The sequence below is a fragment of the Sphingobium limneticum genome (assembly GCF_008710165.1).
Classification (GTDB): Bacteria; Pseudomonadota; Alphaproteobacteria; order Sphingomonadales; family Sphingomonadaceae; genus Sphingobium; species Sphingobium limneticum.
In genome coordinates, this window is sequence record NZ_VYQA01000006.1 from 1 (window position 1) to 56,356 (window position 56,356).

The 56,356-nt window shown below is 65.6% G+C and carries 58 protein-coding genes, 1 tRNA gene and 1 pseudogene; 16 read left to right on the forward strand and 44 right to left on the reverse strand.

Going from position 1 to position 56,356, the window contains the following annotated elements; genetic code table 11:
* Positions 1–131 (forward strand): annotated as a pseudogene (locus F4U95_RS09310) (IS5/IS1182 family transposase); the annotation flags it as partial.
* Positions 132–270: 139 nt separating this feature from the next.
* Here the strand turns inward: F4U95_RS09310 and hisD are convergent.
* The 11 genes from hisD to F4U95_RS09365 all read right to left on the reverse strand — a co-directional run bounded on the left by hisD (position 271) and on the right by F4U95_RS09365 (position 13,382).
* Positions 271–1,587 (reverse strand): histidinol dehydrogenase, encoded by a 1,317-nt coding sequence (gene hisD, locus F4U95_RS09315; protein WP_060978295.1) that lies wholly within the window; start codon positions 1,585–1,587, stop codon positions 271–273.
* 63 nt (positions 1,588–1,650) lie between these two features.
* Complete coding sequence (locus F4U95_RS09320; RefSeq protein ID WP_060978294.1) at positions 1,651–2,091, reverse strand: YqaA family protein; 441 nt, start codon at positions 2,089–2,091, stop codon at positions 1,651–1,653.
* Between the two features lie 34 nt (positions 2,092–2,125).
* Complete coding sequence (locus F4U95_RS09325) at positions 2,126–2,821, reverse strand: VIT1/CCC1 transporter family protein (protein WP_060978293.1); 696 nt, start codon at positions 2,819–2,821, stop codon at positions 2,126–2,128.
* Positions 2,822–2,940: 119 nt separating this feature from the next.
* Complete coding sequence (locus F4U95_RS09330; RefSeq protein WP_211363971.1) at positions 2,941–4,962, reverse strand: heavy metal translocating P-type ATPase; 2,022 nt, start codon at positions 4,960–4,962, stop codon at positions 2,941–2,943.
* Between the two features lie 8 nt (positions 4,963–4,970).
* The gene (locus F4U95_RS09335; RefSeq protein WP_062344279.1) at positions 4,971–5,453 is read right to left on the reverse strand and encodes an SRPBCC family protein; all 483 of its coding nucleotides are present in this window, start codon (positions 5,451–5,453) and stop codon (positions 4,971–4,973) included.
* Between the two features lie 30 nt (positions 5,454–5,483).
* Positions 5,484–5,816, reverse strand: a complete 333-nt coding sequence (locus tag F4U95_RS09340; RefSeq protein WP_060977360.1) for a DUF190 domain-containing protein — start codon at positions 5,814–5,816, stop codon at positions 5,484–5,486.
* 69 nt (positions 5,817–5,885) lie between these two features.
* On the reverse strand, positions 5,886–9,131 hold the full coding sequence (locus F4U95_RS09345) for an efflux RND transporter permease subunit (protein WP_060977359.1): 3,246 nt from the start codon (positions 9,129–9,131) through the stop codon (positions 5,886–5,888).
* Positions 9,128–10,285, reverse strand: a complete 1,158-nt coding sequence (locus F4U95_RS09350; protein ID WP_060977358.1) for an efflux RND transporter periplasmic adaptor subunit — start codon at positions 10,283–10,285, stop codon at positions 9,128–9,130. The genes F4U95_RS09345 and F4U95_RS09350 overlap by 4 nt, the downstream gene beginning before the upstream one ends.
* Positions 10,282–11,550, reverse strand: a complete 1,269-nt coding sequence (locus tag F4U95_RS09355) for a TolC family protein (protein ID WP_060977357.1) — start codon at positions 11,548–11,550, stop codon at positions 10,282–10,284. The genes F4U95_RS09350 and F4U95_RS09355 overlap by 4 nt, the downstream gene beginning before the upstream one ends.
* Before the next feature lie 51 nt (positions 11,551–11,601).
* Positions 11,602–11,970, reverse strand: coding sequence for a hypothetical protein (locus tag F4U95_RS09360; protein ID WP_060977356.1), 369 nt, complete (start codon positions 11,968–11,970; stop codon positions 11,602–11,604).
* A 68-nt stretch (positions 11,971–12,038) separates the two neighbouring features.
* Positions 12,039–13,382 carry an MFS transporter gene (locus F4U95_RS09365; RefSeq protein WP_060977366.1) on the reverse strand — a complete coding sequence of 448 codons (1,344 nt, stop codon included), beginning with the start codon at positions 13,380–13,382 and terminating at the stop codon, positions 12,039–12,041.
* Positions 13,383–13,547: 165 nt separating this feature from the next.
* Between F4U95_RS09365 and F4U95_RS09370 the strand changes: the two genes are divergently transcribed.
* From F4U95_RS09370 to F4U95_RS09395, 6 genes are all read left to right on the forward strand, one after another.
* Positions 13,548–13,841 carry a metal-sensing transcriptional repressor gene (locus tag F4U95_RS09370; protein WP_269466502.1) on the forward strand — a complete coding sequence of 98 codons (294 nt, stop codon included), beginning with the start codon at positions 13,548–13,550 and terminating at the stop codon, positions 13,839–13,841.
* Between the two features lie 33 nt (positions 13,842–13,874).
* On the forward strand, positions 13,875–14,264 hold the full coding sequence (locus tag F4U95_RS09375) for a hypothetical protein (RefSeq protein ID WP_124811103.1): 390 nt from the start codon (positions 13,875–13,877) through the stop codon (positions 14,262–14,264).
* 119 nt (positions 14,265–14,383) lie between these two features.
* Positions 14,384–15,046, forward strand: coding sequence for a HupE/UreJ family protein (locus F4U95_RS09380; RefSeq protein ID WP_223811305.1), 663 nt, complete (start codon positions 14,384–14,386; stop codon positions 15,044–15,046).
* A gap of 16 nt (positions 15,047–15,062) precedes the next feature.
* Positions 15,063–15,716, forward strand: a complete 654-nt coding sequence (locus F4U95_RS09385; RefSeq protein WP_062344281.1) for a hypothetical protein — start codon at positions 15,063–15,065, stop codon at positions 15,714–15,716.
* 106 nt (positions 15,717–15,822) lie between these two features.
* Entirely contained in the window at positions 15,823–16,734 is a 912-nt protein-coding gene (locus tag F4U95_RS09390) for a LysR family transcriptional regulator (RefSeq protein ID WP_060977352.1), read from the forward strand.
* Between the two features lie 85 nt (positions 16,735–16,819).
* Positions 16,820–17,125, forward strand: coding sequence for a hypothetical protein (locus F4U95_RS09395; RefSeq protein WP_060977351.1), 306 nt, complete (start codon positions 16,820–16,822; stop codon positions 17,123–17,125).
* A gap of 16 nt (positions 17,126–17,141) precedes the next feature.
* On the opposite strand, the gene F4U95_RS09400 is transcribed toward F4U95_RS09395, so the two are convergent.
* The 31 genes from F4U95_RS09400 to F4U95_RS09545 all read right to left on the reverse strand — a co-directional run bounded on the left by F4U95_RS09400 (position 17,142) and on the right by F4U95_RS09545 (position 43,180).
* Positions 17,142–17,354: a DUF2274 domain-containing protein gene (locus tag F4U95_RS09400; RefSeq protein WP_060977350.1), complete on the reverse strand. Its 213-nt coding sequence runs from the start codon at positions 17,352–17,354 to the stop codon at positions 17,142–17,144.
* The gene (locus tag F4U95_RS09405; protein ID WP_060977365.1) at positions 17,351–18,574 is read right to left on the reverse strand and encodes a TraB/TrbI/VirB10 family type IV secretion system protein; all 1,224 of its coding nucleotides are present in this window, start codon (positions 18,572–18,574) and stop codon (positions 17,351–17,353) included. The genes F4U95_RS09400 and F4U95_RS09405 overlap by 4 nt, the downstream gene beginning before the upstream one ends.
* Positions 18,574–19,596 (reverse strand): P-type conjugative transfer protein TrbG, encoded by a 1,023-nt coding sequence (gene trbG / locus F4U95_RS09410; protein ID WP_060977349.1) that lies wholly within the window; start codon positions 19,594–19,596, stop codon positions 18,574–18,576. Before trbG ends, F4U95_RS09405 begins: the two co-directional genes overlap by 1 nt.
* A complete protein-coding gene (gene trbF, locus F4U95_RS09415; protein ID WP_060977348.1) occupies positions 19,593–20,276 on the reverse strand; it encodes a conjugal transfer protein TrbF in 684 nt (227 codons plus the stop codon). Before trbF ends, trbG begins: the two co-directional genes overlap by 4 nt.
* A 7-nt stretch (positions 20,277–20,283) precedes the next feature.
* A complete protein-coding gene (gene trbL, locus F4U95_RS09420; protein ID WP_060977347.1) occupies positions 20,284–21,636 on the reverse strand; it encodes a P-type conjugative transfer protein TrbL in 1,353 nt (450 codons plus the stop codon).
* Complete coding sequence (gene trbK-alt / locus F4U95_RS09425) at positions 21,633–22,016, reverse strand: putative entry exclusion protein TrbK-alt (RefSeq protein WP_075151007.1); 384 nt, start codon at positions 22,014–22,016, stop codon at positions 21,633–21,635. The genes trbL and trbK-alt overlap by 4 nt, the downstream gene beginning before the upstream one ends.
* A 13-nt stretch (positions 22,017–22,029) precedes the next feature.
* Positions 22,030–22,749, reverse strand: a complete 720-nt coding sequence (gene trbJ / locus F4U95_RS09430; RefSeq protein ID WP_060977346.1) for a P-type conjugative transfer protein TrbJ — start codon at positions 22,747–22,749, stop codon at positions 22,030–22,032.
* Positions 22,746–25,235 (reverse strand): conjugal transfer protein TrbE, encoded by a 2,490-nt coding sequence (gene trbE, locus F4U95_RS09435; RefSeq protein ID WP_060977345.1) that lies wholly within the window; start codon positions 25,233–25,235, stop codon positions 22,746–22,748. The genes trbJ and trbE overlap by 4 nt, the downstream gene beginning before the upstream one ends.
* Positions 25,232–25,513, reverse strand: coding sequence for a VirB3 family type IV secretion system protein (locus F4U95_RS09440; RefSeq protein ID WP_021244356.1), 282 nt, complete (start codon positions 25,511–25,513; stop codon positions 25,232–25,234). Before F4U95_RS09440 ends, trbE begins: the two co-directional genes overlap by 4 nt.
* On the reverse strand, positions 25,510–25,878 hold the full coding sequence (locus tag F4U95_RS09445) for a TrbC/VirB2 family type IV secretion system protein (protein ID WP_099046471.1): 369 nt from the start codon (positions 25,876–25,878) through the stop codon (positions 25,510–25,512). Before F4U95_RS09445 ends, F4U95_RS09440 begins: the two co-directional genes overlap by 4 nt.
* The gene (trbB, locus tag F4U95_RS09450; RefSeq protein ID WP_062346140.1) at positions 25,875–26,861 is read right to left on the reverse strand and encodes a P-type conjugative transfer ATPase TrbB; all 987 of its coding nucleotides are present in this window, start codon (positions 26,859–26,861) and stop codon (positions 25,875–25,877) included. The genes F4U95_RS09445 and trbB overlap by 4 nt, the downstream gene beginning before the upstream one ends.
* Positions 26,862–27,089: 228 nt before the next feature.
* Complete coding sequence (locus F4U95_RS09455) at positions 27,090–27,518, reverse strand: ribbon-helix-helix domain-containing protein (protein WP_060977342.1); 429 nt, start codon at positions 27,516–27,518, stop codon at positions 27,090–27,092.
* A gap of 9 nt (positions 27,519–27,527) precedes the next feature.
* Positions 27,528–29,513, reverse strand: coding sequence for a conjugal transfer protein TraG (locus F4U95_RS09460; RefSeq protein WP_060977341.1), 1,986 nt, complete (start codon positions 29,511–29,513; stop codon positions 27,528–27,530).
* A 15-nt stretch (positions 29,514–29,528) separates the two neighbouring features.
* Complete coding sequence (locus tag F4U95_RS09465; protein WP_150425506.1) at positions 29,529–31,295, reverse strand: relaxase/mobilization nuclease domain-containing protein; 1,767 nt, start codon at positions 31,293–31,295, stop codon at positions 29,529–29,531.
* Between the two features lie 238 nt (positions 31,296–31,533).
* Positions 31,534–32,115 (reverse strand): hypothetical protein, encoded by a 582-nt coding sequence (locus tag F4U95_RS09470; protein WP_060977339.1) that lies wholly within the window; start codon positions 32,113–32,115, stop codon positions 31,534–31,536.
* Positions 32,112–32,798: a lytic transglycosylase domain-containing protein gene (locus tag F4U95_RS09475; protein ID WP_196490428.1), complete on the reverse strand. Its 687-nt coding sequence runs from the start codon at positions 32,796–32,798 to the stop codon at positions 32,112–32,114. Before F4U95_RS09475 ends, F4U95_RS09470 begins: the two co-directional genes overlap by 4 nt.
* Before the next feature lie 204 nt (positions 32,799–33,002).
* Complete coding sequence (locus F4U95_RS09480) at positions 33,003–33,335, reverse strand: DUF736 domain-containing protein (protein WP_060977337.1); 333 nt, start codon at positions 33,333–33,335, stop codon at positions 33,003–33,005.
* A complete protein-coding gene (locus tag F4U95_RS09485) occupies positions 33,316–33,894 on the reverse strand; it encodes a S26 family signal peptidase (protein ID WP_060977336.1) in 579 nt (192 codons plus the stop codon). The genes F4U95_RS09480 and F4U95_RS09485 overlap by 20 nt, the downstream gene beginning before the upstream one ends.
* Positions 33,891–34,478, reverse strand: coding sequence for a DUF2840 domain-containing protein (locus tag F4U95_RS09490; RefSeq protein WP_082730629.1), 588 nt, complete (start codon positions 34,476–34,478; stop codon positions 33,891–33,893). Before F4U95_RS09490 ends, F4U95_RS09485 begins: the two co-directional genes overlap by 4 nt.
* A complete protein-coding gene (locus F4U95_RS09495) occupies positions 34,475–35,818 on the reverse strand; it encodes a DNA cytosine methyltransferase (RefSeq protein ID WP_062346144.1) in 1,344 nt (447 codons plus the stop codon). The genes F4U95_RS09490 and F4U95_RS09495 overlap by 4 nt, the downstream gene beginning before the upstream one ends.
* Complete coding sequence (locus F4U95_RS09500; protein ID WP_060977334.1) at positions 35,815–36,963, reverse strand: phosphoadenosine phosphosulfate reductase domain-containing protein; 1,149 nt, start codon at positions 36,961–36,963, stop codon at positions 35,815–35,817. Before F4U95_RS09500 ends, F4U95_RS09495 begins: the two co-directional genes overlap by 4 nt.
* A gap of 304 nt (positions 36,964–37,267) precedes the next feature.
* The gene (locus F4U95_RS09505) at positions 37,268–38,146 is read right to left on the reverse strand and encodes a replication initiator protein A (protein WP_060977362.1); all 879 of its coding nucleotides are present in this window, start codon (positions 38,144–38,146) and stop codon (positions 37,268–37,270) included.
* The gene (locus F4U95_RS09510; RefSeq protein ID WP_066213743.1) at positions 38,146–38,412 is read right to left on the reverse strand and encodes a helix-turn-helix transcriptional regulator; all 267 of its coding nucleotides are present in this window, start codon (positions 38,410–38,412) and stop codon (positions 38,146–38,148) included. Before F4U95_RS09510 ends, F4U95_RS09505 begins: the two co-directional genes overlap by 1 nt.
* 129 nt (positions 38,413–38,541) lie before the next feature.
* A complete protein-coding gene (locus tag F4U95_RS09515) occupies positions 38,542–39,090 on the reverse strand; it encodes a DUF2285 domain-containing protein (protein ID WP_208597816.1) in 549 nt (182 codons plus the stop codon).
* A gap of 16 nt (positions 39,091–39,106) precedes the next feature.
* Complete coding sequence (locus F4U95_RS09520) at positions 39,107–39,307, reverse strand: transcriptional regulator domain-containing protein (protein ID WP_075151006.1); 201 nt, start codon at positions 39,305–39,307, stop codon at positions 39,107–39,109.
* A gap of 155 nt (positions 39,308–39,462) precedes the next feature.
* Positions 39,463–39,729 carry a DNA -binding domain-containing protein gene (locus F4U95_RS09525; RefSeq protein WP_060977331.1) on the reverse strand — a complete coding sequence of 89 codons (267 nt, stop codon included), beginning with the start codon at positions 39,727–39,729 and terminating at the stop codon, positions 39,463–39,465.
* A gap of 498 nt (positions 39,730–40,227) precedes the next feature.
* Positions 40,228–40,536 carry a hypothetical protein gene (locus tag F4U95_RS09530; RefSeq protein ID WP_060977330.1) on the reverse strand — a complete coding sequence of 103 codons (309 nt, stop codon included), beginning with the start codon at positions 40,534–40,536 and terminating at the stop codon, positions 40,228–40,230.
* 68 nt (positions 40,537–40,604) lie between these two features.
* Complete coding sequence (locus tag F4U95_RS09535) at positions 40,605–41,276, reverse strand: DNA methyltransferase (RefSeq protein ID WP_060977329.1); 672 nt, start codon at positions 41,274–41,276, stop codon at positions 40,605–40,607.
* A gap of 359 nt (positions 41,277–41,635) precedes the next feature.
* Positions 41,636–41,812: a hypothetical protein gene (locus F4U95_RS24585; RefSeq protein ID WP_155645922.1), complete on the reverse strand. Its 177-nt coding sequence runs from the start codon at positions 41,810–41,812 to the stop codon at positions 41,636–41,638.
* A gap of 500 nt (positions 41,813–42,312) precedes the next feature.
* The gene (locus F4U95_RS25105) at positions 42,313–42,801 is read right to left on the reverse strand and encodes a DUF736 domain-containing protein (RefSeq protein WP_223806432.1); all 489 of its coding nucleotides are present in this window, start codon (positions 42,799–42,801) and stop codon (positions 42,313–42,315) included.
* A gap of 133 nt (positions 42,802–42,934) precedes the next feature.
* Positions 42,935–43,180, reverse strand: a complete 246-nt coding sequence (locus F4U95_RS09545; protein WP_060977327.1) for a DUF6429 family protein — start codon at positions 43,178–43,180, stop codon at positions 42,935–42,937.
* Positions 43,181–43,380: 200 nt separating this feature from the next.
* Between F4U95_RS09545 and F4U95_RS09550 the strand changes: the two genes are divergently transcribed.
* From F4U95_RS09550 to F4U95_RS09565, 4 genes are all read left to right on the forward strand, one after another.
* Entirely contained in the window at positions 43,381–43,623 is a 243-nt protein-coding gene (locus F4U95_RS09550; RefSeq protein ID WP_125458862.1) for a hypothetical protein, read from the forward strand.
* An 81-nt stretch (positions 43,624–43,704) separates the two neighbouring features.
* Positions 43,705–44,010, forward strand: coding sequence for a type II toxin-antitoxin system TacA family antitoxin (locus F4U95_RS09555; RefSeq protein WP_060977325.1), 306 nt, complete (start codon positions 43,705–43,707; stop codon positions 44,008–44,010).
* Between the two features lie 20 nt (positions 44,011–44,030).
* Positions 44,031–44,531: a GNAT family N-acetyltransferase gene (locus F4U95_RS09560; protein WP_230962457.1), complete on the forward strand. Its 501-nt coding sequence runs from the start codon at positions 44,031–44,033 to the stop codon at positions 44,529–44,531.
* Positions 44,532–44,566: 35 nt separating this feature from the next.
* Positions 44,567–46,210, forward strand: a complete 1,644-nt coding sequence (locus tag F4U95_RS09565) for a recombinase family protein (protein ID WP_246171548.1) — start codon at positions 44,567–44,569, stop codon at positions 46,208–46,210.
* Here F4U95_RS09565 and F4U95_RS09570 read toward each other — a convergent pair.
* Positions 46,181–46,256, reverse strand: a tRNA-Thr gene (locus F4U95_RS09570). The genes F4U95_RS09565 and F4U95_RS09570 overlap by 30 nt on opposite strands.
* Positions 46,257–46,449: 193 nt before the next feature.
* On the opposite strand from F4U95_RS09570, the gene F4U95_RS09575 reads away from it, so the two are divergent.
* The gene (locus tag F4U95_RS09575) at positions 46,450–47,763 is read left to right on the forward strand and encodes a PAS domain-containing protein (protein WP_150425507.1); all 1,314 of its coding nucleotides are present in this window, start codon (positions 46,450–46,452) and stop codon (positions 47,761–47,763) included.
* 313 nt (positions 47,764–48,076) lie between these two features.
* On the forward strand, positions 48,077–52,756 hold the full coding sequence (locus tag F4U95_RS09580; protein ID WP_150425508.1) for an NAD-glutamate dehydrogenase: 4,680 nt from the start codon (positions 48,077–48,079) through the stop codon (positions 52,754–52,756).
* A gap of 177 nt (positions 52,757–52,933) precedes the next feature.
* Here the strand turns inward: F4U95_RS09580 and F4U95_RS09585 are convergent, their stop codons facing one another.
* Positions 52,934–53,917: an MlaA family lipoprotein gene (locus F4U95_RS09585; protein WP_150425509.1), complete on the reverse strand. Its 984-nt coding sequence runs from the start codon at positions 53,915–53,917 to the stop codon at positions 52,934–52,936.
* A 280-nt stretch (positions 53,918–54,197) separates the two neighbouring features.
* Between F4U95_RS09585 and F4U95_RS09590 the strand changes: the two genes are divergently transcribed.
* The 3 genes from F4U95_RS09590 to F4U95_RS09600 are packed head-to-tail and all read left to right on the forward strand — an operon-like array spanning position 54,198 to position 56,295.
* On the forward strand, positions 54,198–54,842 hold the full coding sequence (locus tag F4U95_RS09590) for a PepSY-associated TM helix domain-containing protein (RefSeq protein WP_150425510.1): 645 nt from the start codon (positions 54,198–54,200) through the stop codon (positions 54,840–54,842).
* A gap of 18 nt (positions 54,843–54,860) precedes the next feature.
* Complete coding sequence (locus F4U95_RS09595; RefSeq protein ID WP_150425511.1) at positions 54,861–55,394, forward strand: DUF2271 domain-containing protein; 534 nt, start codon at positions 54,861–54,863, stop codon at positions 55,392–55,394.
* Between the two features lie 13 nt (positions 55,395–55,407).
* Positions 55,408–56,295, forward strand: coding sequence for a DUF4198 domain-containing protein (locus tag F4U95_RS09600; RefSeq protein WP_150425512.1), 888 nt, complete (start codon positions 55,408–55,410; stop codon positions 56,293–56,295).
* The last annotated feature ends 61 nt before the right edge of the window (positions 56,296–56,356 follow it).

Sequence of the window (56,356 nt, forward strand, 5' to 3'; positions counted from 1 at the left end):
GGTTCTTCGCTTGGGTCAATCGAAACCGCCGTCTGGCCAAGGACGTGGAAGCCACCCTCAAATCCGCCGCAGCCTTCCTCTACGCCGCCGCCGCCATGCTCATGCTACGCCGTTTGGCTCGGTCAGCGTGAGTTTCGAAACCGACTCTAAGAAGCCCAAGGTCCAATTCAACATCACCCACGTAGCGCAAACAATTCGCATTCGCAACAAAAGGGACTTGCGTTCATCAATATTGCATCGTCAAATGGGAAGAGCGCATGTTCGTGCACCTTAACTCCGATTGTAAGAACGGCTATTCCATTCAAGACGGCGACCCACAGATGCAGCATGGGCGGGCAGTCCTTCAGCCTCGGCAAGGGTCACGGCTGCACGACCGAGTTCTCGTAAAGCCCGTTCGTCCAGCTCGATAACGCTGGTGCGCTTCATGAAATCAAGCACCGATAGTCCTGAGGCGAACCGCGCCCGGCGCCCTGTTGGCAGGACGTGATTGGGGCCAGCGATATAGTCGCCGATAGCTTCCGGCGTATGCTGGCCGAGAAAGACCGAGCCAGCATGTGCGACACGGTCAAAAAGATGGCGAGGTCGAGGGGTGGCGATCTGGAGATGTTCGGGCGCAAGCGCATCGATGAGTGGTATGGCATCGTCGAGAGCAGGGACGACAATGATCGCGCCATGCGCTTCCCACGAGGAACGCGCCACCGCCGAAGTGGCGAGGGTGCCGAGTTGCACTTCGACCGCCGCAGCGACGTGGTCGGCGAAGGCCCGATCGTTGGTGATGAGGATCGACTGGCTCGTCGGATCATGTTCGGCCTGACTGAGAAGGTCGGCGGCGATGCAATCCGCATCGTTCGCTCCATCCGCCAGGACGACAATCTCGGATGGACCCGCGACCATGTCGATTCCCACGACACCGTAAACCTGCCGCTTGGCTTCGGCGACCCAGGCATTGCCCGGACCGGTGATGACATCGACGCGTGGGATCGACCCAGTGCCGTAAGCCAGCGCGGCGACCGCTTGTGCACCGCCAATCGGACGCACCTCGTCAATGCCGGCGAGGTAGGCCGCCGCCAGCACCAGCGGGTTGGCGATGCCATCGGGCATCGGGGTCGCCATCACCACGCGACTTACGCCCGCAACGGCGGCAGGAATCGCGTTCATCAGCACCGATGAGGGATAAGTGGCTCGGCCCCCCGGCACATAGATACCGGCGCTTTCCACTGCCCGCCATCGCGCGCCGAGCCGGACGCCAGCACCGTCCACATAGTCGCTGTCCGTGGGCAACTGCCTTTCATGGTAGGTGGCAATCCGCCGCGCGGCAAGTTCCAGGGCCATACGCAAGTCAGGGTCGAGGTCGCGGAACACCCTCTCGCAAACGTCGCGGCCGATCGTCCATCCGGTCTGGTCGAGGTCGTGCCGATCCCACTTCCAAGTATAGGCGCGCAACGCATCGTCGCCGTCCCGGCGAACAGCCGCGATCACCTCGCGCACGACCACCGAGACATCCTCGTCGGCTTCGCGCCGCGCTTCCACCAGTGCGTCAAAATCCAATTTGAAATCAGGGGCGTCCGCAAAAAATCTTCGAACCATGCTTCACACTTCCACTTGTTGGGCGCTGAATTTGGTGAGGCGACACGCAGCAGCTTTCGCAGATTACCGCACAGCCTCGACCGCGATCAGCAGCACGGCATAGCGCCCGCCTTTGGCCAGCAACACCAGCGGCAGGAAGACCCGTAAAGGCGTGCGTAGCAATCCGGCCGCAAAGGTTAGCGGATCTCCTACAATCGGCGCCCAGGAAAGCAGGAGAGACCATTTGCCCCACCGGGCATACCAGCAAACGGCCTTCTCGACCGTGGCGGCCTTGAACGGAAACCAGCGCCGGTCGCGCAGCCGTTCGAAACCGCGTCCGAGCAGCCAATTGAAAAGCGAACCGAGCGTGTTTCCTGCCGTCGCACTTAACAGCAGCAGGAGCAGATCGTATCGCCCACTGATCGCCATCGCCGAGAGCAGGATTTCGGACTGTGCAGGCAGCAGGGTCGCGGCGACGAACGCTGTCACGAACAACCCGGCATAGGGCGCCGCTATAGCGATCATCGCGATCGACAGAAGGCATAGCGGTTCGCATCCTTCACTGCACAGTCGTGCCGAACAGGTGGCCGATGCCCGCCGTGGCTGCCAGCGCGATCGCGCCCCAGAAGGTCACCCGCACCGCGCCACGCCACATCGACGCGCCGCCTGCCCTTGCGCCGATCGCGCCGAGAATGGCGAGGAGGACGAGCGTCGCGATCGTGATTGCGATGACCAGCGAGGCGCGCGGGACCACGCCGACCATTAACACCGGTATGATCGCACCTGCGCAGAAGGTTGCCGCCGACGCCAGTGCCGCCTGGATCGGCCGTGCCGCCAATTCGGACGTGATGCCAAGCTCGTCACGCATGTGCGCGCCGACCGGATCGCTGCGCATCAACTGCTCGGCGACCTGGACGGCGAGGTCGGGTGCAAGCCCGCGCGCTTCATAGACAGCGGCCAGTTCGCGGCGTTCCTCCTCGGGGTCTGATGCATGTTCGCGCGTTTCGCGCAGCCGGTCGGAGCCTTCGACATCGGCCTGACTGCTCACCGAGACATACTCACCCGCCGCCATCGAGATTGCGCCGGCGATAAGCGCTGCGACGCCGGTCAGCATTACCGTCGACGAACTCGTCTGGGCCGAAGCGATGCCGACCACCAGGCTGGAGGTTGAAATGATGCCGTCATTAGCGCCGAGCACTGCCGCTCGCAGCCAGCCGACCCGCTGCACCAGATGCCGTTCGCTCGGATGTCGCATGCCTCAGTCTCCCTGCCTCGTTCGCGATGGGCATCCAGTGAGACGCCCATGGCGCGGACTGTTTCCGCACTTATGCCCGAAGGACTCAGCACTCGGTGGCCAACGCCGAGACCCCTCCATCATGCTTCCGCAATCCTGACGCGCAGAAGCTTGACCGAATTAAGGAACACGAGAACGTCTGGTCCCAGATGGATGAACGCCGCCTGGATTGGTCCAATCCAGCCCATGAGCGCGGCGGTGATGCCAAGCACATGGACCACTCCGACACCGACCCAGAGATTTTCCTGGACGGTCCGATAGGCGCGACGCGCGATAGTGCGCGCGCCAACAATCTTGCCGAGGTCGTCGGTCATCAGTGCGATGTCAGCGGCTTCCAACGCCGCCTGCGTGCCGCCGCCGCCCATGGCGATGCCAATGTCGGCACGCGCGAGTGCCGGCGCGTCGTTGACGCCGTCACCCACCATCGCAACCTTATAGCCGCGCTTCTGCAAGTCGGCGATCATGGCGACTTTGTCTTCGGGCATCAGGTCGGCCTTGACCTCATCGACACCCAAGTCTCTCGCAATCGCGTTAGCAGTCGTCTGATTGTCGCCGGTCAGCATGACGATATGTCTGACGCCATTTTCCTTCAAAGCGGCGATGGCTTCTCGCGCCCCTGGGCGCAGCGTATCGGCGATGAAGATGATCCCGCAAAACCGGCCGTCAACCGCGACGTGGACGGGCGTGCGATCCCGATCTTCGACAGCATAGGCGATGGACACGCCGTTCTCGCGAAGTAAAGCCGGATTACCTACGAGAACGGTTCTGCCTTCCACGGTCGCCCTAACGCCTCGACCCTGAACCTGCTCGTAGTTTTCCGGTTCCGGCACTGTGATTCCGTCCTCGGCGGCCGCCTCGACCACCGCCTTGGCCAAAGGGTGGGCTGAGCGGCGATCGGCGGCGGCCGCGATCCGCAGCAGTGTCGTTTCCGAAAAATCTGGATTGGTCACCTTGACGTCGACCACTAACGGCTTGTTGGCGGTCAGCGTGCCGGTCTTGTCAAAGGCGATCGCGTCTGCCTTGGCGAGTTGCTCAAGATAGAGCCCGCCCTTGATGAGAATGCCGCTGCGAGCAGCCCTGGCAATCGCGGCGATCATGACGATCGGCGTCGCCAGGCCAAGCTCTGCCGGCGAGGTGAAGATCAACAAGGTCACGATCTTGGAGACGTCGCGCGTCACCAGAAAAACGACGATCAGGAAGACGAACACGACCGGGATCAGCCATCCCGCGACCTTGTCGGCCAGCTTCTGCACGGGGGCAGCCTCGGCTTCGGCATTTTCGACCAGCGCGATGATGCGGGAGAAGATCGTATCGCCGCCGACCTTTTCGGTTCGGATGTCGAGCGCGCCGGCTTCAACGATGGTGCCGGCGAACACCTCTGCACCCTCCGTCTTGTCCTGGGGGACGCTTTCACCGGTGATCGGTGCCTGGTTGACCGAGGCTCGCCCGCCGACGACCACGCCATCGACCGGGATTTTCTCGCCGGTTCGCGCGAGGACGATGTTGCCCGCCTTGAGCGCCGCGATCGGCACCGTGCGCTCCGACCCGTTATCCCGCACGATCGCGGTTTGGGGCACGGACCCGATCAGCGCCTTGATCGAGGCGCGAGCGCGATCGGTATTGAGGTCGGCAATGAACTCCGCAATGAGAATGATGACCATTAGGACGGCGCCGGCCACAGTTTCGCCGCCGAATATCGCGACAATGGTCGCGATCGTCACGAAGATCTCGGTGCCGATCTTACGTTCAGTTATGAGGTCGGCGAGCCCTGTCCTGACCAGCGGATAGAGGCCGATGACGACCGCAGCCCAAAGCACCTGGATCGGCACAAGCTGTTGCCAATACAGCAGCGCCACCGTGCCGGTAAGCAGTATCCGGCCAATTTCGATCCAGCGTTCCCGTGTCATCAGGTCGCGCCAGGTCGCACCGTCTTCCCGGGGTTCAACTGCCTCACTCATCGTAACGCTGCCTCCTGTCGCTTCATTTTTCCGTTCGCCCGATAGAGGCTCCCGTTTCCCGCACCCTGAGGGGACATTTCGCCGCGAGCGCGGGGGCGAGCGCCCGCGGCGTGGTTCAGACCTCAAGGGGCAGGCCCGAACCAATCTCGATTTTAAGCACCGGAGCGAAAGCCCTTCCTGGCGCGACGCCTGGGTGCAGTTGACGGCCTGCGGAGCGCAAGATGCCGCGCGAGCAAGCGGTCCTCGGCCCTGAGCAACGAACCGAAAAGTCGCTTCGCACCTTTGAGCGGCAGCAAGGATAAAAGCCCCGTGCAGCGGAAACTGTGGACCACGCGCGCGCCTGGGGGGATTGCAGAGAGCAGGTAGCTTTCCTCCAGTGCGAAAAGCTTTCCCAGACCGAAGCGCAGGGCAAAGCACCGCTGCTCATCTACCGTTACAATGCGGGCATCGACGGTTCGGAAAGGCGCATTGCCTGTCTTCATGCGGAACGAATAATCGACCTTTGTATCCGACGTCAGCGAACCGGTTATTCTGACGAAAGGATGCCAGCGAGGGTAATCGTCAAACCTCGTGATGGCGGTCCAAACCCGCGGAAGCGACGTGTGGATGACGGTTTCATTCTCGACGGTGAACATGGCTCAGCTCCCGACGTCTCGACGGCCTTTTCAGGCTTGATCGTCGCGCGCGCCGAGCAATGTCTCGACCGGCGCGATCGTGATGAGCCCGATGCTACGTATGGTGTTGATCTCCGTCACGAACGTCCGAAGGCGCTCGTCTTCGTCGACGATTTCAACGACCAGGGGATCATTGCGATCGAGGAAGCCAGAGGCATGAATCAGTTTGGAATGCCCGAAGCCGACACGCCCGTTCAGGACCGTCACTCCAAGCAGTTTATGCGCTTTCGCCTTCTCCAGAATCACCTCGAACACGGGACGGTCGCCGCTCATCGCCAGTTCATCGGTGAAGATACGGAGCAAGGAATAGGATTTGGCTGTCATAACGCTGTCCTCTCTTCGTTTCGTGTCGAGGGGCCGACGACGTTTGCGGTTCGCCGCCGGCCCCTCTTGCTAGTTGGCCGGCAAGGGCTCATGCGGCTCTGCGCGCTCATCCCTTTGCCCGCGCCCGGCCATGTAGCGGGACATGAGCGCAGTGATCGCCGGCAGGACCAGCAGGGTGAGCGCCGTGCAGGTGATGAGGCCCCCGATCACGACTGTCGCGAGCGGACGCTGCACCTCGGCGCCGGTGCCCGTGGCGAGCGCCATCGGCACGAAGCCGAGGCTGGCGACCAATGCGGTCATCAGCACTGGCCGGACACGTTCCATCGCGCCGCCGATGATCGCTTCATCCTCATCGACGCCATCGTCACGCCGCTTTCGGATCGCGCTCATCATGACGAGGCCGTTGAGCACGGCGACGCCCGACAGGGCGATGAACCCAACCGCCGCCGTGATCGAGAAGGGTATGCCACGCAACAGCAGCGCAAACACCCCACCCGCCAGCGCCATCGGCACTGCCGAGAACACGATCGCCGCCGGCACGAAGCCGCCGAGCGCCATGTAAAGCAGTGCGTAAATGGCGAGGAAGCAGATCGGAACCACAATCAGCAGGCGCAAACGTGCCGACTGGAGGCTTTCAAACGTGCCGCCCCAATCGGTATACATGCCAGCGGGCAGATTGAGCTGGCCGATCTTCTCCTGGGCTTCGGTGACGAAGCCCCCGAGATCGCGACCGCGCACATTGACCTGCACGACGACCATGCGCTTGCCGTTCTCACGGCTGATCTGGTTCAACCCTTGTGTGTAGCTGAACCGTGCCACCTCGCGCAGCGCGATCGAGCGCGCGACCTCGCCCGGTCCTGCGGGCAGCATGACCGGAATCGCGCCAAGCGTTTCCAGATCGTCGCGCTGCGCGTCCGGCAGTCGCACCACCACTGAGAAGCGCCGATCGCCCTCGAACAGCAGCCCGGCCTCGCGCCCGCCGAGCGCGGCGGCGACGGTGTTCGCCACCTCCTCGACCGACAGGCCGTAACGCGCCGCAGCCTGCCGATCGATCTTAACGTCGAAGGTCGGCGCACCCGATGTTTGCTCTGCGCTGACGTCACCGGCGCCCGGTATCGAGCGAAGGATACCGGCGATCCGGTTGGCCTGGGCACTCATCGCGCCGAGGTCGTCGCCATAGAGCTTGACCGCGACATCCGCGCGCACGCCGGCGATGAGTTCGTTGAAGCGCATCTGAATGGGCTGCTGAATCTCGGTGCGATTGCCGATCAGCGGCTTCATCCGTTCCTCGATTCGCTTAAGGATGTCCTCCTTCGACTTGACCTCGGCCGGCCACTCATCCTCGGGCTTGGGGATGACATAGGTGTCCGAGGCGTTGGGCGGCATCGGGTCGGTGCCAAGGTCGGCGTTGCCGTTCTTGGAAAAGACCAATGCCACCTCCGGTAGCGATTTCAGCGCATTTTCTATCTGAAGCTGCATCTGCGTCGACTGGTCGATTGAGGCCGAGGGCACGCGGAAGTTGGTAACGGTGATGTCCTTCTCGTCGAGCTGCGGCATGAACTCCTCGCCGAGCAGGCCGAAGGCGAATATCGCCGCCACGAACACGCCCGCGCCACTGGCGACAAACGGCAGTGGATGCGCCACCGCTTTGGTCAGGAGTGGCGCGTATTTCTCCTTGAACCAGCGGATCGGCTTCACCTCCGTCTCGCTGACCTTGCCGGTGATCACGAGCGCGATCATGGCGGGCACGAAGGTCAGCGACAGCACGAAGGCGGACGCGAGCGCCACCATCAGGGTGATCGCCATCGGCGCGAAGGTCTTACCCTCGACGCCCTGGAAGGTGAGCAGCGGCACGAAGACCAGGAAGATGATGAGCTGGCCATAGACGGTCGGCCGGATCATCTCCTGTGCGGCGAGTGTGGTTTCCTCCATGCGTTCGGATCGGGTAAGAAGCCGTCCTTCATGCTCCTGCCGCTCCGCAAGGCGTCTGAGCGCGTTCTCCACGATGATGACCGCGCCGTCGACGATCAAGCCGAAGTCGAGCGCGCCGAGACTCATGAGGTTTCCCGACACGCCGAGCCTGTTCATGCCGGTAGCGGTCATGAGCATGGTGATCGGGATCACTGCCGCGGTGATGAGCGCTGCACGGATATTGCCCAGCAGCAGGAACAGGACGACGATGACGAGCAAAGCGCCTTCGACGAGATTCTTCTCGACAGTGGCGATGGTGGCGTTGACGAGCTTGGAACGATTGTAAACGGGCTCCGCGAAGACGTCGGGTGGAAGTGCCCGGTTGATTTCCGTGAGCTTGTCTGCCGCGCTGGTGGCAACGATCCGGCTGTTGCTGCCGGTCAGCATCAGCACGGTCGAAATGACCGCCTCCGATCCCATGCGGCTGCCCGAGCCGGTGCGGACCGCGCCACCGATCTCGACGTGACCGACATCCTTCACACGCACCGGCACGCCGGCGCGCGTGGCTACGACCGCCTCCTCAATGTCCTGGATCGACTTGAGGCGTGCGTCGGCGCGGACAAGGAAACTTTCACCGGCCCGCCGAATGTAATTGGAACCGGCAGAGAGGTTGGCCCGCTCCAGCGAGTCTGCCAGCTCCGTGATCGAGAGACCATAGGAAGCCAGCGCATTGAGGTTGGGTTGGACGAGATACTGCTTCACATAGCCGCCGTTGGAATCGACGCCGGCCACGCCCTGCACCGTCCGCATCTGCGGGCGAATGATCCAGTCCTGCACCGTCCGCAGATAAGCCGCCTTGGCGAGTTCGGTCGTCAGCTTCTCGCCTTCGGGCGTGAGATAGCTGCCGTCCGACTGCCAGCCGGGCTTTCCGTTCTCGATCTTCACGCCCTTCCCGTCGGGATGGCGGAAGGCGACCGAGTAGAAGAAAATCTCCCCGAGGCCGGTGCTGAGCGGCGCCAGATTGGGCTGGACGCCGGCAGGCAGGCTATCCCTTGCCTGGGCGAGCCGTTCGGTCACTTGCTGCCGCGCGAAATAGATGTTGGTGTCGTCGGTGAATACCGCCGTCACCTGGCTGAATCCGTTGCGCGTCAGTGATCGGGTCAGGGTGAGGCCGGGAATACCGGCCAACGCGGTTTCGACCGGAAACGTGACCTGCTTTTCCATGTCGACGGGACCAAGCGTCGGATTGAAGGTGTTGATCTGCACCTGACGGTTGGTGACGTCGGGCACGGCGTCGATCGGCAGTTTGGTGATTTGCCATGCGCCGATGCCGACGATGATGAGGACGAGGAAGGCGACGAACCATCGCCCCCTCACCGAGAGGCTGAGGATACGCGCGATCATTCCGCCGACTCCTTTTCGAGTTCGGCTTTCAGCAGGAAAGCGTTGGTGGTGGCGATCGGCGTCCCGGCCTTGAGGCCGGAGACGATGGCAACGAGCCCGCCGCTGCGGCTGCCGGCCTGGACCGTCTGCGCCTTGAAGCCGTCACGGGTCCGAACGAAGACGACGGTGCGATCCCCGATCGTCTGCACGGCATCCTGCGGCACCATAACGCCATCTTTGACGGCACCGCCGCTCGCAAAAATGCGCGCCTGGACGAGCTGCCCCGGAGCGAGCAAGCCCGCGTCACCCTTCGGCTCGATGACGACGGTCGCTGCCCGGCTCTGCGGATCGATCACGCCGGTCGCGGACCGGACGCGGCCCTCGATGGTGCGGCCGTCGCTGACGGTGAGTTCGACGCGATCGCCTGTGCGCACGCGCCCGGCGTCTGCCGGAGGAATGCTGGCCGTGATTTGCAGACGGCGCGGATCGGCAACGCGGAACAGTTCGGTTTCCGCAGCGACGAACTGGCCGAGATTGGCGGGAGCCGACGTGATGCGGCCACTGACCGGGCTCACCACCGCGACCGAGCGGCCGTCTCTCGACACCCTTGCTGCGCCCGCAGCCGCGCTCGCCCGGCGGGCATCGGCCTGTGCGACGGCGAGATTCGCTTCGGCGGCTTCATAGTCAGCTCTCGGACTCACACCTTGCGCCAGCAAGCCCCGCTCACGCGCGAGCTGGCGGTTGGCGAGCGTGACGCGCGCCGCCGCCGCCGCCTGATCGGCGGCGATCGTCGAAGCATCCCGGCTCTCAACGAGAGCGAGGGTTTCACCTTGCCCGACGGGATCGCCGATCCGCTTGAAGATTCGGGTCACGGTGCCGGGCGCTCTTGCGGTCAACACCGCCTCGGCATCCGGCGTAGCTTCAACCGTGGCGGCGGCCGGGATCGCCGCGTCCAGTTCACCGGACGCGGCGGGAGCAATGCCGATCTGTGACGCGGCGATGCCCTGCTGCGATATGGCTATCGTATCGGTTGGTGCAGCCGAAGCTTGCGACTCCGTTTCTGCTGCCGGAGCAGAGGCGGAAGGCTGCGTGAGGCGCGCGGCACCGAAGCCGAGCGCGGCGGCGGCGACCAGCCCAAGGGCGGCACCGGCATAGAGGCGGTTCTTGTCGTTCATTGGACCGGTTCTCCGGTGATGGTGAGGCCCTGGAGACGGGCGAGATTGGCGCGGGCATCGAGGCGGGCAGCGGCAGCGTCGAGAACGACCCCGCGCGCAAGTCCCAGCCCGTGCCTTGCCGCGATGAGTTCGATCAGGGGCGACTTGCCGGACTCGTAGGCGATGCGAGCAAGCCGGTAGGTCTCGTCTGCCGTTCGCAGCGTCTGTTCGGCCGCTGCGACACGCGCGTCCGCCGCTTCGTTGAGGGCGACAGCGGCGCTGATTTCTGCTTCCAATTCTAGCAAGGTAGCATTTGCCCGCGCTTCCGCGCCGCGTAGCTCCGCCTGGGCGGCGGCAATGTTCCCGCGATTGCGATCGAACAGCGGAAAGGGGACAGTTATCCCCGCGATGATCGCATTGGCCTTGTCGACTTCCAAACGACGGACGCCGACTGACGCCGTCACGTCCGGCACTGCTTGACGCCGTGCCACGATCACACGATGCGCTGCCGCCTCTCGCTCAGCCTTGGCGGCGAGGTAAGGTGCGGTCTGCATCGGGTCCACGGGACCATAGCCGGACCGCGCCTCGAACCTTCCCAGGAGAGGTTCGGACAAGGTAGTGAACGGTGTCGTCTGACCAGCAAGCGCGGAAAGGCGCGCATAGGCGCCGACCCGCTCGGCCTTCGCCGTGTCCACGGATGCCCGTAAAGAATTGACCTCGGTCTCGGCCTGAAGGCTGCGCAGCCGCGCTTCCTTTCCAGCCCCAACGAGCGCGCGTGCAGCACGCAGGTCAGTCTCGGCCTCCTCGACTTCATCTTCCGCCAGAGTGATTCGTCGATCAGCGATCTCCGCCGCGCCGTAAGCGCGGGCAAGATCATAGGCATAGGCCAGGCGACCATCCCTGCTCCTGGCGCGAGCGGCTACGACTCCCGCTTCGCCAGCCGCAATGCGCGCGGAGCGTTTGCCGCCCAGCTCGATGACCTGGTTGAGTTGCAGTGTGCTCTCGGCCCGGTCGAAACCTCTATAGGGCTGTTGACCGGCGATGTTCTCGGTCATCACCCCAATGCTGGGATTGGGCCGTGCCCGTGCTTGCCGGGCCAGGCCCTCGGCGCGTTCGACATCTGCTTCCAGGATCACCTGACGCGGCGCTTCCTGTGTCTCGCGAAAGAGTTCTGCGAAAGGCGGGGCGGTTTGCGCGTTTACACTTGTGCACATCAGGCCGCCGGCCGCCGTGAACAGGCCAAACAGCGCCACGCGAACGCGCCGTTGGCCGATATAATCGGTCATTTGGATTTTCCTTGAGGTTATGCTTGCGGAACGCCGGTCGGCGCGCGGGCATCAGCCTCGTGGGGGACGCAGAAGGGCTTCCGGTAAAAGACCGCTGATGACGAAGTCTTTGGAAACGAACCAGTCGCCTGAAACGGCGAAGAAAGTAGCAGTCATGCCAGTGCTAGGCACGATGTCCGCCAACCCATGAATGACCGTGTGGGTCGCCTTATGAAGATCGACTTCCGGCATGGACGGACTATCGTCATCATGCTGGACAAGAGCGCTTTCGATCCTCGTCTCATCATGGCCGGCCATCGAACTGTGCCAAGCATTCAAGCCGAGCACGTTGAGCATCGCTAGCATGGCCAACAGCGCGCCAACGATGAGGTATCGATTGGCGGCTTTTGCATGAAGGACATGGCGTTGGCCGAGGCGCATCTTCTTTTTACTATCGGCAAATGCGCAAATCGGCAATCCCGACCTTCCCGCAAGACAGCGAACGGCCCTCATGCCCGCCTCGCCCAATGCGGGTGGAGATCGTCGATCATATAGGCGTGTGCGGCACCGTCGCCCGTATGATATAGACGAATATGCTCATGATCCTTCGGTAGATCGTCATGCTCGTGCGGCACGACATCGGGGTCGTCAGACGGCCAAAATAGCAAGGCAAAAATCGTGCCCGCACTTGCAAAAATCGCCATCGCACCGAACGCAGCGGTCATGGAGATATTGGCGCCGAGTTGACCAACCAGCGGATAGCATATCAGCCAGCATATGTGGCTGAGAGCAAACTGTGCGGCAAACAGCGCCGGCCTGTCTTCTGCATTGGCCGATCGTTTGAGCAACCGCCCCGAAGGCGTGACGCTCATCGAATATGCGATCCCCAGCACGACCCAACCAGCGAGCAACATGTGCCAGTACGAAGGACCGACCGGAACGGCGATACTGATCCAGGTCATTGCGCCGAGGCCCACAGACAGGGCGACAGCTGCACCGACCATAACCCTTCGATCATCGATCCTGTCGAGCAATCGGGGCAGAAGCAGGGCTGCGGCGATCGAACCCAGACCATAAGCTGCCAGAGTCAGCGCCACGTCGCGTTGGGCCATCCCGAGTAAGCTCTGGACGATGACCACGGTGTTGACGATTACCATAGAGCTGGCGGCGGCGGCGGACAAGGTAATCGCCAGCAGACCGAGCAAGCGCGGCGTCTGGAGGTAGATACGCATCCCGCGCGTGGTCTTGGCATAGAGGCTTTCCTGCCGATCTGCTGACCGCTCGGCGCGCGGCAGAATGACCGAAACGACTAGCAGCGCCGAACCGATGAAACCGATCGCCGTGCCGGAAAACAGCCAATGGAAATTGATCACGGTCAACAAGGCGGCCGCCAGCATCGGGCTGGTGATATTCTCCATGTCATAGGCGAGGCGCGACAGCGAGAGCGCGCGGGTATAGTCGCGCTCATCGGGCAGGACGTCGGGAATGGTCGCCTGGAAGGTCGGCGTAAATGCCGCCGAGGCAGCCTGGAGCACGAAGATCAGGACATAGATTTGCCAAATCTCGCTCACGAAGGGCAGGCAGATCGCAACGGCCGCGCGCACGAGGTCCAGAGAAACGAGCAGCGCCCTGCGCGGGACGCGATCAGCAAAGGCCCCGGCGATGGGCGCAATCCCGATATAGGCGACCATCTTGATAGCGAGAGCTGTTCCCAAGACAGCGCCCGCATTGCCGCCAGCGAGATCGTAGGCCAGCAAGCCGAGCGCCACGGTCGCAAGGCCGGTCCCGACCAGGGCGATGACCTGGGCGAGCAGCAGATGCCGGTAGGTTCGGTTCGCAAGAACGGCGAGCATGGTTTCCAACGAGTCGGGCATATCCCCCCAGGGGGATACTTGCCTTTATCCTCGTTGCGGTTAAAAGGTCAATAAAGGACTGGTGTCGATCGCTCTTTCGGTCGGTGGCATCATGATCAAATTCCTACCTGGCGGTCGGTGAACCGAAAACTACGTCTCGACAGCATGACCTTAGGTAACGATGATAAGAAGATGTCCCATCCCCATCCTCACTCGACCCATCCCGCAATCGTCAAACGCCTCAACCGGGCTACCGGTCATTTACGCAGCATCGTGGACATGATCGAGAACGGACGATCCTGCTCCGATATCGCCATGCAATTGCAGGCGGTCGAAAAGGCGATCGCGACCGCCAAGCGAACCTTGATCCAGGATCACCTCAGCCACTGCATCGGTGGCGATCCGGCGCACGGCGAAAAGGCGATGGCTGAGTTTCAAGCTATCTCTAAATATCTCTAACCGACGCAGCCGGGAAAGAACAGCGACGGAGCCATGTCCACACTGTTTTCAAGTCAAACATTCCGCCGCTTTCTGTTGGGCCTGCTCGCCTTTGCTGTGCAACTTTCCGCTTGTCAGGCTATTGCACGCCACGCCCCTAGTGCAACGCTCGCTGCGGAGGCAGAACGCCATGCCGAATTAAAGCAGCAATCCGCTGCCCACGGCCACATCCATGACGACGGCGATGATGGCGAGCGCGTGCGTGGCCATGTGCATGGGCATAACCCGGCCGACCATAGCCATGATACGCCTATCGGTGTTGCCCAGTCAGGCGTCGATCTCCCTCTTGTGCAACAGGGATGGCCACCTCAGGCCGGACCGATATTGAGCGGCCGCAACAGCGACCCTATGGACCGCCCCCCGGAGTACCTGTCCTCGATGTGACCGCGACGCCGCGCCAGCGCGGCAATTCACATAGATAGACAGGTATTCTCATGATACAGGCTTTTACTGAGCCGGCGCACGGACGACGTGCGTCCTCCCGGCTCCTATTGTTATTGTTCTTGACCGGGCTGAGCCTCGTTCTTTGGACCGGCACCGCCTTCGCCCATGCCGTCGCCGAAGGCGATAAGGGCTATATCCAGGAGATCAGCGGGGTTCACCTGCTGGAGTTTATGTATCTCGGCGCCAAACATATGGTGACGGGATACGATCATATTTTATTTCTGTTCGGGATCATCTTCTTCCTCTATCGGATGAAGCATATCGCGATCTATGTCAGCCTGTTCGCGATCGGCCATTCGACGACCATGCTGCTGGGCGTTTTCTTCGACTTCGGCATCAACAGCTATATTATTGACGCGATCATCGGCTTTTCGATCGTCTATAAGGCGCTCGACAACCTTGGGGCGTTCCAACGCTGGTTCGGCTTCCAGCCGAACACCAAGGCTGCAACGCTGATATTCGGTTTCTGCCACGGCTTCGGCTTGGCGAACAAGATCATCGACTATGAGATTTCTCCCGACGGCCTGCTGCCTAACCTGCTGGCCTTCAATGTCGGCGTCGAACTCGGTCAGTTGCTCGCGCTCGCCGCCATTCTGATCATCATGGGCTTCTGGCGCCGAACGCCGAGCTTCTGGCGTCATGCCTACACCGCCAACGTCGTGATGATGACCGCCGGGTTCGTGCTGATCGGATATCAGCTCACCGGCTGGGTCGTCGCCTGATCAAAGGATTTGAACCATGTATAACACGCCCATACCCTCACAAGCCGAACTGCCGTCATCCGGCCAGCTTATCCGTTCGACCGTGATCGCTGCCGTGACAGCCGTCGCGCTCCTCGTCACGATCGTGCTCCCGGCCGAATATGGTGTCGATCCTACCGGAATCGGCCGCGCGCTCGGTTTCACTGATATGGGGGATATAAAGCGCCAACTCGCCGAAGAGGCCGAAGCGGACAGGAAAGTTGATACCGCCGCGAATGATGCCAGAAGCAGGGCCATCATCGAGGCCGCTGCATCAGGAAGAACCATCGCCCCTGGGCAGAGCGCCGACGCCCCGCCCGCAGTCGACGCTGCGCCGGGCCGGACTGATCGGATGAGCGTCACTCTGAAACCCGGCGAGGGTGCAGAGGTGAAGCTCGTGATGAAACGAGGGGAAAAGGCGAGCTTCGTCTGGACCGTTCAAGGCGGAGCCGTGAATGTCGACCTCCACGGTGACGGCGGCGGACAATCGATCAGCTACGAAAAGAAGCGCGGCCTTTCCAGGGGCGAAGGCGTAATTACGGCTGCGTTTAACGGCAATCATGGTTGGTATTGGCGCAATCGGGGTGATGCCGAAGTGACCGTGCTTCTGGAAACTCAAGGCCAGTATGCCGACATAAAGCGGCTAATCTAGCGCATAAAAACAGAGTGCCTTCCTTGGGATTCTACAGCCGATACCGAGTTATACTCGGTATCGGCCATTCAGATTGTACTGACCATGTCGGATTGAAGAAATAGATATGCCTTTCGACATTCGCCAACTTCGCTACGCCATCGCCGCGGCGGATCATGGCAGCTTCTATCGCGCGTCCAGGGTGCTGGACGTGGAGCAGTCGACGTTGAGCCGGGCCATCCTGAAGCTGGAGCGGGTGATCGGCGGACGGATTTTCAACCGCTCGCAGGGCGGCGTCAGCATGACGCTCGCCGGCGCGCAGTTCATCCGCGCGGCGCGGTCGATGGTGGCGAACGCGGACAAGATGGTGGCAACGATGCGGGCGGCGGGCCAGGGCCGCGCGGGGGGACTTATGATCGGACACAACAGCGCGATCTCGGCCGGCCATCTGCGCGCCACCATACTGGGCTGGCGAGCGGCAAATCCCGATGTCGAGATCGACGGCGTGGAAGCCGACCGGGGCGCGCTGCTCGCGGGGCTCGATACGGGCGAGATCGATATCGCGGTCCTGGTCGGCGAAGCGGGCCATGCCGGATTCCGGCGTGAGGGGTTGTGGAACGAGCGTGTCATGGCCGCGTTGCCGGCAGATCATGCCCTTGCCGCAAGCGAGGCCGTTCATTGGACCGATTTGCGGCGCGAGCGCTTTCTGCTGCCTGCCGCCGATCCCGGCCCGGAAATCCGCGACCTGCTGCTCGGCCGCCTGATGATGGCGGGCGAGCCTCCCGATATCAGGATGCATCAGGCCAGCCGCGAGGCGATCCTGAGCGTGCTGGGCGGCGGTCTGGGCGTGTCGATCGTCTGCGAGGGCGCGACGGGCGCTCGCTATCCCGACGTCATCTATCGCCCCGTCCAGGGCGAGCAGGGACCGGCCTTCATCAACTATTCGGGCTACTGGCGAAAGGACAACGCCAATCCCGCGCTGAGGCGTTTCCTCGCCTTCGTGCGCGACCGCTATGCGCTGTCCTTCGACATCCCGTGACCGCGCGAGACAGTGACATGCGACGTTAACAGGCGGGATCGCAACCAACGGCCGGCCTGATTTGCAACCGGAGAAAGGAGCCGTCATGACGCAGGGAAAGACACTCATCATCGTGCTGGTCACGCTGATCGTCGGGTTCGGAGCGGGTTTCGTTCTGCGCCCGGTGATCGCGCCGGCCGAACCGGCAGCAGCGGTCGCGAGTCCTGTGCCCGTCGCCGCGCCCGCGGAGCCGCGCGGCAAGCAATATTTCGCGGCGCATCTCGACGAGGCCCGGCAGGTTCTGACACAGTGCGCGGAAGGCTCGACGCGCGGCGACGAATGCTTCAATGCCGAGATGGCCGTGACCGAGGCGGAGGGCCGAGCGCGGCACAAGAAGTTCTTTGGCAATTGACCACGCGAACGGGCTTTCAGTCCCCCTGCGCGCGATGCCGGCGAAAGGCGCGGTCGGTGGCCATGAACCGCTCCAGCATCGGCGCGATCAGGCGCGCGGGCGGGATCGGGCTGCCCTCGCCGAGAATCTCGCCGTAGCGCCGTAAATCCTCGAACAGCGGCGCGGGCAGTTCCACGGCGAGCTTGACGGGCTTGTCCTCGGGGATCTGCCCCAGCTTGAGTTTGGTCATCGCGTTGCTCCGATGGGTTCGAGGATCAAATCTCTCGTCAGGACGACCCTGAGCGGATGCCCCGGCCGGATGGTGAGCGTCGGCTGCACATTGAGCTGCCGCCGCACGACCTGCTGTCCGGTCTGGTTGATGGTGTCCTGCGATCCCCGCCGAAGCGCGCGGGTGAGGTCGTCCTCGCTGTCGGCCCCCAGCTCGGCGCCGACGCCGAGCAAGGTCGAGACGGCGGCGGCTTTCAGCAGATTGCCCCAATGCTGATTGACGCGACCCTGTAGCCCCGCAAATCCCGCGGCGTCCGTTCCGGGCTGGCGCTCGAGAACGATCGAGCGCCCGTCCGGCATGATGAGGCGGTCCCAGGAGAGCAGCACACGCGTCTGCCCCGCGGCGACCTCGCTGTCATATTCGCCGATCAGCCGCGCGCCCTGCGGAATGAGCAGGATGCGCCCGGTGATGCTGTCATAGACGTTCTGCGTCACCTGGGCGGTGATCTGGCCGGGAAGGTCGGAACGGATGCCGGTGATCAGCGCGGCGGGGATGATGCTGCCGGCCTGGACAATGTTGGGCGAGGCCGGCGCGGTCAGCCGCTCGGCGCTGACAGTGCGCTGATTGGTCGCTTGCGCCATGAACGCCCGCTTGGCGGCTTGGTCGCCCTGCGCAGCCTCTGACGGTTGCGGAGCTGCGGCCTCCGGCGCTGCGATGGCGAGGCTCGGCAAGGACGGCATCGCACCGGTCCCGGCGCTGCTTCCGCCGAGGAACACCATGCTGGTGCGGGCTGCATCGCGTTCCTGGGCGATGCGCTGGCGAGCGGCTTCGGCGGCCTGGATGCGCGGATCGGGCTGCGCGCCGACCGGTGGCACGGGCACATTCTCCCCGCGCTGCTGCGCCGAGACGATCGGGCCGCCGAGATCGCCGGGAAGCCTGGGGCCGAGCTTCGGGACCTGGCCGTAATCCTTCGGCCCCGAGGTGATGGTCTCGGATGCGGCGCGGCTGTCGGTATTGTAGAGTTCCTTCGCCGCCTGTTCTCCTTTGGGCGCGAGCGCATACCAGAGCGAGCCGCCGATACCGAGCCCCGCGACCACGCCGAGCGTCGCCAGCGCCTTCCTCGAAAGGCGCATGACGCGCGGCGCAGGCCCGCGAAGCTGAAAGGCGGCGGGGTTCGCGGATGCGGGTTGGGGGGATGCCTGCGGCGCTGGCTGGACGGGCGTATTGGTGGGATCGGCCATCACCGCCCCCTGCGGGACGTGTCCGCGCCGTCGCGCACGATTCGCACGCGCCGCTCGGTGCGCTTGTCGCTCAGGCGCAATTCCGCGCTGGCGAACAGGCGATCGACCACCATATAGCGCCCCTGCACGCGGTAATTGACCAGCTCGGCGTCGCCAGCCGCGCCGGTCACGAACAGCGGCGGCATCTCGCCCTGCGAGATCCCGGCCGGGAACTCGATGAACACCTGCGCGGAATCGTCGAAGGCGCGCACGGGCTTCCACGGCACGCGGTCGCCCTCGATCCGGTAGCGGAAATTGAGCGCCGCGATGTCGATGCCGGTGGCGACGGGGGCCGAGGCGGCAGCGGCGGCGTTTGCGCCGCGCAGGGCGATCAGCGCGTCCTGCGGATAGGTCCACGACACCGACGCCATATAGGTCGAGGCCGTCGCGCGCAGTTCGATATGATAGGTGCGCCGGTCGGTGTTGATGACGAGGTTAGTGAAAATGTCGGGCCGCGTGGGCTTCGCGAGGATATGCACGCGCGCCGTCGCGCCGCTGCCGCTCACCGTGTCGCCGATGATCCAGCGCACGGTGTCGCCGGCCGCGACCGGCCCCGGCCCGACGAGCTGCTCGCCCTCCTGAAGCGCGATGTCCGTCACCTGGCCGGGCGCGGTATATACCTGATAAAGCGCGCCTTCGGTCCAGGGATATTGCTGGATGGCGTTCACATAGCCGTCGCGGGTGGGTTGCACGCGGGCGGCCGCGTTCGCGGCCCCGACGCGGCGGCGCGGATCGGTCGCTTCTCGCGGCGAGGCGCTTTGCGTGACCGGCTTCAACTGGCCCGGAAGCGGCAGCGGTTCGGGGATAGTCACCACCTCGACCACGCGTGGCGGTTGTGCGGCCGGCGTGGCCGCGATCTCGCGCGGTGGATCATCGTAAGCGATGCTCGGCGCTTTCGCCGATGAGGTGGCGCAGCCGGCCAGCGCGGTTGCGGACAATAACATAACCGCGCTGGCGGCATGGCGGGCGGACATGCGTGTCATTGCGACAGCTCCTTGCTCCAGTTGAGGGCGTTGACGAACACGCCGAGCGGGTTCTTGCGCAGCGCGTCGGGGGTGCGCGGGGTCTGGACAACGACAGTGAGGATCGCCGACCAGCGGGTCGTCTCGGCGAGACTGCCGTCCTGATAGCGCCGCTCGATCCAGGCGACGCGGAAGCTGTCGCCGGAGGCACGGATCACGCTGGAGACGTCCACCGCGACCTGCACCTTGCCGACCTGTGCGATCGGATCGTTGGCGCGCGCGTAGTCGTTGAGCGCCAGTGCGCCCTTGTCGGTCGTGAAATCGTAAGCCCTGAGCCAGTTCTGCCGGACGATGACCGGATCGGCCGGGATCGCCCTGACCTGCTCGATGAACCGGGCGAGATGGAACGCGATCTGCGGATCGGTCGGGCGGTAGCCGGTTTCGGCGGGAGCGACGGCCTGCGCTTCGCCGAGCCGATCGACCTGCACCACCCAGGGCACGATATGGCCGCGGGCGGATTGCCAGACGAGTCCGGCCGAGAGCCCACCGGACAGGGCGAGCGCGCCGAAGAAGGCAAGGCGCCAGTTCTTCGCCTGCACGCGGGCGGAACCGATGCGGTCGTCCCAGACCTGCGCGGCGCGCTGGTAGGGCGTCGCGGGTTCGGGGGTCTGGCCGTAGCGGATGGTGGGTCGTCGGAACATTTTCGGATCACTCCCTTTCCTTGACGTCGGGACCGCCGCCGCCGCCGTGGCTGTCGCCGGCCTTCATCGTGTGAGCGAGGACGGTCGCGCCGTGGGTCGCGGACTGGCGCTGCTTCATGGCCGAGGCCCATGCGGGCGGCGCGGAAGCCGGGGCTGCCGGCGATGCCGCGGGCGCGGGACTTCCCGATGCGGGAGCGACGCCCAGCCCGGCGCGGGCGCCTGTGCGGAAGTTGTCCTTCATGGATGCGCTCGCCTTGCCGGCCATCCGGCGCAGCGGCGAGAGCGCGGCATTGACGGCGCCGGTCGCCGCCGTCTGTCCGACAGCGGCCATGCCGCCCGCCACAGCGCCCGCGCCGCTCCTGCCGAGCGAGCCGACGCTGTAGGCGCCCGCCGCGCCGCCCGCCATGCGCGCGCCGCCTTGCGCGGCTGCCGCACCCATCCGCCCGGTCGCGCCTATGGTCGAGGCGGCAGCGCCGACGCCGAGCTTCGCGGCGGCGGCGCCACCGACCAGCGCGCCGCCCGCCGCCAGCACGGTGCCGGCCGCCGCGCCCGCGCCGAGCTGCGGCCCGCCCGAGACGATCCCGTTGGCGATGCCGGGGCCGAAGATCGACAGGCCGAGCAGCGACAGCGCGCCGAGCGCGATCGCCAGAACCTGCCGCGCGTCGGGTTCGGGACCGACCGTCGCCGTGAACGTGCTGAACAGGGTCGTGCCGATCCCGGTGATGACCGCGAGCACCAGCACCTTGATCCCGCTGGAGACGATATGGCCGAGCACTTTTTCGGCCATGAACGCGGTGCGGTTCCAGAAGGCGAAGGGCAGCAGGACGAATCCGGCCAGCGTCACCAGCTTGAACTCGATCAGGGTGATGAATATCTGGATGGCGATAATGAAGAAGGCGAGGACGACGATCAGATAGGCGAGCAGCAGCACGGCGATGATCGCGAGATTGGCGAACACCGACCAGAGGCTGTTATAGGCCTCCATCGCGTCGATCAGTGGCTGCGCCGCATCGAGACCCTTTGCAGCGATCGTGCCGGGCTTCATGAACTCCGCGAGGCTGAGGGCATCGCCACTCGCCTTGAGCCCCAGCCCCGCGAAGCTGTCGAACAGGATCGTCGCCAGTGTCTGGAAATTGCCGATGATGAAGGCGAAGGCGCCGATATAGAGGGTTTTCTTGACCAGCCGCTGGATCACGTCCTCATCGGCGCCCCAGGCCCAGAACAGCCCGGCGATGGTCACGTCGATCGCGATAAGGGTCGAGGACAGGAAGCCGACCTCGCCGCCGAGCAGGCCAAAGCCGCTGTCGATGTAGCTGGTGAAGGTGTCGAGGAAGGTATCGACGATCCCGGTGTCACTCACGGCGCGGTGCTCCCGGCCTGATCGGCGGGGACAAAGGGGCCGGGAAGCTCCGGCCGGATCGCCTCGTCAGCCCGGCTGCCGTCGCTGTCATATGCGGCGGGAAGCGCAGGATGCTCGCCCGGCGCGGGCGCGTCGGCATCCTTGCCGAAGAAGCGGCGGCGCTTTTCCGCCCATGCCGCCTCGCAGCCGGAATCCGGCATGGTGAGCGTGGCGCAGCGTTCCAGTTCGCGCGCCAGCCGCTTCTCCTGCTCTCCTTCTTCAAGGACGGGCAGGACGGCTTCAAGCTGCGGTTCATGCGGTTCGCGCGAGCCCGCGAGCGCCACGGCCAGCATGATGCCGCCGAGCGCGGCGACACCGGCGATCTTTGCATTGCGCGACATGCGGCTTCTCCTGTCAGTCGCGGCCGAAGAAGCGGCGGAAGCGTTCGCGCCCCTCCGCCTCGATCGCGGCCTGCCGCGCGGCGTCGAGCGACTGCGCCCGTCCCTGCGCCGCGACGGCGGCGGTGAGGTCGGCGAGCTGCTGCGATTGCAGGGCGAGAAGCTGGTTGCCCGCCTGCGCGGCCTGGAGCGCGCCGGTCGCCGACTGACTGGCCGAGACCAGGCTGTTCATCGTGGTGCGCGCGCCCTCGATATTACCGACGACGCCGGCCTGCACCTGCAAGGAGTCCTGGAACGCGCCGACGCTGTCCTCCCAGCGCGCGTTCGCATTGGCGATCATCTGGGCGTTGGTGCCGGTGAGCGCGGTGCCCTTGTAACGGTCGGTGAAGGCGCTCTGGATGTCCCGGACATCGTAGGCGATGCGCTGGGCCTGCCTAAGCAGCTGCTGCGTCTGCCGGACCTGCTGCTGGAGAACGTCGACCGTCGAGAGCGGCAGCGAAGCGAGATTGCGCGCCTCGTTGATGAGGCTCGTCGCCTGCTGCTGAATTTGCTGAATCTGGTTGTTGATCTGCTGGAGCGACCGGGCGGCGGTCAGCACGTTTTGGGCGTAATTGGTCGGGTCATAGACGATCCCGCCGAACTGGGCGTGCGCGGGCGTCGCGGCGGTGGTGCCGATCATGCCGGACGTGGCGATCGCGCCGGCCAGCATGGCGCGGCGCAGGATGGTGGCTTTCATGGGATCATGTCCTTCAAGGCAAGGGGGAGCTGGCCGGTATCTTCCCGGTTTCCGGCCAGCGGATCGGGTTGAGGTTCGGGAAGAAGCTCGACCGCCCAGGCGCAGCCGCGGTGACGCAGCCATTCGGCCGCGAAGGCAGGCGCGCCATGCGCCTCCACCAGCTCCGCGATCCGGCGCTGATCGGTCTTGGAAGAGGCGGCGGCGAAGGCCAGCGCGACCTCGCCAAGCCCCAGCTCGAACAGGCGGTTGCCGCGCCTTGACTGGCAGTAATAATCGCGCTTCGGCGTCGCCCGGCTCAGGATTTCGATCTGGCGGGCGTTGAGCCCGAACCGCTCGTAGATCACCGCGATCTGCGGTTCGACCGCGCGTTCGTTCGGCAGGAATATCCGGGTCGGACAGCTCTCGACGATGGCGGGCGCGATCGTGCTGCCCTCGATCTGCGCGAGCGACTGGGTGGCGAAGATGACGCTGGCGTTCTTCTTACGCAGCGTCACCAGCCATTCCGAAAGCTGTTTGGCGAACGCGGGCGATCCCAGCGCCAGCCAGCCCTCGTCGATGACGATGAGCGTCGGGCTGCCGTCGAGCCGCCCCGCGATGCGGTGAAACAGGTAGGACAGGACGGCCGGGGCCGCGCCGCTTTCCATCAAGCCTTCGGTCTCGAACACCTGAACGGTGGCCTCGCCAAGCCGCTCGGTCTCGGCATCGAGCAGCCGGCCCCATGCTCCGCCCACGCACCAGGGCGCGAGCGCCTGCTTGAGCTGCTGGCTCTGGAGCAGGACGGCAAGGCCCGTCAGGGTCCGTTCCGCGATCGGCGCGGTGGCGAGCGAGGTCAGCGCCGACCAGATATGCTCCTTGGCCTGCGGGTCGACGGTCACATTCTCGGATGCGAGGATCGCCGCCAGCCATTCGGCGGCCCAGGCGCGTTCGGCTGGGTCGTCAATATGGGCGAGCGGTTGGAGCTGCACGCCGTCCCCGGCCTCGTCGGCGAGCATCCCGCCGAGATCCTGCCAGTCGCCGCCCATACCGATCGCAGCCGCGCGGATGCTGCCGCCGAAATCGAAGGCGAAGACCTGCGCGTTCTCGTAGCGGCGAAATTGCATCGCCATCAGTGCAAGCAGCACCGACTTGCCGGAGCCGGTCGGCCCGACGATGAGGGTGTGCCCGACATCGCCGACATGAAGGGAAAACCGGAACGGGGTCGAGCCTTCGGTCTTGCCATAAAGCAAGGGGGGCGCACCGAAATGCTCGTCCCGTTCCGGCCCCGCCCATACTGCTGACAGGGGGATCAGGTGGGCGAGATTGATGGTGGAAATCGGAGGCTGGCGGACGTTGGCATAGGTGTGGCCGGGGAGGCTCCCAAGCCACGCCTCGATCGCGTTCATGCCCTCGGGGATCACGGTGAAGTCGCGACCCTGGATGACCTTTTCGACCAGCCGCAGCTTTTCAGCCGCAATGGCGGGATCGCGGTCCCACACCGTCACGCTGGCGGTGACATAGGCCATGCCGGCGTAGTCGGCGCCCAGCTCCTGCAAGGCAGTGTCGGCGTCGGCCGCCTTGTTCGAGGCATCGCTGTCGAGCAGCGTCGATGCCTCGTTGGTCATCACTTCCTTGAGGATCGCAGCAACGCTTTTGCGCTTGGCGAACCATTGGCGGCGGATGCGGGTCAGCAGCTTCGTCGCGTCGGTCTTGTCGAGCATGATCGCGCGGGTCGACCAGCGATACTCGAAGGCGAGCCGGTTCAGTTCGTCGAGCAGGCCGGGGAAGGTGACGCTCGGGAATCCCGTGATCGTCAGCGTGCGCAGATGATGGTCGCCGAGTTTCGGCTCCAGCCCGCCGGTCAGCGGCTCGTCGGCGAGCAGCGCGTCGAGATGCATCGGCGTTTCCGGCACGCGCACGCGCTGGCGCCGGGTCGAGATCGTGCTGTGCAGGTAAGTCAGCGTCTCGCCGTCATCGAGCCAGCAAACCTCGGGCACGAAGCCCTCGACCAGATTGAGCACCCGGTCGCTGCGATCGGTAAAGCTCTGGAGCAATTCCCACGGATCGACGCCCGTGCCGGAACGGCCTTCATAGAGCCAGGTTTCGGCGCGGGCGGCGTCCTCGGCCGGTGGCATCCAGAGGAGCGTCAGATAATAGTCGCTCTCGAAATGCGCGCCTTCTTCGCGAAACTGTTCGCGCCGCTCCATATCGACCAGCGCCGAGACCGGATCGGGAAAGTCCGATTCCGGATAGTCGAGCGCGGGCGTGCGCTGCGCTTCGACGAAGATTGCCCAGCCCGAGCCGAGACGGCGCAGCGCATTGTTGAGCCGCGCCGTGGTGGCGACCAGCTCGGCTGGCGTGGCGGAATCAAGGTCCGGTCCCCGAAAACGGGCGGTGCGCTGAAAGCTGCCGTCCTTGTTGAGAACGACGCTTGTCCCGACCAGCGCGGCCCAGGGCAGGAAGTCGGCGAGATGCGCGGCGCCGTTCCTGTATTCGCGCAAGCTCATCATGGCTGCATCCATGTCGGGTAGCGGAGGTGGCGGCGGGCCACGTCGACGAACTGGGGATCGCGCCGCGCGGCCCATACCGAGAGCGCATGGCCGATCGCCCATATCGCGAGGCCGGCGATCCAGAGGCGCAGGCCCAGCCCGATCGCGCCTGCCAGCGTCCCGTTGACGATGGCGAGCGAGCGCGGGGCGCCTCCGAGCAATATCGGCTCGGTCAGCGCCCGGTGGACCGGCGCGAAGTAGCCCGCGATGGGCTCGCCATGATCGGCCGCGCCGGTCATGCGACCATCGCTCCGCCACCGAAGGAAAAGAACGAGAGGAAGAAGCTCGACGCGGCGAACGCGATCGACAGACCGAACACGATCTGGATCATCCGCCGTGCCCCGCCCGACGTATCGCCGAAGGCCAGGGTCAGCCCGGTCACGATGATAATCATCACCGCGATGATCTTGGCGACCGGCCCCTCGATGCTTTCGAGGATAGACTGGAGCGGCGCCTCCCACGGCATCGACGATCCGCCCGCATGGGCGGGCATCGCGTAGAGCAGCCCGGCCGCGGTGATGCCGATATGGCCGAGGCGGTCGAGCACGGTGCCGCCGAGCAGGCGGCCCTTCATGGTCCTGAGAGGCGTGGCGTCGTTGGTCATGGCAGGTCTCCGGTCTGGGGGGTGGTGAGCGGCGTGAGGCGGTAGTCGCCGGTCGCGGCGTCGAGCCCTTCGACGCGGGCCAGCTCGGCGAGGCGGCGGCCGTGCCCGTCGCGGACGAGCACGGCGATCAGGTCGATGGTCTCGGCCAGCAGCGCGCGCGGGACCGTGACGACGGCCTCCTGAATGAGCTGCTCCATACGGCGCAGCGCGCCGAGCGCGGTTCCGGCGTGGATCGTGCCGATGCCGCCCGGATGGCCGGTGCCCCAGGCTTTGAGGAGATCGAGCGCCTCGGCGCCGCGCACCTCGCCGATCGGGATGCGATCAGGGCGCAGGCGCAGCGAGGACCGGACGAGATCGGACAGCGAGACGACGCCATCCTTCGTGCGCATGGCGACGAGGTTCGGCGCGGCGCATTGCAGCTCCCGCGTGTCCTCAATCAGGACGATACGGTCGGTGGTCTTGGCGACTTCCACCAGCAGCGCATTGACCAGCGTGGTCTTGCCACTGCCGGTGCCGCCCGCCACGAGGATGTTGGCGCGAGCGGCGACGCCATCGCGGCATGCCGCCGCCTCGGCCGGCGACATGATCCCGGCGGCCGCATAGTCGTCGAGCGTGAACACCGCGACGGCGGGCTTGCGGATGGCGAAGGCCGGGGCCGCGACGACGGGCGGCAGCAGCCCCTCGAACCGCTCGCCCCCTTCGGGCAGCTCGGCGGAGACGCGCGGGGACCGGGCATGAACCTCGACGCCGACATGATGCGCGACCAGGCGGACGATGCGCTCGCCGTCAGCGGCGGCCAGCGTCATGCCGGTGTCGCTGATGCCCTCGCCGAGTCGGTCGACCCACAGCCGTCCGTCCGGGTTCAGCATCACCTCGATCACGGCGGCATCGTCGAGCCAGGCCGCGATCGACGGCCCCAGCGCCGTGCGCAGCATCCGCGCGCCGCGCGTGTTCGCTTCGGATCGGATCGGCTGGACGGACAAGAAACGGCCCCTGAATTAGGCCGGGCGAACCGCCGCCCGGCGTCAGGGGCACATCAAGAGAGACAGGAAATCGCGCGAGGCAACAACTATGTCAGGGCGTAGTAGTGACGGCGGCAGATAAGTGCGCGTTGCGGTCTGACGCTTTCAGCACCGCTCTCCGCCCGCGCTATTTCGTGAAGATACCTGGCCGATTCGCGCATGGCCGGCCCCGGCTGGTTCGCTGCACTGTCATGTGTCGGTGGAGCCGCCGTCACGACCTGCAATATCCTCCGGTATTTCGTCGAGCAGGCTCTTGCCGCTGGCGTAGCGGCGGCCCAGCGTCTCGACAAAACCCTCATAGCGCTTGCGGCCCTTGACCTGGGCGGCCGCCTGATCCTCGTCGGGCAGCGGCGGCGTCACCGCCAGCCAGAAGCGGACGAAAAGCGCCAGTGCCTCGGTGGTGAGGCCGGTGTTGCGTTCGAGCCGCTGGACCTGCCGCGAAAGCCGGTCGAGCCTTCGGGCGAAGGCCGCCTCCATCCGGTCGGCGCCGTCCGGCGACATCCAGGAGGTGACGGCGGCTTCCACGATCGCCGAGCGCGAGATGCGGCGGCGGATCGCCAGCTCGCTGACCTGACGGGCCAGCTCGGGCGGAAAATAGACGTTGAGACGCACGCGCATGGGAATCTCCTACATTTCGATGCCGTCGTCGGGATCGAGCGACGCCTGCCGCGCGACGCCCTGCATCCGCCGCCGTGCCGCCGCCTGGCGCGCAGCATCCTCGGGTTCGTCCTCGACGATGGAAAACTCCTGCGCGGGCGGTGCGGGCGTCGTCTCCTTCACGATGGCGACATGATCGGGAAGCTCGGGCTCGCGGCGCAGCCCGCTGTTGGCGGCATCCTCCTGGCGCCGGATGATTGCCGCGATCTCGGCGGGATCGGCCGAAGCGGCGAGCCCCGTCCAGTCGTCGGGACGGATTTCCCGAGGTGGCGATGCGGCCGGATCGGGCGGCGGCATGATCCGCGCGGCGAGACGGGGATCGGCGTAGTAAGCAGCCTTCTTCGCGCGGATGGGCTGGACGCCCGACACCATGACGATTTCCTCGTCGGGCGGCAGCTGCATGACCTCGCCCTGGGTCAGAAGCTGGCGGGCGGTTTCGGAGCGCGAGACCATCAGATGCCCGAGCCAGGGCGAGAGCCTGTGCCCGGCGTAGTTCTTCATCGCGCGCATCTCAGTCTTGGTGCCGAGCGCCTTCGACACGCGCTCGCCCGTCTTCTCGTTGTTGGTCGCGAAGCTCACCCGAACATGGCAGTTATCGAGGATCGCATTGTCCTGCCCGTAGGCTTTCTCGATCTGATTGAGCGACTGCGCGATGAGGAAGGATTTCAGGCCATAGCCGGCCATGAACGCCAGCGCGCTCTCGAAAAAGTCCAGGCGCCCGAGCGCGGGAAACTCGTCGAGCATCAGCAGCAGGCGATGACGCCTGGCGCCGCTCGGCAGTTCCTCCGTCAGCCGCCGCCCGATCTGGTTGAGCATCAGGCGGATGAGCGGCTTGGTCCGCGAGATGTCGCTGGGGGGAATGACGAGGTAGAGCGTCGCCGGCTGCTCGCCCGATACGAGATCCATGACGCGCCAGTGGCAGGCGCGCGTGACCCGGGCGACGACGGGATCGCGGTAAAGCCCGAGAAACGACATGGCGGTCGAGAGCACGCCCGAGCGTTCGTTGTCGCTCTTGTTGAGCAGTTCGCGCGCGGCCGAGGCCACCACCGGATGCACGCCGGCTTCGCCGAGATGGGGCGTCGCCATCATCGCGGCCAGCGTCTGCTCGATCGTCCGCGCCGGGTCGGACAGGAAGGCGGCGACACCCGCCAGGGTCTTGTCGGGCTCGGCGTAGAGAACATGCAGGATCGCGCCGACCAGCAACGCGTGGCTGGTTTTCTCCCAGTGGTTGCGCTTCTCCAGGCTGCCTTCGGGATCGACCAGCACGTCGGCCACGTTCTGCACGTCGCGGACTTCCCACTGGCCGCGCCGCACCTCCAGCAGCGGGTTGTAGGCGTCCGACGCCGCGTTGGTCGGGTCGAACAGCAGCACGCGGCCATGCTGCGCGCGGAAGCCCGCGGTCAGCGTCCAGTTCTCGCCCTTGATGTCATGAACGATCGCCGATGCCGGCCAGGTCAGAAGCGAGGGGATCACGAGGCCGACGCCCTTGCCGCTGCGGGTCGGCGCATAGCACAGCACATGCTCGGGGCCGTCGTGGCGCAGATAGGCGCGGCCCAGCTTGCCGAGCACCACACCGTCGTCGCCGAGCAGCCCGGCCGCACGCACCTCGTCCTCGGTCGCCCAGCGCGCCGAGCCATAGGTTTCCGCGTTCTTCGCCTCGCGTGCGCGCCAGACCGACATGGCGATGGCGACAGCGACCGCCACGAAGCCGCCCGACGCGGCGATCCAGGCGCCGGTCTGGAAGATGGCGGGCGCATAGGCGTCGTAGCTGAACCACCACCAGAAGAAGGCGTAGGGCGGATAGACCGGCCAGCCGAGCGCCGTGAACCAGGGTTCGCCAAGCTCGGGCTGATACGCCAGCGCCGCCGCGGTCCATTGTGTGGCGCTCCAGATCGCGGCGACCACGATCAGGAAGACGGCGATGATCTGGCCCCAGAGGATTTTGGTAGCGGGCATGAGAGTCTCCTTCTTTCAGGGGGCGAGGCCGCGCTTGCGGCCCAATGACCATCCGATGCCGCCGCCGTTGCGGGCGATGCCCGCGATCTGGCGCCCGAGCTGGCGTTCAAGGTCGTTCGACCAGGGGACGAGCCGGAAGCCCAACCCGTCGTCGATCATCGCGAAGCGACCGGAGGCGAGCGCGAGGCGCTGGCGGCATGTGCCGGCGACCTTGTCGCCGGGATTGGTAGGCCGGTAGGCGAGCCCGGTCCGGCCCGCGATCTCGGCACCTGTCGCGTCCAGTTCGCGGCGGCGAAGCGTCTCGATCAGGTTGCCTTGCAGGACCACGCGGTTGCCGAAGCGGCGGGCCAGTCCTTCGCGCACGAGATGGTCGGTGCGCTGGTCGAGCGCCCGCTGCACCTCCGATCCGAAGCCGGCGGCCGTCACTCCACGGCCGCGCTCGATCAGACGATGATCGAGCCAGGTCGCGCCTCTCGCCTTCACCTGAGCCGCGAGGTCGAGATCGGATCGCGTCGCCAGGAACAGGGACGGCTTCGGATCGCCCGGCCGGCCGACGGCGCGCAGCTCAACGATGCCGCCGATATCCGGGCTGCGATCCAGCGCCTCGATGCCCGGAAGCCGGACATGGTGGGTGCGCCCGTCGATGCCGTCGATCACGGCATAGGCCGAGCCATGCAGCTCGTCGTGCAACCCCTTGTCGATCAACCGGCCGACGATGGGCTTTTGCGGCGCTGCGCTGACGATCTCGTAAGTGTCGAGCGGGCGCTGCAGGCCGCGACCGTTCAGCGCCTTGCCGATCGTGCGGATGATGTCGCCGCGCGTGCCCAGCTCGCGCAACCTGGCTTGCGCATCCGACGCCAGTGCCCACTGACCGGGCGCGGCCTCGGCTGCGAGCCCCATAGTTTCCAGATGCTGCAAGCGGCCGATCATCAGGCGGCGGACCTGGGGATCGTCGAGTCCGGGCTGCTGGGGGCGCAAGTCGATGACGCCGAGTGCGTCCGCCGTGCGATCGATCTCGGCGTCGAGCCTGGTCCAGCGTTCGGCCGTTACCTCGCGTTCGAGCGCGCGCTGGATTTCATGCTCCGGTTTCGGACCCAGCTCGGCCCAGGTCAGTTCTTCGGCGCGCGAGCGCAGATTGTGGCTGATATAGTCCCGGTTGATGACAAGGTCGGCGCCATGGTCATCGACGCCGCGCACCAGCAGATGGACATGCGGGTTGTCGGTGTTCCAGTGATCGACCGCGACCCATTCGAGCCTGGTGCCGAGATCGGCTTCCATCTGGCGAACGAGATCGCGGGTATATTCGCGAAGGTCCGACAGGTCCGCCGCATCCTCGGGCGAGACGATGATCCTGAAATGATGCCGGTCGTCCTTGCACCGATCGGCGAAGGCGCGATCGTCGGCGCCATCGCCATTGGCGTCGAACATCCGCGCGGGCGATCCGTCGCGGGTGACGCCCTCGCGCTTGAGATAGGCGATGTGCGCGGACAGCGGCGCCCTCGGCCGTCCATTCCGGTGGAAACGGGTGACAGGGACAATCTTGACCAGCACGCGCCGGCCCGATCCGAACAGGCGGCTGCGTGCGAAGGACGTGCGGCCACGGCCGAAGTTCGATTGCCCGCGCTGGCGCGATCCGCCCCAGCCGGCCGTTCGCCGGCCTCCGCCGCTGCGCGCGGCGACGCGGAGCACCTGGACGACAAGTCCTTGCGCCTTGCGGCCCTGGCCGGCTCCCCTGTTCCTGACCTTGCCCGGCCGGACGCGGAAATCCTCGTCCTCGCTCACGGCCGGGCCGCTTTCCGCCGAAAATGGCCCATAGTGCCATTCGGCGCTTTGATTTTGCTGGCTTTTTTCTTCCGAGCGGCACGCTCGCCGACCGACGTACCCGCGCCAAATCGTTGAAAGACATAGGCTTTCAGCGAATTTGGGGCGCGCTTTCTATCTTGCCGTCCCTTCCTTCGGCTTTTTCCTGCCCTTCCAGGCACTTCCACCTTCCAACCGGGCAATCTGAAAACGGGGGCGGTCATGGCGCGCCGCTCGCCTCTCGACGTGCAGCCACCGTGCAATTCGGCCGCGGCGGCGCTGCAACGGGATCGCCCGGCAGCGCGAACTTGAGGCGCCAGGTTCGCCACGCTTCGGCGACGGCGCCGGTGCCGGGGAACAGGTCGTCGAGCGTGTCGTCGGGACGCGCGGCGACCGTCTCGAACGCCCAATGAGCGACCACTTCGGGTTTCGCGCCGGTAAGCCCACGGCGCAGCGTGATCGGGCATTCGATCCAGTCACGCAGGACCAGCCGCTTGCTTACGACCGGCTTGCGCGCGGGCTTCACGATGACGGGTTCCCACGCATAAGCGACCGGCACGTTGCGCTTGAACGCGGCAAAGCCTTTCACCCAGGCCATCCACCGCGCGCCGGTCTCGCGCACGAGCGGCGCGAGCACGGCGACCGATTCCGGCGTCGCGGCGGCATGCAAAATCCAGCCGTCATAGTCTCGCTGGAGCCGCTCGATCAGCGCGGGATGATCGACCTCGCCCGCATAGTCGGGATGATCGCGATAGAGATGCGCGCAGCCGATATAGGGCGGATCGGCATAGGCGATCTTCACGGCTGCCTCCGCCCCGACAGCGCGACGAACAGGCTGTTCGCGGGCGGTTCGACCGCAGCGCGCATGTCAGCCGCGCGTTCGCCGGACGACGTTTCCGGTGCGGCCGGATCGCCGTTCGGCCGCGCCGCGAACAATGCAGCCCTGCGCCATGCAAAAGGATCGGACGGCGGTGCGGCAGCAAGCCGGCTGTCGTCCGCGCCGCCTATGATCGACGCGAGCTTTGCGAGATAGGCGCGCGTCTCGGCGGGCAGCGGACGGCCGCGCGATAGATATTCGTCGTAGCGGCCCGGCCCCGCATTATAGGCCGCCAGCATTGCCATCGCGTTGCCGTAGCGGTCGTGCATCGCGCGCAGGTAAGCCGCGCCCGCCATGATGTTGTCGCGCACATCATAGGGATCGCGTCCCAGCCCGTGGCGCGCGCGCAAGCTCGCCCAGGTGCCGGGCATGATCTGCATGAGGCCCATCGCCCCGGCCGTCGAGACCGCGCGGACATCGCCGTTGCTCTCGACGCGCATCACCGCCCATATCCAGCTTTCCGGGATGCCGAAGCGCCGCGCGGCGTCGGCGACGTGAACGGCATAGGGATGGCTGGCTGCCGTGCGTTCGGCCGGCGTGTCCTGTGCCCGCACAGCGTTCGGCCCGATGCCGGACGACAGCAGCAGGGCCGCGAGCAGGACGGCCAATCCGCCCCCGCTCTTACGCCAGCCTGCCAGCGTGCTCGCTGCGGTAAAGGGTGCGCGCGATGCGCCGGCCGTGGGCCGCCCCCGGATCAAGTCCGGGGCAGACTCTTGACCTTCGCTGCGCGCGCCGGTCAGCCTGCGACCGAGCGGGACGGAGGGATGCGGCTTTTCCGCGAACAAAGGGATGATGATCGAAACAGCCACCGATCAGCTCCGGTCGTCGCGCGGCCGGGGGCGCTTCCATGACAGCCGGAACGTCCGGCCATCGTCGTCGGCGCGGAACAGAACCGGCCGGAACGGCGCCCCGAAGAGCGGGCTGTCGATCTCCAGCGCGATGTAATTGCCCGCGCGTTCGCCGACCCGTTTCCATGCGCCGCCGACTTCCGGGCCGTCCTCGTCGTCGAGGTGGACGCGGTAATCGGGCGCGTTCTCGGCGTCGCCCGGATCGATCGCGACCAGCACGATCTGCTCGTCGACACCGAAATACCGGGCGCGCCCGGCATAGCCATTGGCGGTGGGTTCAAAGATATTCGTCGGCATGGCCAATCTCCTTGGCTTCGGGGGTGGAAGGCGATTGCGACGGCGCGCGCAGATGCAGCGGCGTCGCGCGGCCGATGACGGCGGACGCCGGCAGCGGGCCGAAATAGCGGCCGTCGAGGCTGTCGGGGACGGACGGGTTGAGCAGCAGCAGTTCGCCCGGTTGCAGTGTGCGGCAGCCCCGCCAGACCGGCAGCGGGCGGCCCCGGCCGTCACGCGCGCGGGCGCTGGCGACGGACTGGCTATCGACGCTCACCACGGCGCCGATGCGGCACACGCGCTGCCCGGCTTTCGCGGCGACATGCTTCAGCAGCGGCACGCCCTCGGGCAGATAGCCGCGCGCCGAAAGCCAGCGGGAAAGCCGCTTGGGCGGCGTGACGGCGACCAGCACACCGATAGCGGGATCGCGGTCGGGATGGATGCGGTAGAGCCCGATCGGCGCGCTGGCGCTGGCGTTCCAGATCACGCGCGGGAAAGGATCGGCGACGGCGATCGCGACGAACGCCGCGGCGAAGGCGGACGCGGCGGTGGCCGTCGCCATGACGTAGCGGCGGCGCGTCACCCTTCGATCTCCTTGCGGCGAAGCCAGGCGCGATGCCGCTCCAGCGTGTAAGGGCGCGGCTGGTGTCCCGCGGCGATGCGGTTGTGGACGTGGCGCCAGTGCTCGGGCGCCGCGTCGCAGGGATCGACGCCCGCCGTCTCCACCGCGTCGATCGCGGCGAGCACCTGCTGGACCTTGGGCCAGCTCTCGATGTGCAGGAGGATTTCGCCGCCCGGCCGCACGAACGGCAGCGTCGTATAAGGCTCGCCCGGCGTGACCGCGCGCACCACGTCGATGCGCGAGGCGATCGTGCCATAGTCGTTGGCGGTCCAGCGGACGAAGGCAAACACCGCGCCCGGCCGGAAGCTCATGACGCGCGTCCGGCGTGTGACGATGCGTTCCTGCGCGACGCGGCCGAAGCGTATCCAGTGCTCCAGCTTCTTTTCGATCCAGGTCAGTTCGACTTCGGTCAGCCGCGATCGCGATGCCAGCGCCGTTGGTTCTGTCGGCGTTCGGGCGGCCTGCGCCTGCTCCGCCGCGCGGCGGCGCAGCGCGGCTTCGAACCCGCTGAAGTCTATGCGCTGCGGATGCGCGGGATCGCTCATCGTTCGTCTCCGGTGATGTCGGGGGAGGTTCGCCCGAGCACGACGTCGAGCGCGGCTTCGGTGCGCAGGATGGCGCGGCCGATGGCTTCGGGGATTTGCGGGAGAACGGCGTCGCCGAACGCCTCGACGATCAGGCTGGCCGCAGCCGTCCGCTTTCCAGCGCCGATCGCAACGCGCGTGCCAGCCACCCAGGCGGAAAGCCCATCATCCAGCCGTAGGTGATGGGCAAGGCCGCCGTTCCAGTCAGCCCACGGCTCCGCAGCATCGCCGCCAGCGCGCGGGCGCCCGCCCATTTGTCCGGCGCGCGATCCGTCATCGCGCCGTCCATCACCGCGTCCATCGTCGGCGATTTCCGCCGATCGTAGGCCGGACTCCAGCCGTCCATCCGGCTGTCGCGCTTCGTCGGGGTGGGGAGGATTTCCGCCGCGTGGCGCAACAGGTTCGGCGTGTCGATCTGCGCCTTCGCGCCGTTCGCCCGGCGTCCCGTTTCGATCTCCTGCCGGCTCAATCTCCGTCCGCCGTTCGGTTTGACAGGCGTCGGCATCATGCCCGCGTGCCGGCTCGCATGGCCCTGCAACTGGCTGAGCACATCGCCCCGGCCGCCCTTGTCCGCATCCGATTTGCGCGGCGTCGCGAGGATCATGCGAAGCGGATATGTCGATCCTGCGCCGCCGCCCGCGCCGTCCCTCATCCCGTCCGTCGCCATCGGCGTCGGCAGCCTGTTCTCGCGAAACAGGTCGAACAGACCCGATTCCTTGAGGGCCGTCCGTGCGCCCGATCCACCCTCCAGCCGGATGCCGCCTTGCTGGGATTGCGATACCGGCGTCGGCAAGCTGGCCTGGGTCGTAGCCGATAAGCCAGGACCGCTTGCGGACATGGTTGGCGCCGACATTTTCAGCAGCCACCACGCACGGTTCGCAGGCGTAGCCGAGCGTTTCCAGGAGAAGGAGCAGCCGGTCAGCGCCGCGAGTTCGCAGATTAGCGCTGTTCTCAAAAGCGAACCAGCGAGGGCGGCACTCTCCGACCAGCCGGACGGCTTCGAGGTAGAGGCCCGACCGTTCGCCTTCGATCCCCCTGCCTTTGGTGTTGGCGCTGGAGATGTCCTGGCACGGCGGCGAACCGACGATGATGTCGGGCAGGAATCCAAGTTCAGAAACAAGTCGAGCTGCCGTGAGGGACCGGACATCCGCGTAGAGTCTGACATGGGGATTGTTCTCCGCGTAGAGGATGCGGCGCCATTCGACGATCTCGCAGGCGGCGACGGTGACGAATCCGGCGCGGTGCAGGCCGAGCGACCAGCCGCCCGCCGCGGCGCTGAACAGGTCGAGCGCGCGCATCATTCGCAAAGCCCGTATTCGCTGTCGCAGAGCAGGCCGTGCTCATCGGCGTCGCGCTGCTCCTGCGCGAGGAACAGGTCGTAGTTGCGGCCGCCCCGGCTGGTGCGCGACCACGCGATCGCCCTGTCGATCGTCGCACGTCCATGATCGGCGGGATCGCCGGGCACGGTCGGCGCGGGCAGCAGGGATGCCGGCGCTCCCGATATCGCGGTGCGCCGCGAAACGAGGCTGACCAGCCGTTCCCACTCCCGCACGCGATCGACTTCCGCGGGAAACCGCATGGCCCAGGCGCGCAGTTCGCGCTTCCTAACCATGATGCAGGTCGAGCAGCCGACCCGGCTCATCCCCATCGTGTAGAGCGGGTTATGCCGGAGTCCGTGGCGCTCGGAGATGGCGAAGGCGTCGGCCGCCGACCAGCGAAAGATGGGCCGGTAGAGCACCTTGCGGGCGCCGGAGGGATGCCGCACCGACTGGATCGGCGGCTTCTTCGCCCGCGCCGGGCTTTCGTCGGCGCGCTCGCCGATCCAGTCGATGACCGAGATCCCCGCATCGAGCAGCGGACGCTTGCGATGCATCATCGGGATCAGTTTGGTCTCGTCGGTGCAGAAGCGCGTTTTGGTGCCGGGAAACCGGCCGTGCAGCATCGCCATGTCGAGGAACGGGATGCCGGTGGGATGCAGCAGCTCGAGCGCGCGGTCGATCAGATGATCGGGAACCGGGGGCGAGACCAGGACGGGACATTCGCACGCGGCGAGCCATTGGCCTTTCGTGAGCCTGCCTGCCTGCCACGCGGCCCGGCGCTGGTTGCACGCGCCCTTATGGCGGGTCCGCCGCTTCTCCTTCGACCATTCCTCGCGCAGCATCGCGCGCTTGCGGGCGAAGGCCGCCGCGTCTGTGAGCCCCGGCACGTCGTTCGCCGAGACCGTCTCGATACACAGGCCGGTGCGTTGTCGCAGCCAGCCGTCGAGATACGCGATGTGGTCGAGCGTGATCGGGTTCTCGTGGCCGTTGTCTGCCGAGAGGAACCGCGGCGCGCGGTTGCCGAACGCGGCAAGCCCCCTGCGCTCGATCCGCTCGACCATCCGGCAAAGGACGGCCTGGCTGTCCTTGCCGCCCGAGATGCTGCCGAAGTGCTGGGCGGCGATCATGGCCGCGGTTCCGGCCCGCGCCGCGTAACACGGTGCCGGGATTGATCGCCGCACGCAAAAGGCGTAGTAGTATAGCGTAGGGGAGACGGCGGATTTACTGCCCGATACTTCGCGTCGTCTCGCGAATTATCCACAGCACCAAAGCGCGTTAGAAAGAATACGAAGTATTCTTTACTGTTAGCATAGTTAGAAGAGAGCCGATTCCGCGAGCGATTCCCGAAGCTTGTGCGGAGGTCCGGTTTTTTATAGGCCGAGTCAGCGGTTTTTAATCGGCCGAGTCCGGCGGTTTTCAATAGGCCGAGTCTCATGGCCGGTTATCCACAGCCAGCCCCATGACCCGCGCCGCCTTCTCGAACGGATCGGCGGGCACGGGCGCGAAGGTCAGCCGCTCGCGGCCGAACGCCCGCTCGATCGCCAGCGCGTAGCCCGGCAGCGACTGGCGCTGCACGATGGCGCGCAGCTCGAACGCGAACTGCTTCAAGGGCGAGAGCGCGCCGGATTTCAGGTGAAGGTGCGGGACGTCGAAGCTCCAGCCGCCTTCCTGCTGGCCGCCATGCTTGCGCACGATCCGGTAGAGCCAGCGTTCCAGCCCGCCCGTTAGGTCGAAATAGGCCCGGTCGATGGTGAGCACGAACGTGCGGTCGACGACGCCGGCATAGAACCAGTCCGGCAGGATCAGCTCCAGTCCAAGCGGACGGCCGTCGCCGTCGAGCCGTTCCTGCCACTCGTTGATCCACGAGAAGCGATGGCGTCGCCGCTGGTGCTGCTGGCGGATCGAGGTGGCGACCGTGGTGGATTGCAGCCGGTCGAGCGCGGCCTTCAGCCGGTCATAATGATCCTTGCCGGTGCCTCGTCCGGTGAATGTGAGGATTTCGTGCGGCGTCGTCGCCATCAGGCGCGAGGTCGGCAGCCCCGCGTCGCGCGCGGCGACGATCTGGCTCGCCGCCCATATCAGCACGTCGGCGTCCCATATGGTCGCCATGCCATGTTCGGGCACGGCCTCGACCGATATCCAGGTCGCGCCCATGCGGAAATCGATCGGCGTCACCCGCCTGCGCTTGGCGAGGCTGAAGAACGGCCAGGCCATGAGGTCCTGGGCATCGCGCGGCGCGATATCGCGCCCGAGCGAGGGGAACAGCGCGAGTTGGGCGCGCTCGCCGGAACGGGAGGCGGTGCGCGGCATCATCGGCGGCTCTGCGTGATCGCCGCATCCCGCTGCGGCACGAGATCGTTCTGGCCGGGGTCGGACGTGGAATATTTGGTGCCGAGGTCGGCCCAGGCGCGCAGGTCGTCGACCGAATAGACCACCCGTCCGCCGATCCGGCGATAGGCCGGGCCGCTCCCGAAATAGCGGTGCTTCTCAAGCGTGCGGCCGGAAAGGCCAAGGAAGCGCGCCGCCTCGGGGGTCCGCAGGTAGCGGGGCGGAAGGGTCACGGGCGGTCGGGACAAGGGGCGTCTCCTGCGAGGCGGGGTGGCAGGAGGCGATCATGGCGAAGTGCTCACGGCAGGGTGGGGAACGAAGATTCGCAGCTGCGCCGATGTGACCACCCCCCGGCCGCTGTCATGCGGCGGGCGCTATCAGCGGAAGCGCAGCAGCTTGCGGTAGTCGCCCTTCATCATGGCGGTGGCGTCGCGCACCAGGCGATAAGCGAAGGACCGGGCGTCCGAATTCTTGAAATCGGATGCCGAGAGATGCGCGGCCTCGTCCCTGCCGAGCGCGATCGCGATTTGGCGGTATGTCGCCCCGGCGAGGCGCAGATCGAGCGCGCGAAGCATCAGCTCGAGCCGGGCCGCGCGGATCGGGGTGAGCGGCCATCCGCGCGGCAATGGGCCGGTTCGCTTGCCCGACATGAGTCGATGGAAACGCAGCAGGCTGAGGATGCGCTTGATGAAGTCCTTGTCGAGCGGGACGATCGCGGCGAGCGGCCGGCCGGGCGTCGGATCGCGCAGCCACAGCCGATGCTCGCCGGCCGCGTCAGCGACGACGACATGCCGGCCGTCGATTCCGGCCTGGTCGGCGAGCAGCGCGCCCAGCGCCAGCGGATCGACCGCCTTGGCGCCGGTATATCCTTCCGGCGCAGCGTCGAGGATCACGGTGACGGCGGTGAGTTCCGGCCGCCAGATCACCGTGCCCGACAGCTCATCAGGCAGATAGGCGAAAGGACAACCCCCAGCGGCGGGCGAGCGTCGTTCGCTCGCTGGCCGGGGCGTTCGGGTTCAGTCGCGCCCGCTCTGCGCGATACTGGCGGTTGCGTTGCAGGAACGCGGCGGCGAATTCGGCCCGGCCCGGCGTGTCCGGCGCATTGCCGGCACGCCGCGCGCGCCCTTCGGGCGTCATTGGCATGGGATCATCCTCTCCAGCCGCTCATTGTGCGGAGTCTGGACCGCCGAGGATCGGGAGAAGCACTGCATCCCGACAGCGCGAAGGCCGCGCCAGGCGATGCCGGCCGCGCATCGGAATCCACGACCGGAAAAATCCATTTCGGTCTGAATGTTAACTTATTCGATGGCGCGCGGGCCGAGCAGATATGCGTAGCCCACTTCGGTCATCCAGCGCGCGCGGGCGAGATGGCTCTCATGCATCGCGCGGGCGCGTTCGGGTTCCGCGGCCGGATCGATCCCGAAGATATGCGCCGCCGCGTCGCGCCAGTCGGCGCCCTCGTCGTCGGTATCGAGCAGGCGGATATAGTCGGCGAGGTGATCCTCGTCATAGGCGGTGAGCCGCGGCGCGTCGGGCGCGCGATCCTTGAAATGCTTGCCGGTCATAACGCCCCCGTTCCTCCAGTCCCGTTAACCTTTTAGACCGAAACGGAGACGATTCTATACGCACGGCGGGCATGGCTTCGCGCGTCGTCCGCAATGGTCGGGTTCCAGGTCAGCAGCGGTTCGTCTGCGGTGCGCCCCCGCAAACTTCGCTCCTGACCCTGATCGGGGAGTTGGAAAACCGGAATATCTCGGTCCCTGTGACCTTTAGCCCGGAAGCCTGTTGTATACGTCACAGGCTCCCCGACCATGTGGTCAAGGATAGCGGCGCCGTCACGGCCGACGCCCAACCGGATATTCAGGGGTTTCCACGCCCCAGGCCGCCGCGTAGCGGCCCACGTCTTTCTTAGGACGGGGACGCCGTTCTGGCTACTGTCTCTTGCGAGCCGGGCGATGCCCGGCGAGCGCGCGCCATGACGGCCGCGCGGACCTATGGGCCGCGCGGCCGCCGCTGCTCCGGGCAGGACCTGCAGCCGGTTGTCGGTTGTCGGTTGTCGGTTCTCAATATCGGCCCGAGAAAGGCAAGAACGGCTGTTCTTTCCAGCTTCGGTCAACACGGCGGTAGGTCAGCCGCCGGCAGCGAAATGCGTTCCAGGTCCAAATCAGCGGCTCAAAGCCGTGCCACCAATCGGCGTCAATGTCGCCGCAACGCCCTTCAAAGCAAAGCTTATGGCGCGCGTCATAGAGTCGAAACTCCATCGGCAAACTGTCGCCCTCGTTCGTGCCGGCATAGGCGATGCTTCCTTCGGCATCTTCACCGACCCCGGCAAGGGAAGTGCCCATATGATCGGATGTGATAATCCAGCGCATGATATAATTCCTTGTGAGGGTGGCGCCCGCCGCAGGGACGGGCGCGAATGATGGGAAAGGGTGGCGACCTATGCGGCCGCCCGGCGATGCTGCCGCGCGGCAAGCCGCTTGCTGGCGGTGTGATAGTGGCCGTTGTCCAGTTCTATGCCGGTCCAGTCGCGCCCGAGTTGCTGGGCTGCCGCAAGGGTCGAACCGCTACCGCTGAATGGGTCCAGGACAAGGTCGCCCGGCTGCGTGAAAGCCTCGATCAATGGCGCCAGTGCTTCAACCGGCTTCTGCGTGGGGTGCAGGCGGTTCCCGCTGTAAGGAAAATCGAGCACATCGGGGATAGGCCGTGTCGGACGGACGGGATTGCCCTTTGCCAACAAATAGGCTTGCTCATGTTCATAGCGAAGGAAGCGGGCCGATGACGCATAACGCTTGCGGAAAACAAGATGGCCGACGATGCGGAAGCCTGCCGCCTTCCATGCATCCATGAACAAATCGACTTTGTTCCAGCCATAGAAGGAAACCGCAAAGCCGCCATCCTTCAAGACGCGGTGCATTTCCCGAAACGCCGGACGCAGCCACCGGCCGTTATCGTCATTGGCGACCTTGCGCCCCTGGCGGTCCCGGTAGCGGGTCACATAGGGCGGATCGGTCAGGATGAAATCCACCGTGCCGCTATCGAAAGCCTGCATCACTTCAATGCAATCACCGTTGAAGATCACATCGCGGGGAGCCTGTGCCTTGCTGGTCATATCTCAAATCCTTTGGTTCTGAAGTTCAGCGAAGCGGAATGCCGCGCCTGAACTTCTGCCCGGCGGCGAGCCAAGGGTAGCAACGGGGCAAGGGCGGCCGGGGCGGAGGGGAATCACCCGCCTGCACAAGCGAAGCGCGGAAGGTGGGGATACCGCCCCGGACGGTTCCACTTACCTTGACCGGCGCGAGGACTACGTCCTTAGCAACGATCGCGCCGCCTTGGCGGCGCGAAAAGCAAATGACAGCCGGGATTACCGGCGCGGCCTTCAGGCCGATCCCTGCTCGATCCCCCCAGACCGCTATCCTGCGAGGCACAAAAAAACCCGATGGCGTGGGGCGCCATCGGGTGCTGTCCGCCTTACAGGTCGCGGTAGGCTGCAACCTCATCGCTGAGGTAGGGGATGTATCCGTGGGCGCGTGCCAGTTCGCGCGCTTCCCACTTCCGTTCCCATTCCGGCTTGGCCTGCTCGGCGGCCATCTTCCGGTCGGCCCTGGCCTTGTTGATCCTGCGAATCTTTGCCCAATCCTTTTTCATGTCTGCCTCCTGTGTGCTGGCGTTGCTGATGCATCAGGCAGGCTTTGGCGGGCGACGCGGGCAAGCTGAAAAACGGAGGGTCCGCTTGCGGAAACCGTAGGCGCTGGCGCCGGTTTTCTGCTTGGTGGCTATGCCACTTCCCGCATGAGGCGCCCGGCAAAGCCAGATGCGCTAATCAGCAACCAGCCCGGGAGGGAGATGAACGGATTTTCGGGCAAAGCGGGATCGGCAAGGCTAGGGCCATAGTGGAAAACACGCCGGGCAAGGTAGGAATGGGGGCAGAAGTGGGACGCTTCCCCTGCACTTTGCGCGCATGGATGCCTCCGTCGACCAGGATGCGGAGTCCTGGGCTTACCGTTATCTGGCTGGGCGGGCGCCTGTAGCGAGTATGGCATCGTCCGGTGGCAGGCCGATGCAATGGCTGGTGCGGTTTCGCACGGCGCAGATCCTTTATGGAAAACTGGAAGCGCCCCGCCATTGCTGGCGGGACGCTTCCGCGGTCAGTCGACCTTCAGCTCGAACTTGCCCGTTGTCTCGGTCGAGACAAGCCGGAGATGAACGTCCGGCGCCAGGACCGGATTGAGTTTGAGCGAAGCGTAGGGCTTCTGGTCCTTGGTGGCCTTGAGCCAGCCCACACCGAATTCCACGCGTTCATCGTCGGCGGCAACGATGCGATAGTCGGGCGACTTGTCGCTTGCCTTGTCGCCGATCCGAAGGATTTCCACCTTCTCGCTGAGACCGAAAAAGCGGATTTCGCCGTGAAAGCCGCGATCGGTCGCTTTGAAGTTTCCGCAGATCATGTCGTCAGTCCTTTCTTGACTCGGGACCGCGCCCTTCGCGGCCTCGTGGCGTGTCGAAGATCGGGGACGTTCGGCTGCGCACCGCTTGCGGCCTATGGACGGCCAAAGGGCCGCTTTTTTGCTTCGCGCTGCAAAGCCGAAGGCGGCGGAAAAAAGCTGCCCGGCGCCGTTGCGCCGCCAGGTGGACACGATCAGATCAAGCCACGAGGGAGGCCGCGAGGGTCGGTCGGGCAGGCAGGACGGGAGACAATGCTGCACCCGGTATTTCAGCGGACCCAGCAGCGATGGCTGGGTTATGGCTTTCGCGTCGGCGTGGCAGGATTCACGGGCGAGCGAACAGCGCGGTGAATAGGCGCTCGGCTTCGGCCATGCCGTCGTCGGTCAGATGCACCGACTTTGCCTTGCGCGCAGGATCGGAGATCAGCCCGCGTTCGTGCAGTCGATCCATCGCGCTCCAGTCGAAGCCTTTCCAGGCCGTGCCGGTGGTGCTGAGGTTGAGCCATAGCAGGGCAAGCACCGCCTCGTCGATTCTGTCGGTGTCGGTGTCGGTGTCCGTCCGCGAGTCCATGCGCGGGAGGATAGCAAACCGGGCTGCACACGGCATCCACGATCCCGCCGTGAGCACTTATCTTTGCTACGCTACACTTCGCTATTTCCGCCTTGCGCCGCCGTGCGCCGAATCCCGCCGCCGTTGCTACGGGTCCGGCATGTATGCGCCCGAGGGCGATTTTGCTGGATTCCCGAGAGATGCGCGGCAGCTTGAGCAATATGGGACTCTCTCGCAAACGTCGCCGCCGCGCACCCCGCGGCTGGTCGGAAGGGCTGGAAGACCTGCACGATTACATGCAGCCGCAGCCGACGCGCGCGTCGGCGCGCAAGAATGCCGCCAGCGCGCCGATCGTCGTTACCGACGACTGGCCCGAGCAGGTTCCCATCGGCGATGCCGAGTTGCGCGTCATCGAAGGCGCTTTTCGTGAGGAGCTGGACGCCCTGTTCGGGCCGCTCCCCTAAAACGGCCAATGGAAAGGGGTTGAAATGTTCGTCAAAGTGACGTACATTGTAGCGGAAATGGATAAGTCAGGAGTCGGTCCCATGCCGCGCAAACAAGCCGTAGCGGAGTCCGCCAGAGCCAATCGCGTCGAGCGGCTCGGCTTCCGTATTGACGAAGAAACGAAGGATTTGATCGAGCGGGCAGCTCACCTCACGCGGCGCAAGGTCAGCGACTTTTGCGTGACAGCGCTAGCCGACACGGCGCGGCGAACGATCGCCGAGCATGAAACGCTCGTGCTGTCGGATCGCGACCGCGCGGCGTTCTTCGATGCGCTCATCAATCCGCCCGAGCCCAGCGAGCGGCTGATCCGCGCTCTCCAGGAGCACCGGCGCCGGGTTGCGTCCTGATCATGACGGCGCATGCGGATTTGCAGGTCGAGCCGCTGGGGCCGCATCACGACCGCGAGGGATTTTCCTGCGGCATCGACAGTCTCGATCGATATTTGCGGAGGCAGGCGGGCCAGGACATGCGCCGCCGCTCGGCTGGTGTGTTCGTTCTCGCCGAGCGTGCAAATCCCGGCGTGGTTCTCGGCTATTACACGCTTAGTCAGGCCAACATCGCGCAGGGCGACATTCCGGCAGCGGCGCGAAAGCATGTCCCGCGTTACCCGCTCGTCGCCGCGACGCTGATCGGCCAGCTCGCGGTGTCGCAAGCGAGGCAGGGCGAACGCCTTGGGGCGATCCTGATCGCCGATGCCGTCGAGCGCGTCTGGGCGACGGCCGCGACAGCTGGCTCGTCGATACTCGTCGTGGACGCCATCAATGATCGCGCGGCAGCCTTCTACGAAGGCAATGGCTTCGTGCGCCTGCCAGATTCCCAACGCCTCGTGCTGCCGATGCACACTATTCAAAGATTGGTCGAACGATGACGAACGCTGCTCTCGCCCCCTCGGAAACCGGAGCCGTGCAACCGGCGCTGCGGGCCGCGCTCTACCTGCGCGTCTCGTCGCCGCGTTCGGCCGAGAGCGATCTGTCGATCCCGGACCAGCGCCGCCAGACGTCGAGCTATTGCCACTCGAACGGCTGGGAAGTCGCGGCCGAGTTTGTCGAGCCGGGGGTTTCGGGCACAGACGATCGCCGTCCCGCCTTCCAGGAAATGATCGACGCGGCGCTGGAAAGGCCGTCGCCCTTCGACGTGATCGTGGTCCATAGCTTCTCGCGCTTTTTCCGCGATCAATTCCAGTTCGAGTTCTACCTCCGCAAGCTGGCGAAGAACGGCGTGCAGCTCGTCTCCATCACGCAGATTCTCGGCGATGATCCGATGAGCGAGATGATGCGGAAAATCATGACGCTGTTCGACGAATATCAGTCGAAGGAGAACGGCAAGCATACGCTGCGCGCGATGAACGAAAACGCCCGGCAGGGTTTCTGGAATGGCGCCCGTCCTCCGATCGGCTATCGCGCGGTCGCGGCCGAGCAGCGCGGCGCGAAGATCAAGAAAAAGCTGGAGATCGATCCGCTCCACGCCGAAACGGTGCGCCGCATTTTCCGGCTGGCGCTGGAAGGCGCGGATGGGCGCGGGCCGATCGGGGTCATGGCGATCGCGTGCTGGCTCAATGAGAATAATATCCGCACGCGCTATGGCGGTCGGTGGGGCAAGGGCATGGTCCATCAGGTGCTGACGCGGACCACCTATATCGGCGAGCACCGCTTCAACACCTATGACGTGAAGAAGGGGCGCGCGAAGCCGGAGACCGAGCACGCCATCATGGAGGTGCCGCCGATCATAACGGTGGCGGAGTTCGAGGCCGTGCAGCGATCCTTGAAAGCGCGCAGCCCGAAGATGATGCCGCCGCGGGCGGTGGGCGGATCGACGCTCTTGACGGGCATCTGCTTCTGCGCCTGTTGCGGTGGCGCGATGACGCTGCGCACCGGCACCAGCCGGAGTGGGCAGGAGTATCGCTACTACACCTGCGCGACCAAGGCGACGAAAGGGAAGACGGGATGCCCCGGCGTCTCGCTTCCGATGGATCGGCTGAACGAGGCGGTGATCGAGCACCTGGAGAAGCGGCTGCTCGATCCCGCGCGCCTTGAAGTGCTGATGGACCAGCTTATTGCCCGACGCGACGAATGGGTGACCGAGCGCCGCCAGCACGTCGCCGAGATGGAACGGCGCGCGACTGAGGTCGAGACCAAGCTTTCCCGGCTCTATGAAGCGATCGAGAATGGATTGGTCGATATGGGCGATCCGTCGCTCAAGGCGCGGATTGCCGAGCTGACCACCATCCGCGACCAGGCCAGAGGCGATGCCGAGCGCGCGGTCGCACACATTGAGCGGATCAGCCCGGAGATCACGGTCGAGAGCCTTCACGCCTTCGCGCTGGTCGCCAAACGCAAGCTCCGCCACGACGATGGCTCCTATGCGCGAAACCATATTCGGGCGGTGGCCCAGCGGGTCGAGGTCCACAGCAAGACGGATGTGCGAATCTGCGGCACGCGCACCGAGTTGCTGCGCACCCTCACCGCCGTCTCTGGCGTAGAGGCGGCGGTGCTAGGGACTCGGGCTTTTGGACCGAAATGGTGCCGCTTACGTGACTCGAACACGTGACCCCATCATTACGAATGATGTGCTCTACCAACTGAGCTAAAGCGGCGTCGGGGCGGGCAGATAACAGCGGTTGGGCGATTGGACAAGCGGGCATTTCACTCCGCCGCCGCCTTTTTTCCGCCCGCACCAGTTTCGCCCTGTCCCGGCCGATCCGCGCCATCCTGTTTACGGCAAATTTACCATCCCGTGCCACTGTCGAGTCCCGGAATAGTTTTTTCAGCGCAAGGTAGGACGATCGAATGGACACGCTGCGGGGGCATGATGCCGCCAATGACGAGGACGATTTCGACTATGTCGGCGACGCGCAGATGGATGCGCCGCCCGCCGTCATCTCCGATGAACGGCGCATGCAGGTGCGCGCCTATAATTATTGGGCGTCGCTGCTGGGCGACCGCACTTTGCCCTCGATCGAGGATCTGGCCCCGGAACAGCTGGAGGATTTCGGCCCACATTCGGTGCTGCTCGATTTCAGCGTCGGCCTGGACAATCCCGCCATCGTCTATCTGGGCACCGCGCTGCGCGCCGAGTGCCAGATCGAGGGAGCGATCGGCTATATCGACGATGTGCCGGCCCGTTCGCTGCTGTCGCGCCTGACCGACCATTATCTGCAGATCATCGCCAATGCCGCGCCGATCGGCTTCGAAGCGGAATTCATCAACCAGCGCGGTGCGGAAATCATGTATCGCGGCATATTGATGCCCTTTTCCTCCGACGATGAGACGATCGACTTCGTGTTCGGCGTCATCAACTGGAAGGAACTGGCCAGCCGCAGCCTGACCGATGCGCTGGAGCTGGAAGTGGACGAGGCGATGCGCAGCGCGCCCGCCGCCCGGGACACCGCGCCGATCTGGGCCGACGGTCCCGCCGCCGACCAGCAAAGCAACAGCCTGGCCTTCGACATAGAAGAGGATGATGAGGACGACGCGCTCGACCTCACCGGCATGGAATGCCCGACCGAGGATGCGCCGCTGGCCGACTGGCTGGCCATCGCCCGCGATGGCGCCGCCCGCGTGCGGATCAGCGAGGCGCGCAGCCACGCCGCCCTCTATCGCGCCGTCAGCCTCTCCTATGATTTCGCCCAGGTCGCCCGCGTCCGCCCGGACGACTATGCCGAACTGCTGCATGATTATGGGATCAAGGCGCAAGCGCGCAGCCCGATGACCGCCGTCATCAAGCTGGTCTTCGGCGCCACTTACGACAAGACGCGCATCACCGAATATGCCACCGCGCTGGACCATGCGATGAACGCAGGCCTCAGCGTCGGATCGCTCGCCGCCTATCTGTCCGACTATGTCGGTGGCCTCAAAGCCCTGGTGCGCGACGAACGCGCCGCCCGCCGATCGCAGACGCCTGCCAAGCCGGATCGTCGCCAGATGGCGCGCGACACGGTGAAGGCCGCCGTCGCGATCGATCCGGTCGCCGTCGCCACCGATGCCGATGGCCTGGCCGTCGTCATCGCCCGGCGGGAGGCCGATGGCACGCTGGCGATCGTCGCCGCCCTGCCGGAAGACAGCGATCTCAACCAGCGGGTGATCAGCGCCGCCGCACGCTGATACGGCATGTCTGCCCGTGACCTGCCGTAAAGACGTAAGAAAATAGGTTCAGATAGCGCGCATCCGCGCTCGACATGCTGCGCGGGCTGAACGATAGTCGCCTCGACCGACCGGCCCCGCACATCCCGCGCGGGCCATGTTGCGCTGCATCATATTATTTCAAAAATCGGAAATTTTATTTCTCACAAGGGTTGAGCAGCCCCTTGGCCGGGCGCATATAGGCGGCCCTAAAGCCGAGGAGTCGCATGGCGGCGATCCAGCGCCTCCTCCGTTATGATCCATGCGGGACGAACCCGTGGCAAGAGGTGAGCGAATGACGGCGCTGGCGGAAGCGAAGAACAAGGAAGTCGACAAGAATATTCGCGAGGCGCTGGAAGGCGCGCTCAGCCGGGGTGCCCTGCCCGGCGAAAGCGAAGGGTTTGACGAGGCCGCGCTGGCTGCCGCCGCCGCATTCCTGGGCCGCACCGCCAATGGCCGGAAGCCTGGCCATGAGGCGATTGCGGTGGAAACGCTGGGCGAAGGCGCCAATGGCCGCTTCATGCGGCTGGCCATCATCAATGATGATATGCCCTTCCTGGTCGATTCCATCGCCAATGCGCTGGCGGCGGCCGACATCACCATCCACCGCCTGCTCCACCCAGTCCTGTTCGTGACGCGCGATGGCGATGGCGCGCTGACCGGCGTGTTCGAAGAGGATGCGTCCGGCGCCCGCCGCGAATCCATGATCTATATCGAAACCGACCGCGCCGATGCGAAGGCGCGCCGGGCGCTCGAAAAATCCTTGCAGGAAACGCTGGCCGACGTGCGCGTCGCGGTCGCCGACTGGCCCAAGATGCAGTCGGCCATGGCCGCCGATGCCGACGCCGTGCCGGATGAGGAAGGCGCCGCCCTGCTGCGCTGGTTCCTGGCCCGCCACTTCACCCAGACGGGGCATGAAATCCTGCACCGCGACGGCAGCAGCAGCGCGCCGCTCGGCATCTGCACCCGCCATGACAAGCCGCTGATCGCGCCCGCCTCGCTGGAGGCCGCCTTCACCTGGTTCGAGGAAGGCAAGCGCACCCCGCTGATCATCAAGTCCAGCCGGATTTCGCGCGTCCATCGCCTGGTGCTGCTCGACCTCATCATCATTCCCGTGCGGGAAGGCAAGACGGTCAAGGCCCTGTCGATCCATGCCGGCATGTGGACCAGCTCCGGCCTGTCGGCGACCCCGGACAAGGTGCCGCTGCTGCGCTCGGCCCTGTCCACGCTGATGGACAAGTTCGGCTTCGATCCGCAGGGTCATGCCGGCAAGACGCTGGCCCATGCGCTGACCGCCCTGCCCCATGACATCACGATCGGCTTCGACCGCGAGACGCTAGAGCGGCTGGCGCTGACCTTCATGTCGCTGACGGATCGGCCGCGCCCCAAGCTGGCGCTCGCCACCAGCGCACTGGCGCGTCACCTCTATGCCTTCGTCTGGCTGCCGCGCGACGAGCTGTCCACCGCCCGCCGCGTGAGCATTCAGGACATGCTGGCGCTCAAGAGCCATGGCACCGTGCTCAGCTGGTCGATCGCGCTGGAGGAAGGCGGCCTGGCGCTGCTGCGCATCACGCTCGACCTGCGCGATGGCGGGGTCGTGCCCGATGACATCGCGCTGGACCGGATGCTCAAGCAGATGGTGCGCGGCTGGATTCCGGCGGTCGAAGAGGCACTGGCCGTCACTGAAGAGCCGGGCCGCGCCGCCGCCATGGCGCAGCGCTATGGCGGCGGCTTCCCGCTCGCCTATCGCAACGGCGCGGGTCCGGAAGAGGCCGCCGTCGACATCCGCCTGATCCATGGCCTGTCGGGGGATGGCGACAAGTCGATCCGCATCTACCGCAACCCGGAAGACAGCGTCGAACGGCTGCGGCTGAAACTCTACAGCCATGTCACCGTCGCCCTGTCCGAAGTCGTCCCCGCCTTCGAGAATTTCGGTTTCCGCGTGATCGAGGAAATGACCACCGCGATCAGCGGCAGCGCGATCGAGGGCGGCACGCTGGGCCATGTCCAGCGCTTCGTGCTGGAATTGCCGGCCGGTGACGATGCGCAGGTCGTGGTCGATCGTGCGGAGGTCGTGACCGAAGCCATCGCCCAGGTGCTGGAAGGCGTGGCGGAAAATGACCGGCTGAACGAACTGATCGTCACCGCCGGTCTTGCGCCGCGATCGGTCGTGCTGTTCCGCGCCCTCTATCGCTATCTGCGTCAGGCGGGCGTCGCCTATGGCATGGTGACCTTCGCCGACACGCTGCGCAAGGCGCAGGGCGTCGCCAACAACCTCATCACCCTGTTCGAAGCGCTGCATGATCCCGCCGCGCAGGATGGCGCAGCCGACCGTATCGCGCAGGCGCAATCCGAAATCGACGCCGGGCTGGAACAGGTGACGGCGATCGACGAAGATCGCATCCTGCGCCTGCTGCGCGCCGTCATCACCGCGACGCTGCGCACCAATTTCTACGCCCCCGCCGCGCAGGAGGCGATCGCCTTCAAACTGGACAGCGCCTTGGTGCCCGGCCTGCCCGCGCCGCTGCCCTGGCGCGAAATCTGGGTCTATTCCCCGCGTGTCGAGGGCATCCATTTGCGTGCCGGCCCGGTCGCCCGTGGCGGCCTGCGCTGGTCGGATCGTCGCGACGATTTCCGTACCGAAATCCTTGGCCTGATGAAGGCGCAGCGCGTGAAGAACGCCGTCATCGTGCCGACCGGCGCGAAGGGCGGCTTCTATCCAAAGCAACTGCCCAACCCGCAGGCCGATCGCGACGCCTGGATCGCCGAAGGCACCGAAAGCTATCGCATCTTCATCCGATCCCTGCTGTCGATCACCGACAATATCGTGAAGAACAAGGTGACGCATCCGGCCGACGTCGTCGTGCATGATGGCGACGATCCCTATTTCGTCGTCGCGGCGGACAAGGGCACGGCGACCTTCTCCGACGTCGCCAACGCCATCGCGCTGGATCGCGGCTTCTGGCTGGGCGATGCCTTCGCCAGCGGCGGCTCCAACGGCTATGACCACAAGGCGATGGGCATCACCGCGCGCGGCGCATGGATTTCGGTCCAGCGCCACTTCGCCGAAATGGGCGTCGATGTGCAGAGCGAGCCGGTCAGCGTCGTGGGCTGCGGCGATATGTCGGGCGACGTGTTCGGCAACGGCATGCTGCTGTCGAAAGCCATCAAGCTCGTCGCCGCCTTCGACCATCGCCACATCTTCTTCGACCCCACCCCCGATCCTGCGAAAAGCTGGGACGAGCGCAACCGCATGTTCGCCCTGCCCCGCTCCAGCTGGGAAGATTATGACAAGTCGCTCATTTCCAAGGGTGGCGGCGTCTTCTCCCGCGCGCTGAAGCGTATCCCGCTGACGCCCGAAATGCAGGCGATCCTGGACGTGAAGGACAAGGAGATGGAGCCGGCCGCGCTCATTTCCGCAATCCTCAAGGCCCCGGCCGACCTGCTCTGGTTCGGCGGCATCGGCACCTATGTGAAGGCCGCCGCGCAGAGCCATGGCGACGTGGGCGATCCGGCCAATGATCGCCTGCGCGTCAATGCCGAACAGCTGCGCGTCAAGGTGATCGGCGAAGGCGCGAACCTGGGCACGACCCAGGCGGGCCGTATCGCCTTCTCGCTGCATGGCGGGCGGATCAATACCGACTTCATCGACAACAGCGCCGGCGTCGACTGTTCGGATAATGAGGTCAACATCAAGATCGCGCTGAACAAGGAAATGGCGGAAGGCCGCCTGCCCTTCGACAAGCGCAACACGCTGCTGGAAAGCATGACCGACGCGGTGGGCGACATCGTGCTGGAGGATAACCGGCTTCAGGCGCTCGGCCTCTCCATCGCCGAAGCCGGCGGCGCGGCCGACCTTGCCTCCTATGTCCGCCTGATCGAAACGTTCGAGGAAACCGGCCGGCTCGACCGGCAGGTGGAGGGGCTGGCCGCCAACGACCAGTTGCTGCGCCGTGGACAGGATGGTCAGGGCCTCACCCGCCCCGAACTGGCCGTACTGCTCTCGACCGCCAAGCTCGCCTTGCAGGATGCGATCGAACATGGCGATCTTGCCACGGACGAGAGCATGACGGCCGAACTGATGGCCGCCTTCCCCGAAGCCATGCAGAAGAAGGAAGCGGACGCGATCGCCGGCCATGCGCTCAAGAAGGAGATCATCGCCACCAAGGTCGCCAACCGCATCGTCAATCGTCTGGGCCTCATCCACCCGTTCGAACTGGCGGAGGAGGAAGGCTGCTCGCTCGCCGATCTGGCCAGCGCCTTCCTGATCGCGGAACGCCTCTACGATATCGGCACGCTCTGGGCGGATATCGACGCGGCGGATATGTCAGAAGGCGCACGCCTTGCCCTGTTCAGCGACATTGCCAGCGGCATGCGGGCGCAGATCGCCGACATATTGCGCGCCCTGCCTGCCGGCACGCTGCCGGCCGAGGGGCATAAGCGTCTGGCCACAGGCGTCGGCCTGCTGGCCCATCAGGTCGACGATCTGCTGACCAGCGAGGCGCAGCGCCGCACCGCCGCCGTCACCGATCGGCTGATCGGCCTTGGCGCTCCCGAAACGCTGGCGGTGCGTACCGCCGGGCTGTTCAAGCTGGACGGCGCCGTCGGCATCGCCTCGCTCGCGGCGCGGCTGGGCGTGGAGGAAATCGCGCTGACCCGCGCCTTCACCCATCTGGGCGAAGCGGTCGGCATCGATTGGGTCCAATCCGCCGCCGCGCGCATGGAACCGACCGATCCGTGGGAGCGCCTGCTGATTTCCGGCGTCGCCCGCGACATGCAGCAAGTCAGGCTCGACTTCCTGGCGCAGGGCAAGGGCAAGGACGTCGCCACCCATGTCGAAGAGTGGCTGCAGGCCAAGGGCGCCCGCGTCCGCCAGTTCCGCACCCTGGTCCAGCGTGCCAAGGCCGCCGCGACGCCCAATGTCGCGATGCTGGCGGAAATCGCCGGCCAGGCGCGCGGTCTGCTGGGCCGCTGATCGCCCGCACAGCATAAAAAGGGGCGCCATCCCATGCGGATGGCGCCCCTTTTTATGCTTTCACCTTATATCGTAAAGCCATGCGGGATGTTCCCCGGCGAAGGCCGGGGTCCAGTTCAAACCGTGCTACTGGACCCCGGCCTTCGCCGGGGAACGCTACACATAATAGCGTGTCACTTACTGCGGCGTATCCGCTGCCGGCGCATCCTCGACATCATCGCCATAGGCATCGGGCACCACCAGCTTGGGCGCGTCCTTCTTGCCCGGCGTGCGGATATCCTCGCCATAGATGGGCACGAATTTCTCGTCGGACACCCGGCCATGCAATGCCTCGATCTCCGCCTTGCGCTGGCGCAGATACATGGTCTTGTAGACGGTATAGGGGTCGTCTTCCTTGCGGATCGCCGTGATGGTCTCGTCGAACGCGGCGCGCTCGCCCAGCTGGTTCAGGATCGTCGAGGGGATGACATAGGTGGGCTTGTTGAACGGCTTGCCCACGGCAAAGGGCAGGATCATCTTGTCCACCGTGTCGCCGATAATATCGCGCAGCGTCGTCGGCCCCACGATCGGCAGATACATGTACGGCCCCGGCCCGATGCCGTAAAAGCCCAGCGTATTGGCCAGGCCATTGTTGCGATGGGGCAGGTTGAACGGCTTGCGCTTGGCCACGTCGAACAGGCCGACGAAGCCCAGCGTCGAATTGACGCCGAACCGGCCCACCGTCTCGAACGCCTTGCCCGGCTTGAACTGGAGCAGATAGGCGGCGGCCACCACCGGATCCTGCAAATTGGAGAAGAAATTGCGCAGCCCCTTGCGCACCGGGCGCGGCAGGCCCTTATTATAAGCCTTGGCCACCGGCTCCAGCACCGCCTTGTCGACCGATTGCACCGCCTCGAAACTCTTGGCGTTCAACTGCTCCAGCGGATCGCCCTTGGGCGCGCCCTTGTCGCCGGTAACGACGATGTCCTGCGCGGCATCATCCTGCGGCGCGGGCGGCGTGGCGGCGGGCGGTGGCGCAACCTCAGCCGGCACTGCCGGGGCGGTGGACGGGGCAACATCCTGTATCGCGGCAACCTCCGCAGCCACAGCCAGTTGCGGCGCCGCGCTTTGCGCCTGCGCACCCATCATCATCATTCCCGCAGCGACGGCCGGCACCAACATAATATATTCCTAGCAGCGGCCCCGCGCTCTCCCCGCACAGCCCTTCAAAATCCATGACGCCCCGGACATATTTAATCCGTGTTACATCAGGCATACAGCGCGGCTAGAGGTGGTGGCCCGCATCGTCAATAGCAAGACCCGCCCGCCGATCCTCGCGCCGGGGCCGCTCGTCGCAGCATCTTACATTTTGATACAAGATTCTCGATGCGACTCGTTTGCAACTGCGAGTCGTTCTCTTTATGCGTTGAAATCATCTTTCGCAGGACAAGTCCCCTTTCCAATGCACGGAACCGCCCGCATCCAGAAGCCCAGGAAGAAGAGCGCCAAGGCCTTCTGGATGAAGCAGCTGCATACCTGGCACTGGGTCAGCTCGGCGATCAGCCTCATCGGCCTGCTGCTCTTCGCCTTCACCGGCATCACCCTCAATCACGCCGCCGATGTGGAAGCATCGCCGCAGACGATCGAGAAAAGCGCCACCCTGCCCGCCGATCTGCTGAAACAGGTGGCGGCCTACGATGCACCCGATGCCAAAAAGCCCCTGCCTGCCCCGGTCGCGGCCTGGGTGGAAAAATCGGTGGGCCAGTCGGGCCAGGGCGTCGCCGAATGGTCGGCCGACGAAATCTATCTCGCCTTGCCCCGCCCCGGCGGCGACGGCTGGGTGTCGATCGACCGGCATGACGGCAAGGTGAGCAGCGAAAGCACCAGCCGCGGCTGGATCAGCTATCTCAACGATCTGCACAAGGGCCGCAACGCCGGTGGCGCGTGGAAGTGGTTCATCGACATCTTCTCGATCGCCTGCTTCGTCTTTGCGCTCACCGGCCTCGTCCTGCTGCAAATCCATGCCAAGAAACGACCGAGCACCTGGCCTCTGGTCGCCGCCGGCCTCGCCATCCCGGCGATCCTAGCCATCATCTTCATCCACTAACGGGGGATTATTTCGCTCATGCAGATCAGTCATCGCCTGCTGCTGACCGGCACGGCCGCGCTCGGCGTGGCAGGCACGGCCGCCGCACCTGCCACGGCCCAGACGCTCAACGTCAGCGTCAATATTCCGCGCCTGTCGGTCGCCGAATATCATCGCCCCTATGTCGCCATCTGGGTCGAGAAGGAGGGCGCCGCCCCCCGCAGCCTGGCGGTCTGGTATGATTATGACAAGGCCAAGGGCGAAGGCACCAAATGGCTGCGCGACGTGCGCCAGTGGTGGCGCGCATCCGGCCGTGCGCTGACCTTCCCCGTCGATGGCGTCAGCGGCGCGACCCGCGCGCCCGGCGACCAGAAGATCGCCTTCACGGCCGGCAAGGGGCCGCTCGGCACGCTGGCGCCCGGCAATTACACGCTGCTGGTCGAAGCGGCCCGCGAAGTGGGTGGCCGCGAAGTCGTCCGCCTGCCCTTCTCATGGCCGCCAAAGCCCGGCGCCACGGTCCGCGCGGCGGGCAGCAGCGAATTGGGCGCCGTCGCCCTCAGCTTCGGAAAGTAACAGGGGAAAGACCATGAAGGCCAGATTTCTGATCGCGGGCGCACTCGCCGCCCTTTCGCTCGCCACCACGGCGCAGGCCCACCGCCAGTGGATGCTGCCGTCGTCCACCACCCTGTCGGGCAATGACAGCTGGGTGACGGTCGACGCCGCCATTTCCAACGACGTCTTCTATTTCGAACATTTCCCGATGGGCACGGAAAATGTCGTCGTCACCGAACCGGACGGCGCAGCCGGCAAGATCGAAAATGCCGCCAAGGGCCGCTATCGTTCGACCTTCGACGTTCATCTGACCAAGCCCGGCACCTATCGCATCGCCAATGTGTCGACCGGCGTGATGGGCAGCTACACGCTGAACGGCAAGCAGGAACGGCTGCCGCGCGGCACGACGAAGGACAAGCTGGCCAGCGTCATCCCCGCCGGCGCGACCAATGTGCAGACCGCCGAAATGGCGAGCCGGAACGAGATTTTCGTGACGCTGGGCGCACCCAGCACGACCATTTTCAAGCCCACCGGCGTCGGCATCGAGCTGGTTCCCGTCACCCACCCCAACGACCTCGTATCCGGCGAAGCGGCGACCTTCCAGTTCCTGCTGGACGGCAAGCCCGCTGCCGGCCTCAAGATCACGGTCATTCCCGGCGGCATCCGCTACCGCGACGCGCTGGGCCAGATCGATCTGACGGCCGACAAGGATGGCAAGGCAACGATCACCTGGCCGCAGCCCGGCATGTACTGGCTGAACGCCACGCTCGGCGGTGGCCGTGAAGGCGGTCCGGGCGGCGAAGGTGGTCCCGGCGCCAAGGCCGGCGAAGGCACCCCGCCCGCGCCGCGCCCGCAGGCTCCGGCCGGCCCGCCGCAGCGCCGCGCATCCTACATCACCACGCTGGAAGTGCTGGCGCCCTGACACCGCCGACGTCCCACGGCGTCCGTATCGCGATCGCGCCCGGCCTGTCGCCCGACCAATT

Bases quoted from the DNA above. Each gene is read 5' to 3' on its own strand.
- hisD (WP_060978295.1), bottom strand. From the start codon at position 1,587: ATGGTTCGAAGATTTTTTGCGGACGCCCCTGATTTCAAATTGGATTTT.
- F4U95_RS09320 (WP_060978294.1), bottom strand. From the start codon at position 2,091: ATGATCGCTATAGCGGCGCCCTATGCCGGGTTGTTCGTGACAGCGTTC.
- F4U95_RS09325 (WP_060978293.1), bottom strand. From the start codon at position 2,821: ATGCGACATCCGAGCGAACGGCATCTGGTGCAGCGGGTCGGCTGGCTG.
- F4U95_RS09335 (WP_062344279.1), bottom strand. From the start codon at position 5,453: ATGTTCACCGTCGAGAATGAAACCGTCATCCACACGTCGCTTCCGCGG.
- F4U95_RS09340 (WP_060977360.1), bottom strand. From the start codon at position 5,816: ATGACAGCCAAATCCTATTCCTTGCTCCGTATCTTCACCGATGAACTG.
- F4U95_RS09345 (WP_060977359.1), bottom strand. From the start codon at position 9,131: ATGATCGCGCGTATCCTCAGCCTCTCGGTGAGGGGGCGATGGTTCGTC.
- F4U95_RS09350 (WP_060977358.1), bottom strand. From the start codon at position 10,285: ATGAACGACAAGAACCGCCTCTATGCCGGTGCCGCCCTTGGGCTGGTC.
- F4U95_RS09355 (WP_060977357.1), bottom strand. From the start codon at position 11,550: ATGACCGATTATATCGGCCAACGGCGCGTTCGCGTGGCGCTGTTTGGC.
- F4U95_RS09360 (WP_060977356.1), bottom strand. From the start codon at position 11,970: ATGCGCCTCGGCCAACGCCATGTCCTTCATGCAAAAGCCGCCAATCGA.
- F4U95_RS09365 (WP_060977366.1), bottom strand. From the start codon at position 13,382: ATGCTCGCCGTTCTTGCGAACCGAACCTACCGGCATCTGCTGCTCGCC.
- F4U95_RS09370 (WP_269466502.1), top strand. From the start codon at position 13,548: ATGACCTTAGGTAACGATGATAAGAAGATGTCCCATCCCCATCCTCAC.
- F4U95_RS09375 (WP_124811103.1), top strand. From the start codon at position 13,875: ATGTCCACACTGTTTTCAAGTCAAACATTCCGCCGCTTTCTGTTGGGC.
- F4U95_RS09385 (WP_062344281.1), top strand. From the start codon at position 15,063: ATGTATAACACGCCCATACCCTCACAAGCCGAACTGCCGTCATCCGGC.
- F4U95_RS09390 (WP_060977352.1), top strand. From the start codon at position 15,823: ATGCCTTTCGACATTCGCCAACTTCGCTACGCCATCGCCGCGGCGGAT.
- F4U95_RS09395 (WP_060977351.1), top strand. From the start codon at position 16,820: ATGACGCAGGGAAAGACACTCATCATCGTGCTGGTCACGCTGATCGTC.
- F4U95_RS09400 (WP_060977350.1), bottom strand. From the start codon at position 17,354: ATGACCAAACTCAAGCTGGGGCAGATCCCCGAGGACAAGCCCGTCAAG.
- F4U95_RS09405 (WP_060977365.1), bottom strand. From the start codon at position 18,574: ATGGCCGATCCCACCAATACGCCCGTCCAGCCAGCGCCGCAGGCATCC.
- trbG (WP_060977349.1), bottom strand. From the start codon at position 19,596: ATGACACGCATGTCCGCCCGCCATGCCGCCAGCGCGGTTATGTTATTG.
- trbF (WP_060977348.1), bottom strand. From the start codon at position 20,276: ATGTTCCGACGACCCACCATCCGCTACGGCCAGACCCCCGAACCCGCG.
- trbK-alt (WP_075151007.1), bottom strand. From the start codon at position 22,016: ATGTCGCGCAATGCAAAGATCGCCGGTGTCGCCGCGCTCGGCGGCATC.
- trbJ (WP_060977346.1), bottom strand. From the start codon at position 22,749: ATGAAAGCCACCATCCTGCGCCGCGCCATGCTGGCCGGCGCGATCGCC.
- trbE (WP_060977345.1), bottom strand. From the start codon at position 25,235: ATGATGAGCTTGCGCGAATACAGGAACGGCGCCGCGCATCTCGCCGAC.
- F4U95_RS09440 (WP_021244356.1), bottom strand. From the start codon at position 25,513: ATGACCGGCGCGGCCGATCATGGCGAGCCCATCGCGGGCTACTTCGCG.
- F4U95_RS09445 (WP_099046471.1), bottom strand. From the start codon at position 25,878: ATGACCAACGACGCCACGCCTCTCAGGACCATGAAGGGCCGCCTGCTC.
- F4U95_RS09455 (WP_060977342.1), bottom strand. From the start codon at position 27,518: ATGCGCGTGCGTCTCAACGTCTATTTTCCGCCCGAGCTGGCCCGTCAG.
- F4U95_RS09460 (WP_060977341.1), bottom strand. From the start codon at position 29,513: ATGCCCGCTACCAAAATCCTCTGGGGCCAGATCATCGCCGTCTTCCTG.
- F4U95_RS09480 (WP_060977337.1), bottom strand. From the start codon at position 33,335: ATGCCGACGAATATCTTTGAACCCACCGCCAATGGCTATGCCGGGCGC.
- F4U95_RS09490 (WP_082730629.1), bottom strand. From the start codon at position 34,478: ATGAGCGATCCCGCGCATCCGCAGCGCATAGACTTCAGCGGGTTCGAA.
- F4U95_RS09495 (WP_062346144.1), bottom strand. From the start codon at position 35,818: ATGATGCGCGCGCTCGACCTGTTCAGCGCCGCGGCGGGCGGCTGGTCG.
- F4U95_RS09500 (WP_060977334.1), bottom strand. From the start codon at position 36,963: ATGATCGCCGCCCAGCACTTCGGCAGCATCTCGGGCGGCAAGGACAGC.
- F4U95_RS09505 (WP_060977362.1), bottom strand. From the start codon at position 38,146: ATGCCGCGCACCGCCTCCCGTTCCGGCGAGCGCGCCCAACTCGCGCTG.
- F4U95_RS09520 (WP_075151006.1), bottom strand. From the start codon at position 39,307: ATGCCAATGACGCCCGAAGGGCGCGCGCGGCGTGCCGGCAATGCGCCG.
- F4U95_RS09525 (WP_060977331.1), bottom strand. From the start codon at position 39,729: ATGACCGGCAAGCATTTCAAGGATCGCGCGCCCGACGCGCCGCGGCTC.
- F4U95_RS09530 (WP_060977330.1), bottom strand. From the start codon at position 40,536: ATGCGCTGGATTATCACATCCGATCATATGGGCACTTCCCTTGCCGGG.
- F4U95_RS09535 (WP_060977329.1), bottom strand. From the start codon at position 41,276: ATGACCAGCAAGGCACAGGCTCCCCGCGATGTGATCTTCAACGGTGAT.
- F4U95_RS24585 (WP_155645922.1), bottom strand. From the start codon at position 41,812: ATGAAAAAGGATTGGGCAAAGATTCGCAGGATCAACAAGGCCAGGGCC.
- F4U95_RS09545 (WP_060977327.1), bottom strand. From the start codon at position 43,180: ATGGACTCGCGGACGGACACCGACACCGACACCGACAGAATCGACGAG.
- F4U95_RS09550 (WP_125458862.1), top strand. From the start codon at position 43,381: ATGGGACTCTCTCGCAAACGTCGCCGCCGCGCACCCCGCGGCTGGTCG.
- F4U95_RS09555 (WP_060977325.1), top strand. From the start codon at position 43,705: ATGCCGCGCAAACAAGCCGTAGCGGAGTCCGCCAGAGCCAATCGCGTC.
- F4U95_RS09575 (WP_150425507.1), top strand. From the start codon at position 46,450: ATGGACACGCTGCGGGGGCATGATGCCGCCAATGACGAGGACGATTTC.
- F4U95_RS09580 (WP_150425508.1), top strand. From the start codon at position 48,077: ATGACGGCGCTGGCGGAAGCGAAGAACAAGGAAGTCGACAAGAATATT.
- F4U95_RS09585 (WP_150425509.1), bottom strand. From the start codon at position 53,917: ATGTTGGTGCCGGCCGTCGCTGCGGGAATGATGATGATGGGTGCGCAG.
- F4U95_RS09590 (WP_150425510.1), top strand. From the start codon at position 54,198: ATGCACGGAACCGCCCGCATCCAGAAGCCCAGGAAGAAGAGCGCCAAG.
- F4U95_RS09595 (WP_150425511.1), top strand. From the start codon at position 54,861: ATGCAGATCAGTCATCGCCTGCTGCTGACCGGCACGGCCGCGCTCGGC.
- F4U95_RS09600 (WP_150425512.1), top strand. From the start codon at position 55,408: ATGAAGGCCAGATTTCTGATCGCGGGCGCACTCGCCGCCCTTTCGCTC.